The organism is Rhodococcus sp. ARC_M6 (assembly GCF_022810305.1).
Classification (GTDB): domain Bacteria; phylum Actinomycetota; class Actinomycetes; order Mycobacteriales; family Mycobacteriaceae; genus Rhodococcus_F.
Map to the genome: position 1 here is coordinate 1 of NZ_JALGQH010000015.1, position 57,671 is coordinate 57,671.

Sequence of the window (57,671 nt, forward strand, 5' to 3'; positions counted from 1 at the left end):
TCGAATGTTGCGTATGTGATTTACACGTCGGGTTCGACGGGTCGCCCGAAGGGTGTGCAGGTTCCGCATTCGACGGTGGCGAAGTTGTTCGCGAATACGGAGAGTGTGTACGGGTTCGACGAGTCGGATGTGTGGACGATGTTCCACAGTTATGCGTTCGACTTTTCGGTGTGGGAGCTGTGGGGTCCGCTGCTCTACGGTGGCACGTTGGTTGTGGTCGATTACGTGACGTCGCGTTCGCCGGAGCAGTTCCTGGAATTGCTGGCGCGGGAGCGGGTGACGGTGCTGAATCAGACGCCGTCGGCGTTCTATCAGTTGGCTGAGGCTGATCGGTTGGTATCCGAAGCTGGTGCGGCGCCCGCGTTGTCGTTGCGGTGGGTTGTGTTCGGCGGTGAGGCGCTCGAGCTTCGGCGGTTGTCGGAGTGGTTCGGCCGCCGTGGTGATGTGTCGCCGACGTTGGTGAATATGTACGGCATCACGGAGACGACGGTGCATGTGTCGCATCGTGCTGTGGATGCGGTGATGGCGGCGGGTGCGTCGGCGAGTGTTGTGGGTCAGGCTATTTCGGGTCTGCAGGTGTTCGTGTTGGATCGGCGTTTGGCTCCGGTGCCGGTGGGTGTCGCGGGTGAGATGTATGTCTCGGGTGTGCAGTTGGCTCGGGGTTACCTCGGTCAGTCGGCGTTGACGTCGACTCGTTTTGTGGCGAGTCCGTTCTCTGCTGGTGAGGTGCTGTATCGCACGGGTGACGTCGCCTCGTGGAACGGTGCGGGGGACTTGGAGTATCTGGGTCGCGCGGATGATCAGGTGAAGGTCCGTGGTTTCCGGATCGAGATCGGTGAGATCGAGTCTGCGGTGTTGGCGGATGTGTCGGTGGCGCAGACGGCTGTGGTGGTGCGTGAGGATTCGCCGGGGGATCAGCGTCTGGTGGCGTATGTGGTGCCGGCGATCGGCGCGAGTGTGTCGGTGGACGAGTTGCGTGTGGCTGTCGCGGGTGTGTTGCCGGAGTACATGGTGCCGTCGGCGTTTGTGGTGTTGGATGCGATTCCGTTGACGGTGAACGGGAAGTTGGATCGTCGGGCGTTGCCGGTGCCGTCGTTCGAGGTTGCGGTGTTCCGGGCTCCGGCGTCGGTGGTGGAAGAGGTTGTTGCGCAGACGTTTGCGGATGTTCTGGGTGTAGAGCGTGTGGGCTTGGATGATGATTTCTTTGCGCTTGGTGGCAACTCGTTGGTGGCGACGCAGGTGGTGTCGCGTTTGGGTCAGGCTTTGGATGCTTCTGTGGGTGTGCGGGAGTTGTTCGAGGCGTCGACGGTAGAAGGTTTGGCGGCTCGTTTGGGCTCGCACGTGGGCGGCGGTTCACGCATCGCACTGACTGCGCAGACGCGTCCGGCGCAGGTGCCGCTGTCGTTCGCGCAGCAGCGGATGTGGTTCCTCAACCAGTTGGATACGTCTTCCGCTGCCAGCAACATTCCGATGGCTATCACGCTCACCGGTGAGCTGGATCAGACTGCCTTGTACGACGCCGTCATGGACGTGCTCAAGCGCCATGAGATTCTGCGCACGGTCTACCCCGAGGTTGACGGCACCGGCTACCAGCGGATTCTTCCGGCTGCGGCGGTTCCGGTGAATCTTGCTCCGGTGCAGGTCGATGCGTCCGACATCGTGTCGGCAGTGACCGAATTCTGTTCGGCCGGTTTCGACGTCACCGCTGAGGTTCCGTTGCGGGCCACACTGTTCCAGGTTGGCGACAACAGTTTTGTCTTGGCCATCGTCATCCATCACATCTCCACCGACGGTTTCTCGATGGGACCGTTGACTCGCGATGTGATGAGTGCGTACTACGCGCGGTCAGTAGGAAACACTCCGACGTGGGCGCCGTTGCCGGTGCAGTATGCCGACTATGCGCTGTGGCAGCGGGAGGTCCTCGGATCGGAAGCCGACGCCGAATCTGTTCTGGCTCAGCAAATCGACTACTGGGCGCGCACGCTCGACGGTGTCCCGGATCAGATCACACTGCCCAGCGACCGGGTTCGCCCGGCCGTGTTCACAGGGCGCGGCGCAACACTGAGTTTCCCCGTCTCTGCCGAGACACATCGCGGGCTGCTCGCAGTAGCACGCGATAACCAGGCGTCGCTGTTCATGGTGATGCACTCGGCATTGGCAACGCTGCTCGCACGATTGTCCGGTACCACCGACATTGCCGTCGGTACACCCGTCGCCGGTCGCGGTGAGGCGGAACTCGACGATCTGATCGGCATGTTCGTCAACACCCTGGTGCTGCGTACCGAGGTGGATCCGGGGATGCGTTTCCGCGATCTACTGGCGTCCGCGCGCGAGACCGATCTTGCAGCCTTTGCGCACGGAGACGTGCCGTTCGAGCGGTTGGTCGATGTTCTCGATCCCGTTCGCTCGCAGGCTCACAATCCGTTGTTCCAGGTGGCCTTGGCTTTCCAGAACCTGGGGCAAAGCCAACTGACTCTGCCGGGTCTCGATATTGCAGAGTTCGACATCGCCGAAACCGTTGCCAAGTTCGACCTGCAGTTGACGTTGGTCGAAGCTGTTGACGGTCACGGAATGACGGCGACCTTCACTTACGCGACGGACTTGTTCGACGAGGGGACAGTTGTCTCCTTCGCCGCCCGGTTGACTCGCATTCTCGAAGCGGTTGTCGGGGATGCGAGTCAGCCTGTCGGCGACATCGACATCCTCGAAATACCTGAGCGTCTCGAATTGACCAGTCGTCGAGCTTCTTCGGGTATCTCGCCGAAGCCGTTGGCCGATATCCTGGCCGAGACCGCGTTGCGGTACCCGGGCAATGAGGCACTGCGCTTCGAGGATCGTTCGATGACCTACGCCGAGGTCGACGCGTGGTCGTCGCGGCTTGCCCGTGTTCTGATCGCGCGTGGTTTGGGTGCGGAAGATTTGGTGGCGGTATCGATTCCGCGTTCGATCGAATCGGTTCTGCTCGTGTGGGCGGTGTCCAAGGCGGGTGCGGCTGTGGTTCCGATCGATCCGCATTATCCGGCTGACCGTATCGCGCACATGGTGTCCGACTCGGGTGTCGCAGTAGGTTTGACGCTGGAAGCTGAACTGGCGGGTCTTACGGATACTGTCGAGTGGCTCGCTGTCGACAGTGTGCAGTGTGCGGAACTGATGGCAGCGCAGGACAGTTCGCCGGTGCGTGCCGACGAGCGCGTTCGCCCCGTTTTGCCGGCGCATCCGGCTTGGGTGATTTACACGTCGGGAACGACGGGCTTGCCCAAGGGTGTTGTGGCTACCGGTGCCGGTCTCGCGAGCTTCAGTGCGACGCAGGCACAGCATTACAAGGTCACTCCGAACTCTCGCACCCTGCACTTTGCGTCGCCGAGTTTCGATGCGTCGATGCTCGAGCTGTTCTTGGCTGTGGCGACCGGTGCGGCCATGGTGATTGTGCCGACGTCGGTCTATGGCGGCGACGAGTTGACTGAACTGTTCACGTCGGAGCGTGTCACGCATGCGTTCATCACGCCGGCGGCTTTGGCGTCGATGGATCCGTCGGGTCTTGACGATCTCGCGGTTGTGGGTGTGGGCGGTGAGGCGTATTCGCCGGAGTTGATGGCGAAGTGGGCGGATCAGTCGAATCGTCGTCGGACGTTCCTCAATGTGTACGGGCCGACCGAGACGACGATCGTCACCAATGTCAGTGAGCCGTTGATGCCGGGCGACCGGATGACCATCGGCGGAACCATCGGCGATATGGCGGCGTTCGTGCTCGATACGCGTTTGCAGCCTGTTCCGGTGGGTGTTGCGGGTGAGCTGTATCTTTCGGGTCCGCAGGTTGCTCGTGGTTACCATCGTCGTCCGGGTTTGAGTGCGGATCGTTTTGTGGCGAATCCGCATGGTCTGCCCGGTGAGCGTATGTATCGCACGGGTGATGTTGTGCGTTGGACGGATCAGTTTGCGGTGGAGTATGTGGGCCGCAATGATTTCCAGGTCAAGATTCGTGGTTTCCGTATCGAGCTCGGTGAGATCGATGCGGCGTTGACGGCTCATTCGGCTGTGGAGTTTGCGGCGACGATGGGTACGACCCTGTCATCGGGTGCGACTGCGCTGGTGTCGTATGTGTTCATCGGCAAGGATTCGGCTGTGAGTTCGGCAGAGCTGAGTGAGTTCGTCTCGCGCACTCTGCCCGCGCATATGGTGCCGGCGTCGATCATGGTTTTGTCGGAGATGCCGTTGACCCCGGCGGGCAAGTTGGATCGAAAGGCTTTGCCGGATCCGGTCTTTGAGGTCAAGGAGTTCCGCGCTCCCGCCACGGAGATGGAACGAATCCTCAGCGAGGTCTTCGCGGACGTACTCGGACTTGACCAGATCGGCACCGACGATTCGTTCTTCGCTCAGGGCGGCGACTCGATCATGTCGATTCAGTTGGTTTCGCGCGCCAAGGGACGTGGAATTCTCTTCTCTCCCAAGGACGTGTTCGAGAACAAGACTGTTGCGGCACTGGCGGAGGTCGCTGTATTCGGCTCCGACGCCGACGCGGCCACTGTTCTGTCCGAGATCGAGGGCGGTGGCACCGGTTGGATGCCGCTTACTCCGATTGAGCGATTCATGTTCGAACGTCCCGGTAGCTACCAGCGATTCAACCAGTTGTTGACGCTGGAACTTCCGAAGGGAATCGACCGGACCGGTGTTGTCGAAACATTGACCGCTGTCATCGATCACCACGACATGTTCCGCTCGCGTCTGGTGGAGGATCAGCGCGGTCCGGGTATGAGTGTCTCCGAACCAGGGACTGTCGATGCCGACGCACTGGTACGCCGGGTGTCGGTGGATCCCGCAGTGGCAGAAGCAGAACTGACTGCCATCGCGTCGGGAGCACTCGACGATGCACTCGGTCGATTGAATCCCGCAGCGGGCGTCATGGCGCAGTTCGTCTGGATCGACTTCGGCGACGAGCGCACCGGCCGGTTGATCGTGGCGGCGCACCACCTGATCGTCGACGGCGTCTCCTGGCGAATCATCGTGCCGGACTTGATCTCTGCGTGGGCGCAGCGGTCGGGCGGAACAACGCCCGTGCTCGAACCGACGGGCACGTCCATGCGCACGTGGGCACATTCGTTGGCTGCGGAATCGCGGTCCGACAAGCGACTTGCAGAATTGGCGCGCTGGCGTAAGACACTGTCGACGCCGGACCCGGTTCTCGGCTCACGGGCATTCAACCCGTCCGTCGATGTCGCGGCAACAGTGGCGCGCGTTCGCGTCGAGGTGCCCGCAGATGTCACCGAAACACTCCTGACCACGTTGCCGGAGGTGTTCCGCGGCGGTGCCAACGACGGACTGTTGGCCGGACTGGCTCTGGCGCTGGTGCGTTGGCGTCGTGAACGAGGTATCAGCACCGAAGCAGCATTGCTCCAACTCGAAGGCCACGGCCGCGAAGAAGGCGTAGTTCCGGGAGCAGATCTCTCACGCACAGTCGGTTGGTTCACGGCTGCATTCCCGATCAGCCTCGATCTGGCCGGTATCGACGTCGACGATGCGTTCAACGCCGGAGTCGCGGCAGGACAGTCGATCAAGGCAGTCAAGGAACAGCTGCTCGCCATCCCGGACAAGGGAGTGGGTTACGGACTGCTGCGCTACCTGAACGACGAGACTCGGGCGGAACTCACGAAACGCAGTAGCGGTCAGATCAGCTTCAACTACCTGGGCCGCATTGTGGCGGAGGATATTCCGGCTGCAGCCCAGGAGCTCGGATGGATTCCGGCTCGGGACTTCTCCGAAGTCAGTGCGCCGGAAGACCCGGACATGCCCGCCAACAAGGTCGTCGACATCAATGCCATCGTCAACGACGGAGCCGGCGGAACAGTGCTCGAAGCGTCGTTTGCGTTCCCGAGCGGCCTGCTGGCCGAGGCAGAAGTCCAGGCTCTGGCCGATCTGTGGGTCGAAGCCCTGACGGCCTTGGCGAAGCACGCACGCACCACGGATGCCGGCGGACTCACACCGTCGGACGTGCCGCTGGTAACGCTCACCCAACAGGACCTCGACGGCTTCGAGCAGCGTTTCCCCGCTGTGCAGGACGTGTGGCCGCTCGCACCGCTGCAGTCAGGCCTGCTCTTCCATGCGGTGATGGCCGAGTCGACCGTCGACCTGTACTCGGTGCAGATGGTGCTGTCACTCTCCGGCCGTGTCGACGCAGATCGACTGCACGCTGCCGCGCAGAGCATCGTCGACCGTCATCCGAACCTCCGGACCGCCTTTGTCGTCGACGGAACCGGCACACCTGTGCAGGTTGTTCTCGGCGGAGTTGACGTACCGTGGCGCGAGATCGATCTCAGTGAGATCGCCGATGTAACTGAACGCACTGCCGAGTTGGATCGACTACTCGTCGAGGACCAGGCAACACACTTCGACATGTCCACCCCGCCGTTGATCAAGTTCACGCTGATCAAGCTCGCGGCCAGTGAGTACCGTCTGGTTGTGGCGAACCACCACATCATTCTCGATGGCTGGTCAATGCCGTTGCTGCTCCAGTCGCTTCTGGGTCATTACGCGATGCGCGGGAACATTCCCGCGCAGACGCGGGCACTGAGCTACCGGAACTACCTGGCCTGGCTGGTTCAGCAGGATCGCAGTGTTTCCATGGACGCCTGGGCGCAGGCGCTCGGTGGCGTCGAAGAGCCGACGTTGTTGGCTCCGACCGTCTCCGGCCAGGAGTTCAGTGCGCTGTCGCAGAAGCTGCAGCTCTCGCTCAGCGAATCGGTTACCGCGTCACTCACCGGTTTGGCTTCCCGTTCGGGTGTCACTGCCAACACGATCGTTCAGGCTGCCTGGGCAATCCTGTTGGGACGCTTGACCGGGCGCCAGGACATTGTCTTCGGTGCCACGGTCTCCGGCCGTCCGCCGCAGCTCGACAGCGTCGAGAAGATGGTGGGCCTGTTCATCAACACGCTTCCCGTGCGAGTGCAGTTGGACTTGGCCGAGTCCGTCGAGGCTTTGCTTTCGCGGATTCAGATCGAGCAGGCAGGACTGCTCGATCACCACTACCTCGGACTGACCGACGTACAGAGCGCTGCCGGTGTCGGCGGATTGTTCGACACCTTGGTCATCTTCGAGTCGTACCCGGTCGACCGTGAAGGACTTGCCGCGCAGGCAGAGTTCTTGGACGGGATGATGATCGACGATGTCACGTCCGACGACTCGACCAACTACCCGCTCACTCTCCTGGTGGGTCTGGACGACCAATTGCACGTGACGCTCCGGTACCTGCCGGACTTCTTCGACGAGTCGTACGCTCAGGCTCTGTTGGGCCGCCTCGAAACGTTGCTGACCGAAATCGGCGAAACTCCCACTGTTGCAGTCGGAGACATCGAGATCATGACCGCCGCCGAGCGCAGTCTGGTGCTCGACACGTGGAACGACACTGCTCAGGTGACGGTGGGTGGGTTGTTGTTGGATGGTTTCGATTCGGTGGTGGCGGTGTCTCCGGGGGCGCGGGCTGTGGTGTTCGGTGAGCAGGTGTTGTCGTATGCGGAGTTCGACGTCAAGGTGAACAGGCTTGCGCGGTATCTGATTGGGCTGGGGGTGGGTCCGGAGTCGTTGGTGGGGTTGGCGGTTCGTCGGTCGACGGATTTGTTGGTTGGGTTGTATGCGATTGTGCGTGCGGGTGGGGCGTGGGTGCCTTTGGATCCGGATGCGCCGTCCTCGCGTAATGAGTATGTGTTGGAGACGGCTGATCCGGTGTGTGTGGTGTCGACGGAGCGTGATGGTTTCGTGGCGTCGGGTCGTCGGGTTGTGTGTGTTGATGTTGTTGATGTGTCTGGTTTTTCGGGTGCGCGGGTGTTGGATGTGGATCGGTTGGGGCCGTTGCGTTCGGGGAATGCGGCGTATGTGATTTTCACGTCGGGGTCGACGGGTCGTCCGAAGGGTGTGGCGGTTTCGCATGGGGCGATTGTGAATCAGTTGGAGTGGATGCAGGCGGAATATGCTTTGTCGTCTGCGGATGTGTATTTGCAGAAGACGGCGACGACGTTCGATGTGTCGTTGTGGGGGTTTTTCATGCCGTTGCGGGTGGGGGCGACGTTGGTGGTGGCTTCTCCGGATGGTCATCGGGATCCGGGGTATTTGGCGTCGGTGATTGATGAGCAGGGTGTGTCGGTGACGGATTTTGTTCCGACGATGTTGTCGACGTTTTCGTCGTTGGTGGATCCGGGGTTGTTGGGTTCGTTGCGTGATGTGTTGGTGATTGGTGAGGCGTTGCCGGTGGAGGCGGTGCGGGAGTTTTCGGCGGTGTCGTCGGCGCGGGTTCATAATTTGTATGGTCCGACGGAGGCGGCGGTGTCGTTTACGTTTGCGGATGTGACGGCTGCTGGGTCGGGGTCGGTGGTGTCGATTGGTGTGCCGGAGTGGAATTGCCGGGTGTTTGTGTTGGATTCGCGTTTGCGTCCGGTGCCGGTGGGTGTTGCGGGTGAGTTGTATTTGTCGGGTGTGCAGTTGGCTCGGGGGTATGTGGGTCGGCCGGATTTGAGTGCGGATCGGTTTGTGGCGTCTCCGTTTGGTGTGGGGGAGCGGATGTATCGGTCGGGTGACCTTGTGAGGTGGTCGTCTGATGGGGATCTGGAGTACATCGGTCGTACTGATTTTCAGGTGAAGTTTCGTGGTCAGCGGATTGAGTTGGGGGAGATCGAGGCTGCGTTGGTTGCGCATGGGTCGGTGTTGTCGGCTGCGGTGTTGGTGCGTGGCAGTGTGACGGGTGATCAGTTGGTGGGGTATGTGGTGCCGGCTGTGGGTGCGTCGGTTGATGTGTCGGTGTTGCGGGGGTTTGTGGGGGAGCGGGTTCCGGGTTATATGGTTCCGGCGGCTGTGGTGGTGTTGGATGCTTTTCCGTTGAATTCGTCGGGGAAGTTGGATCGTGGGTTGTTGCCGGAGCCGGTGTTTGAGGCTCGGGTGTTTCGGGCTCCGGTGTCGGTGGTGGAGTTGGTGGTGGCGTCGGCGTTTGTGGGTGTGTTGGGTGTTGATCGGGTGGGGTTGGATGATGATTTCTTTGAGTTGGGCGGCAATTCGCTGATCGCAACTCGAGTTGTCATGCGCATCGCCGAAGAACTCGATTCCGCTGTCCCCGTGCGTCTTCTGTTCGAGGCGTCGACGGTGCAGGAACTGGCAGCTCGCCTCGAAACGCACGTCGGTGAAGGAACTCGCCTGGCGTTGACACCGCAGGATCGGCCGGAAGAAATTCCGCTTTCCCTGGCGCAGCAGCGTATGTGGTTCCTGAACCGATTCGACGGTTCAGCCGGCGCCTACAACATGCCGTTTGCGCTGCGGTTGAGCGGTGACCTCGACCTCGACGCAATGCGCGCCGCGATCCGCGACGTAGTCGCACGTCACGAAACCCTGCGTACCGTGTACCCCGAAACGGATTCGGGACCTGTCCAGGTCATCGAGCCCGTGGGATATACGCCGGTCGAGCTCGACATCGAGAATGTGCCGGAAGCCGAGATCGTCGGCAAGCTGGTCGAATTGGCATCAACCCGATTTGACGTGACAGCTGAAATTCCGCTGCGGATTCGGTTGTTCCAGGTTGCTGCACACGAGTACGTCCTCGCTGTAGTTGTGCACCACATTGCAGCCGACGGTTCGTCGACCACCCCGTTTGCCCGAGACCTTGTCATGGCTTACGCGGCCAGGGCCCAGGGAACGGCGCCGGGTTGGACTCCGCTCGATGTCCAGTACGCCGATTACAGCCTGTGGCAGCGCGAGGTTCTGGGCAGCGAAGACGACGACCAATCGGTTGCCGCCGAGCAGATCGGTTACTGGAGTAAGGCTTTGGCTGGGCTGCCGGATCAGCTTGATCTGCCGACCGACCGTCTGCGTCCGGCCGCACAGTCGTACCGCGGCGGTTACCTCCCCTTCGAGATCGACGCGGAGATCCACCAGGGATTGTCGGCGTTGGCCCGTGCCCACGGAACCACGCTGTTCATGGTGACGCACGCGGCATTTGCAGTCCTGCTGGCTCGGTTGTCCGGTACCGACGACATCGCTGTCGGTACTCCGATCGCCGGTCGTGGTGAGCGGGCGCTGGACGAGTTGATCGGTATGTTCGTCAACACCCTGGTCTTCCGTACACACGTCGACGGCGGCGAGACTTTCACGGAACTGCTTGCCCGCGTACGTGAGAACGATCTGCAGGCGTTCGCTCATGCTGACATTCCGTTCGAGCGATTGGTCGAAGTTCTCAACCCGGCGCGTTCGACTGCCCGCCATCCGCTGTACCAGGTCGGCTTCCTCTTCCAGAACATGGAACAGGCCAGCCTGGAGTTGCCCGGCCTCACGGTCAAGGGGCTCGATATCGACAACGGTGTCGCGCAGTTCGATCTCCAGTTGATCGTCGGCGACAACTACGACGAACGTGGAGTCGCAAAGGGCATTTCGGCTGTCTTCAGTTACGCACACGATCTGTTCGACGAGTCGACTGTCCAGTCGTTCGCCGATCGGTTTATCGCTGTACTGGCCTCGGTTGTCGCGGATCCGTCCGTAGTGGTCGGTGACATCGGACTGCTCGACCCCCTCGAGTCGAATCGTGTTCTGCATGAATGGAATGCAACGGATCACGACACCGATTCCGCTGCGACTCTCGTCGATCTGTTCGACGAGCAGGTGGCGGCTCACAGCGATTCCATTGCACTGGTCCACGGACATGAATCGTTGACCTATGCCGAGTTCGACGACAAGGTCAATCGCCTTGCACGTCATCTGATCGGCCTCGGCGTCGGCCCGGAATCGTTGGTGGCATTGGGAATGCGTCGATCCATCGACCTGGTGATCGGCATGTACGCCGTCGTCAAGGCCGGTGGCGGCTACGTTCCGATCGATCCGGATCATCCAGCTGATCGCACCGCCTACGTACTCGACATGGCAGCGCCGGTGTGTGTACTCAGCACCGAGCGCGACGCCCCGTCTCTGTCGGATATCGACTCCGTTGTTGTTATCGACACTCTCGAGCTGTCCGACGTCTCCGGTGACCCGGTGCGCGCCGACGAGCGGATCGCTCCACTCCGTGCGGCAAATACCGCGTACGTGATCTTCACGTCGGGTTCGACAGGTAAGCCGAAGGGTGTAGCCGTTTCGCACGCCGCGATCGTCAATCAGCTTCTGTGGAAGCGCGATCAGTACGGTCTCGATCAGACCGACGCGATGTTGCTCAAGACAGCGGCGACGTTCGACCTCTCGGTGTGGGAGTTCTGGTCCGCGCTGACCTCCGGTTCACGCCTCGTCATCGCCGACCCGGACGGGCACAAGGATGCCGAGTACATGCTTGCGCTGATGGCGCAGGAGAAGGTGACGACGCTGCACGCAGTGCCGTCGATGCTGGCGATGCTTCACTCTGCGGCCGACGGAAGTCTTCCCCAGTCGCTGAAGCGTGTGTTGGCCATCGGTGAGGCATTGCCGGCGGCAACAGCGAGCGAGTTCCGCAAGGTCTCTGATGCGGCTTTGGTCAACCTGTACGGACCGACCGAGGCGGCCGTGTCCGTGACCGCACACAACGTGGACGGACGCGACATCACGTCGGTCTCGATCGGTGCGCCGGAATGGAACACGCAGGTCTACGTCCTCGACGAGCGTTTGCACCCCGTCCCCGTCGGTGTGACCGGTGAGTTGTACCTGGCCGGAATGCAGTTGGCTCGCGGCTATCACGGCCGAGTCGATCTCACGTCGGAACGCTTTGTCGCCAACACCTTCGGTGAACCCGGCAGCCGTCTGTACCGCACAGGCGACCTCGTCGTCTGGCGCGAAGACGGGGAACTCGAGTACGTCGATCGTGCCGATTTCCAGGTCAAGATCCGTGGTTACCGCATCGAACTCGGTGAGATCGAAGCTGTCCTCCGCAATCAGCCGTCGGTGGAAGCTGCGGTCGTAGTTGCGAAAACCGATCCGCGACTGGGTGATCGACTGGTCGGCTACCTCGTGCCGCCGACAGACGCAAGTATTGATCTCGATGCGGTGAAGTCGGAATTGATTCGTGAATTGCCGAGCTACATGGTTCCGTCGGCCTTGATGGTGCTGAGCGAACTACCGCTCAATATCAACGGCAAGATCGATCGAAAGGCGTTGCCGGAGCCTGAGTTCGAGGCTACGGAATTCCGTGCTCCCAGCAACCCTGTCGAGGAAATCGTCGCTTCGGTGTTTGCCGAGGTCCTCGGTGCTCCGCGCGTTGGGTTGGACGACGACTTCTTCGAACTCGGCGGAAACTCGTTGATTGCAACACAGGTCGTGGCGCGTTTGGGTCAGGCCCTCGATGCACAGATCCCGGTGCGAATCATCTTCGAGGCATCCACCGTCGGTGCACTGGCGTCAAGGGTGCTCGAACATGCCGGCTCCGGTTCGCGTGCGCAGTTGGTGCAGCAGGATCGGCCGTCGCAAATTCCGTTGTCGCTCGCTCAGCAGCGGATGTGGGTGCTCAACCGTCTCGACAGCAGTTCTGCTGCCTACAACATCCCGGTGGCAATTCGGATGTCCGGGGATCTCGACGTGGCAGCGTTGGAGTCGGCGGTATCCGATCTTGTTGCGCGTCACGAGATTCTGAGAACGTTCTACCCCGATCAGGGAGACGGTCCGACACAGTCGATTCAGTCGAAGTCGGCGGTAACCGTCGACATGGCTGTGCTCTACGTCGGTGAGGACACGATCGCAGCCGAGGTTGCGAAGGTTGTCGGCCAAGGCTTCGACGTGACCACGCAGGTTCCGCTGCGGGTACGTCTGTTCCAGATCACGCCTACCGAACACGTCTTGATCGTGGTCGTGCATCACATCAGTGGTGACGCCTTCTCGATGGCCCCGATGATCCGAGACACGATGGTTGCCTACACCGCTCGCACCGGCGGCGCGGCACCGCAATGGGTACCGCTCGAGGTTCAATACGCGGACTACACACTGTGGCAGCGTGACGTCCTCGGTTCCGAAGACGATCCGAACAGTGAACTGTCGACGCAGCTTTTGTACTGGGCGCAGGAACTCGCCGGCGTTCCGGAGCTTCTGGAACTGCCGACGGACCGTCCACGCCCGCCGACACAGTCGATGAAGGGTGCCGACTTCCTGTTCACGCTCGGAACGGAGTCAACGCGTCGTATCGCCGAGATCGCCCGCGAGCAGAACTCGACGGTCTTCATGGTCGTGCACGCGGCGTTCTCGGTGTTGTTGTCCAAGCTCAGCGGCTCGAACGACATCGCAATCGGTACCCCGGTAGCCGGTCGCGGTGAGCGAGTTCTGGACGACTTGGTCGGCATGTTCGTCAACACGCTCGTCCTACGGACACAGGTGACACCGTCCACCACGTTCGTCGACCTACTGCAGCAGGTGAAGGAGAAGGACCTCGCGGCGTTCGGCAATGCGGACGTCCCGTTCGAGCGTCTGGTCGAGCAGGTCGGTCGTGAGCGCTCGCACGCCTACTCGCCGTTGTTCCAGGTGATGCTGACGTTCCAGAACATGGCTCTGGGTACGTTCGCCCTACCGGGTCTCGAACTCTCGGCGGTCGACGACGGATTCGATTCGGCCATGTTCGATCTACAACTGACCGGCATCGAGGAGTTCGACGAGGCCGGACGTCTGTCGGACATCCGGATGCGATTCACCTACGCAACCGATCTGTACGACGCCTCGACCATGGAGGTGTTTGCCGCCAGGCTGCGGGCCGTCGTAGACGCCGTCGCGGCGGATCCGACTGTGGTTCTGCGCACCATCGACATCGTGACGGACACGGAGCGGGCACTGATCGAGGCTGCTGAGCCGAAGACGGTCGAGGACCTCCCGGATCTCGCGGCGGCCGCCGCAGCGGCGGATCCGACCGCGGTGGCATTCACCCACGGGGAGCACACCGTCACCTTCACGCAGCTGGCAGAAAAGCTGGCCACTACCAAGGCGACCATGGGCGCCGTTCTGGGCGCCGACGCACAGGCGTCGGTGTCGCTGAACGGTCTGGCTCCGGGTATTCTGCCGGCGCTCGGCGCTGACGGAATTGCCTCGTTGGTGAGTTCTCTCATCACTGATGCGCAGATCACATCAGAGAAAGACACCGGCGCGATTGGGTAATATGAAGCATTTGCCCAGTGGAGAGCATCGAGACGGCACCCGTGGTGCCGGATCGACGCCTTCCGTCTGTTGTCAGTTCGTCCGGTTTCAGTTCGTGCGCAGTCAGTTGGAGGAAGTCTAGATGTCCGTTGGTATACCTGGACCGAAGTCGCTGACCATCGAGGATCTTCCGAGACTGATCGCGGCAGTGGCCGAGGTAGACCCGGATCGGCGCGCGCTCGCACATGCCGGCACCGAGATCAGTTACGCACGCCTCGAGACCGAACTGACAACTCTCGATACTGCAATGGGCGGCGCTTTGGGGGCTGATGCACTTGTCCCCGTGGTCATCTCCACCGTCCTGCCGGAACTGATCGCATCGCACGACGGTGGACTAGGTGCGATAGTCGACGCGCTCATCGCCGACGCGATGTCAGTGGTCGCCTTCGAGGTCCCGGTCGTTGCCGAACCCACTCTCGTGAGTGTGTTCGACGACCAGGTCGCCCGGACTCCGGATGCGACAGCGCTCCGGTTCGATGAGATTTCGCTGACCTATGCGCAATTCGACGCCCGGGTCAATCGCTTGGCACGTGAACTCGTCGCGCGTGGTGTCGGACCGGACACCCTGGTCGGCCTCGGGATCCGACGGTCCGTGGAACTGCTCGTGGCGATGTACGCGATCGTCAAAGCCGGCGGGGCGTACGTGCCGCTCGACCCGGACCACCCAGCCGAACGTGTGGCCTACGTACTCGACGTTGCGGCTCCGATCCTGGTGGTCACGACATCTACTGATGAACTGACACTGCCTGATGGCGTTGCAGTCCTCGAGATGGACACGATCGATCTGACCGTCCACTCCGCCGAGTCACTGGTGGACGCAGACCGGTTGTCACCACTGCGCGCCGGCAATCTCGCCTACGTCATCTTCACCTCCGGCTCCACCGGACGACCCAAGGGAGTCGGCGTGGCCCATGGGGCTATCGTCGCCAATCTCCGGTGGCGTCAGGACGAGTACGCCTTCACGGCTGAAGACGTAATCCTTCAGAAGACGCCCTTCACGTTCGATGTGTCGGTGTGGGAGTTCTTCTGGCCATTGCAGATCGGCGCCACTCTGGTCATTGCCGAGCCCGACGGGCATCGTGATCCGACCTACGTCGCACGCGCCATGATCGACTACGGCGTTACCGTCGTTCACTTCGTTCCGTCGATGCTGGCTGTCTTCGTGGCAGAGCCTTCGGTTGCAGAGATCAGCACTCTCCGTTACGTATTCGCATCCGGCGAGGCGCTTCCCGCTCAGACGGCCGCTCGGCTGCGTGCCGTCAGTTCTGCTGGGCTGCACAACCTTTACGGACCCACCGAGGCTGCAGTCGACGTCACCTACTATGCAACCGGCGAGCAGGACGAGGTGTCGGTTCCGATCGGGCGCGCGGTGGCTGACACCGAACTGCTCGTGCTCGATGACGCCTTGCGTCAGGTTCCGCCCGGCGTTCCTGGTGAGTTGTATCTTGCCGGAATCCAATTGGCGCGTGGTTACGTTTCGCGACCGGATTTGTCGGCTGATCGATTTGTCGCTCATCCCAGCGCTGCCGGGGCTCGGATGTACCGGACCGGCGACTTGGTTCGTTGGCGGGGCGCCGGCAGTGCGCGACTGCTCGAGTACATCGGCCGCACCGACTTTCAGGTGAAACTGCGTGGACTGCGTATCGAGCTCGGAGAGATCGAATCCGCGCTGCTCGACAATGCCGCGGTGGCGCAAGCTGCAGTGCTGGTCCACTCCGATGCGACGCTGGGTGACAACCTCGTTGCCTATGTTGTTCCTTCTGCCGGTCAAGCTTTCGACTCCGAGAGGCTTGCCGATCAGCTCGGTGGGCGACTGCCCGACTACATGGTGCCGTCGTTGTTCGTCGAACTCGACGCCTTTCCTCTCAACGCCAGTGGAAAACTGGACCGTAAGGCACTGCCCGCACCGGAGTTCACGGCACGCGTCGTCGAATATCGCGCACCGAGCACCCCGGTCGAGGAGGCGCTGGCAACGATCTTCTCCGACCTCCTCGGACGGGAAAACCTGGGCGTTGACGACAGTTTCTTCGATCTCGGCGGCAACTCGCTTCTCTCGACCCGCGTAGTGGCCCGCGCCAACGCCGAACTCGGCGTCGAACTGGACATGCGAGCCTTCTTCGATGCACCCACCGTTGCCGAATTAGCTGCTCTGGTAGATGAATCCGCAGGTTCCGTGTCGCGAGTGCCGCTCGTTGCGCAGGATCGCCCGGCGCAGATTCCGCTGTCGCTTGCCCAACAGCGGATGTGGTTCCTCAATCGTTTCGACTCGGCTTCGGCCGTCGATCACATCCCAGTGGCGCTGCGTCTGAGCGGCGACCTCGACATCGATGCGTTGGGTGCTGCGATTGCGGACCTGATCGAGCGCCACGAGAGCCTACGAACGGTCTATCCCGAGATCGACGGCGTTGGCTATCAGCAGATTCTGGCAGCATCGGATGTTGCGATCGACCTGACTGCGGTAGCTGTCGCCGAATCGGAACTGGTGGACCGGGTTACGGCCGTGGTGACCGAGGGATTCGACGTGACGACGCAAGTTCCTTTGCGAGTCAAGCTTTTCCAGGTAGCGGTATCCGAATTTGTGCTGGTCTTCGTTGTCCACCACATCAGCGGTGACGGCTTCTCGATGGGCCCGATGGTCCGCGACGTAGTGGGAGCGTACGCGGCGAGATCGAATGGGGCCGCACCCGAGTTCCGGCCTCTCGAGGTTCAGTACGCGGACTACGCCTTGTGGCAGCGAACCGTTCTCGGTGACGAGAACGACCCGCAGTCGCTGATCGCGCGCCAGATCGACTACTGGAGCGAGCAGTTGGCAGGATTGCCCGAGCTGCTTGATCTTCCAGTGGACCGGCCTCGTCCGGCCGTCGCCACCAACCGCGGTGCATCACATAAGTTTTCGATCGATTCCGAGCTGCTGGCACAGCTCGAAGCGATCGCGCAGGCAAATAAGGCTTCCGTATTCATGGTGCTGCACAGCGCCATTGCGATGCTGCTAGCCCGCATGTCCGGCACTTCCGACATCGCGATCGGTACCCCAGTTGCCGGACGCGGCGACAAAGCGCTCGACGACGTCATCGGCATGTTCGTCAACACCTTGGTACTGCGTACCGAAGTTGATGCAGCCGGCACTTTCGAGAGTCTGCTGAACGCTGCCCGCACCGCTGATCTTGATGCCTTCGGCAACGCCGACGTTCCCTTCGAGCGACTCGTCGAGGTGCTCGATCCTGCCCGTTCGCAGGCGCACAATCCGCTCTTCCAGGTCATGCTGGCCTTCCAGAACCTCGGCCAGAGTGCACAGGGGAGTGCCGAACTGGGCGGGCTGACCGTTGCGGGTGTGGATCTTCCGTCGGCTATTGCCAAGTTCGATCTTCAGTTCACTGTCTGGGAAGACGAAGACCGCGGTGGACTGTCGCTGGTCATCGACTACGCCACAGATATTTTCGACGCGTCCACCGTTGACTCGTTTGCATCGCAGCTGTCGATGATTCTCACGGCCGTGGCGCAAGATCCGACGGTTGTTGTCGGTGATGTCGAGTTGCTCGGCGACTCGGAACGGCAGTTGGTGGAGGGTACCGGGAACGGGACTCGGCACGACGTCGAGCGGCGGACGCTGGTCGACATGTTCGACACGCAGGTCTCGCGAACTCCGGACTCGGTTGCTCTCCGCTTCGAAGGCGAGTCACTTACCTACGCAGACTTCGATTCTCGGATCAATCAACTTTCGCGCAAGCTGGTCACTCTGGGTGTCGGCCCCGACGCTGTGGTGGGACTGGCGATTCGCCGATCCCTGGATTTGGTCGTGGCGATGTACGCCATTCTGAATGCGGGCGGAGCGTATCTTCCGATCGATCCCGATCAGCCGGCTGATCGCAACGACTACGTGCTCGCGACGGCGGCACCGGTCTGCGTTTTGACGACTGATCGCGATGCCTTCGCGGCAGCGGGGCACCGTGTTGTCTCGCTGGATTCGATTGATGCGTCAGGTTTCTCGAGTGACGCGCTCGTCGACGCCGATCGACTCTCGCCGTTGCGCGACGACAATACGGCGTACGTGATCTTCACTTCGGGTTCCACCGGAAAGCCGAAGGGCGTCGCGGTATCGCATCGAGCGATTGTCAACCGGCTCGAGTGGATGCAGTCCGAGTACACGCTGACCGGTAGCGACGTGGTCTTGCAGAAAACTCCGTTCACGTTCGACGTGTCGGTGTGGGAGTTCTTCTGGCCGTTGCAGATCGGTGCGCAACTTGTTCTTGCCGCCATAGACGGGCATCGTGATCCGGCGTACTTGGCTTCGGCGATTTCCGAAAACGGTGTCACTACCGCGCACTTCGTTCCGTCGATGCTGGAAGTGTTTGTCGGCGAGCCTTCTGCGGCGCAGTGCAGGTCGTTGACCCGTGTGTTCGCCTCCGGTGAGGCTTTGGCGCCGCAGGTGGCGTCGAGGCTGCGGGATGTACTGCCTACCACCGCTCTGCACAACCTGTACGGTCCGACCGAGGCTGCAGTCGACGTGACATTCCACGAGGTCACGGAATCCGACATCGTGAGTGTGCCCATCGGTGCGCCGGTCTGGAATACACGAACACTGGTACTGGATGCCCGTTTGCATCCGGTTCCGGTCGGGGTTGCCGGCGAGCTGTACCTCGCTGGGGTACAGCTTGCTCGTGGATACCTCGCGCGGCCCGAACTGACAGCAGATCGATTTGTGGCGGACCCGTTCTCGGAGACGGGGGAGCGGCTTTACCGAACCGGTGACCTGGTGTCTTGGAGTTCGGTTGGTGAACTCGAGTACATCGGCCGTACGGATTTCCAGGTTAAACTGCGCGGCCTGCGCATCGAGCTCGGGGAAATCGAGATGGCACTGCGCGACCACTCTGCGGTGTCGGCTGCGGTGGTCACGGTGCGGGGCGATCAACTGGTGGCCTACGTCATCGCCGCTGACGGCACTCACGTCGACTGGGACGACATCGCTGCATCACTGGCGGTGCGGTTGCCCGCGTACATGATTCCGAACGCTCACGTAGTGCTCGAGTCGTTCCCGCTGAACAGTTCGGGAAAGCTCGATCGGAAGCAGTTGCCGGACCCGGTGCTGCGCATCGCGGAGTTCCGTGAACCTCGCACCGCAACCGAAATTACTGTCTCGCAGGTCTTCTCCGAACTGTTGGGTGTCGAACAGGTCGGCCAGGACGATGACTTCTTCGGGCTCGGCGGAAACTCGCTCATGGCTACCCAGGTTGTCGCCCGATTGGGTCAGAGGCTCGACACCAGCATCCCCGTGAGGATGCTGTTCGACGCTTCCACCGTCGCAGAATTGGCCACGCGGATCGATTCGGGGACTGCTGCCGTGTCGAGGCCTCCGCTCACGGCTCAGGTTCGACCGGAACTGGTGCCGCTCTCCCTGGCCCAGCAACGGATGTGGTTCCTCAACCGCTTCGAACCAGGATCGAATGTCGACAACATTCCGGCCGCACTGCGTTTGACCGGTCCACTCGACGTCGGAGCACTCCAGGACGCTCTCGATGATCTGGTGCGTCGCCACGAAAGTTTGCGAACGATCTATCCGGAGATCGACGGAGTCGGCTATCAGCAGGTACTCGAACCCGCGCGCCTGATCGATGTGACACCGGTCGACGTGGAACCGGCAGATGTCGTGGCCCGCGTAACCGGCGCCGTGACACCCGGATTCGACGTGACCACAGAAGTGCCACTGCGCGTTTCGCTCCTTCGAATCACAGAGACCGAGTTCGTGCTCGTCTTTGTCGTCCACCACATCAGCGGCGACGGATTCTCGATGGTCCCGCTGATTCGTGACGTCGTTACTGCCTACGGTGCTCGTTCAGCCGGGACTGCTCCGCTCTGGGCGCCGTTACCAGTACAGTTTGCCGACTTCGCATTGTGGCAGCGCGAGGTTCTGGGCAGTGAGAACGACCCGGGCTCGGTAATTTCCCGGCAGTTCGACTACTGGGGAACACAACTGGCCGGGATTCCGGACCAGCTAGACCTGCCGACAGATCGGCCTCGACCCCGAATTGCAACCAATCAAGGTGCGCACCACGACTTCTCCGTTGATGCGGCACTGCTCGAAAGGTTGAACGCGGTTGCCCGGGAGGGCCAGGCGTCGCTGTTCATGGTCTTGCATTCCTCCTTGGCATTGTTGCTGTCCAAGCTGTCGGGTACCACTGACATTGTCATCGGCACACCGGTTGCCGGACGCGGTGAGCAGATGCTCGACGACGTCATCGGAATGTTCGTCAACACCTTGGTATTGCGAACAGATATCGATCCCGCATCGACCGTCGCGGATCTGATCGAACTTGCTCGGGAGACCGATCTCAGTGCATTCGATCATGCCGACGTACCGTTCGAGAGCCTGGTCGAGATCATCAATCCGGAGCGTTCGCAGGCCCGAAATCCACTGTTCCAGGTCATGCTGACCATGCAGAACATCAGTGCGGCTGGTCTTGATTCGATCGCGATGAACGACGTGGCCGTTTCTGCCGTGGACGTCGAATCGCCTGTTGCCAAATTCGATCTCCAGTTGACGGTCAGTGAATCGACCGCAGGAGAGCCGGGCGGACTTCTTGCACAGTTCACCTATGCAACAGACCTTTTCGACGCTGCAACAGTAGAGCTATTCGCGAACCGGTACGTGGCGATCCTCGAAGCCGTGGCTCAGAGTCGCTCAACCGCGGTCGGCGATATCGAGGTAACAAATGCCGCAGAACGTCGCCGCGTACTCGAGGAGTGGAATTCGACGGCACACAATGTTCCCACTGCAACGCTGGTTAATCTCTTCGACAATCAAGTAGCAGCTACTCCGGATTCTGTTGCGCTCACCTTCGAGGGCACATCTCTGACCTACGCGGAATTTGACTCGCGAGTCAATCGCCTTGCTCGCCACTTGATCTCGATCGGCGTCGGCCCGGATGCACTGGTGGGATTGTCGATCCGCCGATCGATCGAATTGCTGGTCGCGATGTACGCCATCGTCAAGGCCGGCGGCGCGTACGTTCCGATCGATCCGGATCAGCCTACCGAACGCAACGAGTACGTACTCGAGACTGCCAATCCGACGTGTGTGCTCACCACGGATCGAGACAGCTTCCGATCTGATGGCACAGTTGTTGTCGCCGTTGACGCCATCGACTTGTCCGGCTACTCGGATGCCCGTGTTTCGGACGGGGATCGGCGCACACCGCTCCGACCGGACAACACCGCTTACGTGATTTTCACGTCGGGATCCACCGGCAAGCCGAAGGGCGTCGCAGTCACGCACCGGGCAATTGTCAATCGCTTGGTGTGGATGCAGGCAGAGTACGCACTCTGCGGTGCCGACGTCGTGTTGCAGAAGACTCCGTTCACGTTCGACGTGTCGGTCTGGGAGTTCTTTTGGCCGCTGCAGGTTGGTGCCCGCTTGGTTGTGGCTTCCGTAGACGGCCACCGAGAGCCTGCTTACCTGGCATCGGTGATCGCGGAACAAGGGGTCACCACAGCGCACTTCGTGCCGTCGATGCTCGAAGTCTTTGTTGCAGAACCCGCAGTTCGAGAAGCAGTCGTACTTCGCCAGGTATTTGCCTCCGGTGAAGCGTTGGCGCCGAACGTTGCGCAGGAACTCCGTCGACTCCTTCCCGAAGCTCGACTACACAATCTGTACGGACCTACCGAAACTGCCGTCGACGTGACGTTTCACGAGGTCACCGAGGCAGATTCCAGTTCCGTTCCGATCGGTGCGCCGGTCTGGAATACCCGCGTGCTGGTGCTGGATTCGAGATTGCGTCCGGTGCCCGTGGGGGTAGCGGGAGAGCTGTATCTGGCGGGTATCCAGCTTGCACGCGGATATGTCGGTCGACCGGATCTCACGGCAGATCGGTTTGTTGCAGATCCCTACGGAAGTGCCGGAGATCGTCTGTACCGCACGGGAGACCTGGTGCGTTGGAACCAGACTGGGGAACTCGAGTACATCGGGCGAACCGACTTCCAGGTCAAGCTGCGCGGACTGCGTATCGAACTGGGTGAGATCGAGGCAGTGCTGCGTGATCAGTCGTCGATCGCGACGGCCGTGGTGTCCGTGCGCAACGACCAGTTGGTTGCGTACGTGGTTGCGAAACACGACTCTGTCGTGGACTGGCAGCTTGTCGAAACCTCGCTCGCTGCCAAACTCCCCGGCTACATGGTGCCTACTACACACGTGGTGCTCGAGACGTTCCCGCTCAATGCATCCGGAAAACTCGATCGCAAACAGTTGCCCGATCCGATTGTGGAGATCGCAGCATTCCGGGCGCCCCGCACCGTTGTCGAGGAAGAAGTCGCACGCGTTTTCGGAGAACTCCTGGACGTTGTGCACGTCGGACTCGATGACGACTTTTTCGCACTCGGCGGCAACTCGCTCATCGCAACCCAGGTTGTTGCACGGCTCGGCGAGGCACTCGATACGACCGTCCCGGTGCGTGTGCTTTTCGACGCGTCAACCGTGGAGTCTCTTGCCGCGCTGATCGATTCGTCGGCCGGAAATGGTGCTCGCCCTCCGCTGGTGGCGCAGGAACGCCCCGCTCGTGTTCCGTTGTCGATTGCGCAGCAACGGATGTGGTTCCTCAACCGCTTCGATGCGGCGTCCGGAGTGGACAACATCCCGGTGGCAATCCGGTTGACCGGCGAACTCAACATCCCCGCAATGCAGGCTGCTTTGCGCGACCTGTTCGATCGTCACGAGATTCTGCGCACTGTGTACCCCGAGGTCGACGGAGTCGGATACCAGAAGATCGTGGATGCTGATTCGCTTGTCCCCGACCTTTCACCCGTATCCGTCGACGAGTCCGTGGTTCTCGATCACGTGACAAGTTTTGTGTTGCCAGGATTCGACGTGACGCGCGAATCTTCTGTTCGCGCAAGGTTGTTCGATCTGGGGGAGTCGCGATACGTACTCGTGTTCGTCGTCCATCACATCAGTGGTGACGGATTCTCGATGGGTCCGCTGGTGCGAGATGTGGTGGCTGCGTATGCAGCTCGGGCTCAGGGGGCGGTTCCCGATACCGCGCCGCTCCCGGTGCAGTACGCCGATTTCGCCCTGTGGCAGAGGCAAGTTCTGGGCAGTGAAGACGATCCGGCATCAGTGATCGCATCCCAGGTCGGATACTGGCGCGAGACACTGGCAGATATTCCGAATCAGTTGGATCTGCCGATCGATCGCCCTCGACCTCGAGTTCTGTCGAATCGGGGTGCGGGGCATACCTTCACCATCGATTCCGAATTGCGCGCAGCTCTCGATCGCGTGGCACGGGAAAACAATGCTTCGCTGTTCATGGTGCTGCACGCTGCGTTTGCGGTTGTGTTGTCACGTCTGTCGGGCAGCCTCGACATCGTGATCGGAACGCCGGCAGCTGGTCGAGGTGAGCGGGCACTCGACGATCTGATCGGCATGTTCGTCAACACCCTGGTACTACGCACTACGGTCGATCCGCAGGGGTCATTTGCCGAACTGGTGAAGGGCACGAGAGAAACAGATCTCGGTGCCTTCAGTCACGCGGACGTTCCATTCGAGCGTCTGGTCGAGATTCTCAATCCCGAGCGGTCGCAGGCGCGGCATCCACTCTTCCAGGTCGGTTTGTCCTTTCAGAACTTGCAGCGCGCGAAAGTGCAGTTGGCGGAGCTCGAAGTATCCCAGTTCCCCCTAGCGGACCTGATGGCCAAAGTCGACCTGCAACTGACTCTCGTGGAAGCAACTGAAACTGGCACTGGTGGCTTGAACGCGGAGTTCACCTATGAGACGGATCTTTTCGACGAGTCGACGGTGGCATCGTTCGCGGAGCGGTTGGTGCGGGTGCTGTCGGGTGTGACGGAGGATTCGTCTCGTCCGGTGGGTGCGTTGGAGATTCTTGACGGTGCGGAGTCTGCACAGGTTCTCCAGTGGTCGCGGGGTGAGCGGATCCCGGATGCGGGTGTTTCGATTCCGGCTTTGTTCGCCGAGCACGTGCTGAGCAGTCCGGATGCACCTGCTGTGGTGGCCGGTGGTGTGGTGTTGTCGTACACGGATCTTGATGTGCGGTCGTCGGTGCTGGCAGCGGAGTTGGTTGCTGCCGGTGTGGGCGCCGACGATGTTGTGGGTGTGCTTGTTCCGCGATCGTGGCAGTGGGTTGTCGCTCTCGTGGCGGTATGGAAGGCGGGGGCGGCGTATCTGCCGATCGATCCGTCGTTGCCGACAGAGCGTATCGAGGCTGTACTTTCCGACACTGCAGCACGATGTGTGGTGGCGATCGACGACGTCGCAACGGTAGTGCCTGTTATTCGGGTCGGTGACGTGGTCGATTCGACGGTTGTGCCGGGGTGGGTTGATCGTTGGGCGCAGTCGGGTGCGGGCCTGCGTGCTGGGTATGTGATTTCGACGTCGGGTTCGACGGGTCGTCCAAAGCCGACGATTGTCCCGATGGCGGGTATCGCGAACACGGTTGCGTGGTATCGGTCGCAGATCCCGGTTGGTGCCGGCGTGTTGGTGGCGTCGTCGCCGAGTTTCGACCTGACGCAGAAGAATGTGTGGGGTCCGCTGTCGGGTGGTGGTTGTGTGTTCTTGGCGCCGGCAGGGTTCGATCCGGCGGAGATATTGACTGTGGTCGCGGGTTCGGGTGTGCGGGTGGCGAATATGTCGCCGAGTGCGTTCGAAGCTGTCGTCGATGCGGACGTCGACGGAGTGTTGTCGAGTCTGGATGTGGTGTTCCTCGGTGGTGAGCCGATTCAGGTGGGTCGCCTTGAATCTGTGATGGGTTCGGGCGTCCGGATCGTCAACAGCTACGGTCCGACGGAGGCGTCGGATGTGGTGTCGTTCCGTGAGGCGTCTGTCGGTGATGTGGCGGGTGTGCCGATTGGTTCAGCGATTCCGAATATCGATTTGTTCGTGTTGGATTCGCGGTTGCAAGTGGTGCCTGCGGGTGTCGTCGGCGAGCTGTATGTCGGTGGTGTAGGTGTGGGCCGTGGTTACGGCGCGCGGTTCGATCTGACGGCTGAACGTTTTGTGGCGAATCCGTTCGGCAGCGGTTCTCGTCTGTATCGGACGGGCGACCTGGTTCGTTGGAACAGTGTCGGTGAGCTGGAGTATTTGGGGCGCACAGACTTTCAGGTGAAGGTTCGTGGTCTGCGTATCGAACTCGGCGAGATCGAGTCGGCGTTGGTGTCAGTGGATTCGGTTGCATCGGCTGTAGTGGTGGTCCACCGCGACGGAGTCGTCGGCGACCGCATCGTGGCTTACGTCGTTGGCGCCGAGCCGAACCTCGTATCAGAGATTTTGAGAGAAGCTGTGGCGCAGCGTCTGCCGGACTACATGGTGCCGTCCGCGTTTGTAGTTCTCGAAGAGATCCCGCTCAATGCCAACGGCAAGGTTGATCGACGGGCATTGCCGGCGCCGGTGTTCGAGGTTGCACAGTATCGAGAGCCGCAGTCCGCCGTGGAAGGCGCAGTGGCAGCGGTGTTCGCTGATCTGCTGGGACTCGAACGCGTCGGCCTTGATGACGATTTCTTCGTACTCGGTGGCAACTCTTTGATTGCGACCCGTCTGGCAGCTCGACTCGGCCAGGCACTTGACACGACGATTCCGGTTCGGGCGCTCTTCGACGCCACAACTGTCGAAGCGTTGGCGCAGGCAGTCGGCGCAACTGCGGGTTCTGGCCGGAGGAAGGCGCTCGAGGCCCATCCGCGACCGGCGCGACTTCCGTTGTCGCTTGCGCAGCAACGCATGTGGCTCGTCAATCAGATGGATACTTCTGCACCGACGTACAACATTCCGATGGCGCTGCGGTTGACGGGAGATCTTGACGTCGACGCCTTGCAGTCAGCGTTCCGCGACGTCATTGCCCGCCACGAGTCACTCCGGACGTTCTATCCCTCCGGCGACAGCGGCCCCGTTCAACGGATTGTCAGAGTCGACGACGCGCCGGAAATCGCGGCTCCCGTTGTCCTTGCCGACGCAGCTGAGATGTATTCGCGAGTCGTAGATTTGATGTCGACAGGATTTGACGTTTCCACCGAGGTTCCGGTGCGGATGGAACTACTCCGCTGTGGGACAGATGAATACGTCTTTGCGCTCGTTGCACATCACATCGCCGCGGACGGTGAATCCATGGCACCGTTGGCTCGCGACATGATGATCGCCTACGAAGCCCGAACCCGGGGCAGTGTTCCGGCGTGGACTCCGTTGACGGTGCAGTACGCGGACTTCGCACTCTGGCAACGTGACGTTGTGGGCACGGTTGACGACGAAGACAGTGTTGCCCGTGCGCAACTCGATTTCTGGCGTTCCAAGCTTCGCGGGATGCCGGCACTGGCCGGGCTACCGACAGACCGACCGCGGCCGAGTGTCGTGTCCCCGGCGGCCGGGGCCGTCGAGTTCGAGATCAGCGAGCAGGTCCACGCTCGGTTGGTGGAGGTCGCTCGCGACCGGAATGCGACCGCCTTCATGGCATTGCACGCCGCGCTGGCCGTACTGATCGCCCGGGTGGGAGCTACCAACGACTTCGCGATCGGCACTGCCGTCGGTGGACGAGGGGAACGCGCACTCGACGATCTTGTCGGAATGTTCGTCAACACACTTGCACTGCGGACCGAGGTGGACAGTGCTGCAAGCTTCGACGACCTTGTTGTCGCCGTGCGTGATGTGGACCTGGAGGCTTTCGCGAAGGCCGATATCCCGTTCGAAGAAGTGGCCGAAGCCGTCGGCGCGCCTGCTGGTCTCTTCCAGATCATCTTGTCCTTGGAACCTGCTGCCGGAGCAGAGTTCTCGCTGTCCGGGCTGTCGATCAGTGCGGTCGATGCCGCAGTGGTGTCGACGAAGTTCGATCTGCAGCTGACTTTGAACAGTTCAGCAGACGGATACGGACTGTCCGGTGTGTGGCTCTACTCGACGGACCTGTTCGACAAGGAAACCGTCGAATCATTTGCTGAGCGCTTCGTTCGTATTCTCGAACAGGTCACCGACGATTCGTCGACTCGGGTCGGTGATATCGAATTGCTCACCGCTGCCGAGAAAGAAGAGGCTCTCGGTGCGGGAATTCAACGCAGCGTCTCGACAGCTCCCACGGCAGCACTCCTGCCGCAATTGCTGTCGTCGATAGTCGAGAGTGATCCCGAAGCGCCGGCAGTGGTACTCGGCGGCGAGGAAATCGACTACGCGGCAGTTGATTCACAGTCATCGCAGCTGGCGCGCCAGCTGATCGAGGAGGGGGTCGGCCCCGGACAACTCGTTGCATCCGTAGAGCTGACTGGAATCGACGCCGTCGTGGCGCAATGGGCGATCGTCAAAATCGGCGCCGGCACCACTGCGGCGTCGGAAACGGTTCTGACCATCACACCGGAAACCGTCGCTCGTTCGGGCTCACAGCCCACCCGCCCGATCACTTACGCCGACAGGCTCCGCCCGTTGACGGCCGAAGACATCGCCTACCGAGCCGCCGGTTGGGAGCTGACGTACGACGAACTCTCGGACATGTTGGCAAGATTGCGAGAGAAGCACGCCGTCGACGTCGAGTCGCGGGTGCTGGCTGCAGCGTCCGAGGGCATTGCCTTGGCGATACTGCTGGCGGCATCAGCCGGCGCCGCGTGGGTAGATGCTCCAGTCGACCTCGAATCGCTCGAGGACACGTTGGCCGACGATTGGGTGACACACGCGATCCTGTCCGCGAAGGCGGTTGAGCGAATCGACCGCACCGAACTCCCGGACCTCGAGTATGTCCTCGATGCGGACGACCCCCGGGGCTGGTGAACTCTCGGCACTGCGAGTGGCAGAACTCATAGACACTCGCAGTGCGGACTGTCGGCAATGCCCTGGCTGTAACAATGACTGCGGGTTGCCGATGAGCTGTGGGGAGCCAGTACGGGCCTGCAAGTAAGTGGAAACAAGAATTACGTGAAGGTGAGTTGTCTGATGGCGCCAGTGGCCGACGTATCTGCAGATCGATCACTGGACGTGATCGCATGAGCGCCGACGACGTGACCAGCGCAGTCGACGTGACACCAGGGAAGCCACGCGGAAGCCGCAAGCCCCGTCCCGTCCGTACGCGGCGGGTGCGAGTGCCGCTGCTACCTCAATTGCTGGCAGCTGCCGTCGACATCGATCCGGCTGCGGTCGCTCTCCGCTTCGACGGACGGTCCGTCACCTACACCGAGCTGGATGTGGCGTCGTCGCAGCTTGCTCGCCTGCTCATCACGCACGGGGTGGGCCCGGAGGATCGGGTGGCGATCTCCATCCCACGGTCGGTCGAGTCGGTATGCGCCGTCTGGGCCGTCGCAAAGGCAGGTGCTGCGTTTGTGCCCGTGGACCCGAATTATCCGGCTGATCGCGTCCTCCACATGATTTCCGATTCCGGCGCCTCGATCGGTCTGACAGTGGCGGCAGTCGCCGGCGGGTTGCCTTCGAGCTTGCCGTGGTGGGAACTCGACAGCGCGGAGTATGTGGCTCTCGCATCTGATATTCCAGCTGAGCCCGTGTCGTACACCGAACGTGTCGGAACCTTGCGCCCAGAACACCCGGCGTACGTGATCTACACCTCAGGCTCGACGGGACGACCCAAGGGCGTCATCGTCACGCACGGCGGTCTTGCGGACCTCTGCGCCGAGCAGGTTGAACGCTTCGGACTGACGACGTCTTCTCGAACATTGCATTTTGCGTCACCGAGCTTCGACGCTTCCGTGCTGGAATTGCTCCTCGCTTTCGGGGGCTCTTCGACGATGGTGATCGCTCGTCCCGATGTCTATGGCGGAGACGAACTGGCCGAACTCCTTGTAGGGGAACAGGTCACGCATGCATTCATGACTCCGGCCGCACTCGGATCGCTTTCGGCAGAAGACGGTTTCGAGAATCTCGAGGTCGTTGTTGTCGGCGGCGAAGCGTGTTCACCTGCATTGGTGACGCGTTGGGCGCCCGGACGCAAGTTCTTCAACGCATACGGCCCGACCGAAGCCACTGTCGCCGCCTCGATCGCCGAACTCACCGGCGAGGGCCCGGTCACTATCGGCGGCGCCGTCCGCGGTGTCGGACTGTATGTTCTCGACGCCCGGTTGCAGCCGGTCGCCACTGGCACTTCCGGTGAATTGTATGTGTCGGGAGCCCACCTGGCACGCGGGTACAACGGCTTGTCCGGCACTACCGCAGCAAGTTTTGTCGCGAACCCGTTCGGAACCGCCGGCGAACGCCTGTATCGCACCGGAGATACCGTGCGTTGGATTCGGACCGACGGTGACGAGCGTGATCTCGAATACCTCGGACGAGGTGACTCGCAGGTCAAGATCCGTGGTTTCCGTATCGAACTCGGAGAAATCGACGCTGTGCTCTCGGCTGTGCCTGGCATCGATTTTGTCGCGACACTTATCAGGACTGGGCCGACGGGTGAGCCCGCGTTGGTGTCGTATGTGAAGGCCAAGGCGGGAGTCTCCCTCGAATCTGACGCGCTGGTTTCGAGTGCACGGGCAGCGCTGCCACGACATATGGTTCCGGCATCGATCGTGATGATCGCGGAGATTCCCCTGACCCCGGTCGGCAAGCTCGACGTCGACGCATTGCCGGCTCCGCAGTTCGAATCCCGTTCGTACCGAGCGCCATCCACGCCTGCGCAGATACTTGTCTCCGACTCGATCGCAGACCTGCTCGGGCTCGAGCAAGTCGGAGCCGACGACGATTTCTTCGAGTTGGGCGGCAACTCCCTGATCGCAGCCAAACTGGTAGGTCGACTCGGCGCAGCATTCGAGACGCGCGTGCAGGTGAAGACTCTGTTCGAGGCATCAACTGTCGAATCGCTGGCAGCACGGATCGAAGCCGAAACAGACTCGGTCGGACATGTTGCGCTGCAACAGATGACGCGGCCGGAACGAGTGCCGCTTTCGTTGGCACAGAAACGTATGTGGTTCCTCAGTCAGTTCGACGCGGAATCGGCCGTTAACAATATTCCGATAGTTCTGAGGCTGACCGGCGAACTCGATGTTGATGCGCTGCGACTCGCTGTGAACGACGTCGTTGAGCGGCATGAGGTGCTCCGGACCTTGTACCCGGCTTTCGGCGGTATCGGCTATCAGGAAGTCCTCGGAATCTCGACTGCCGACATCGACGTGGTACCCCAGGATCTCGATGAATCCATACTGCTCGCAACGTTGCTGCCGCTGGTGACAGCAGGATTCGATGTCGCGAAGGCCGTGCCGCTACGGGTTCGACTCTTCCGTACCAGTCCAACCGAATTCGTGCTGGCGATGGTGGTTCATCACATCTCCGCGGACGGTGTTTCGGTCGGACCGTTGGTACGCGACGTCGCGTTGGCGTATCTCGCCCGGGCGAGCGGTGAGGCGCCGGCGTGGTCTCCGCTTGCTGTTCAGTACGCGGACTTTGCGTTGTGGCAGCAGCAGGTTCTCGGTGACGATTCCGATCCGGATTCACTCATGTCGGAGCAATTGAGTTACTGGAGTGAGAATCTCGCGGGTTTGCCGGAGAAGATCGACGTGCCGTCGGATCGGCCGCGTCCGGCAGTGGCGTCGACACGCGGCGGTGTGCACCGGTTCGAGATCGACGGCGAACTGCATCGTTCGCTCGAGCAATTAGCGCTGGATCGCAATGTTTCGCTGTTCATGGTTGTGCATTCCGCGCTCGCAGTGTTGCTGGCGCGGCTGGCGTCGACGGATGACGTCGTGATCGGTTCGCCGATTTCCGGTCGTGGTGAGCCTGCGCTCGACGATCTGATCGGGATGTTCGTCAATACGTTGGTGTTGCGTACTTCGATAACTCCGGAAACGTCTTTCGCGGAGTTGCTCGAACAGGTTCGGGAGACTGATCTCAGCGCATTCGCGAACGCGGACTTGCCTTTCGAGCGTTTGGTCGAGGTTCTGGACCCGGCACGGTCGCAAGCGCATCACCCGCTGTTTCAGGTGGCACTGTTTTTCCAGAACATGGTCGGTGAAGCTCTGGAGCTGCCCGGGTTGCGAGTCTCGGAGTTTGATGCCGGAATTGATATCGCGAAGTTCGATCTGCAGTTGACAGCATCGCCGATCGAGGACGAGGCCGGCGTTGGCACCGGTATCGCAATGTCCTGGTTGTATGCGACAGACCTTTTCGATGCCGAAACCGTGGTGGCGTTTGCCGATCGGTTGACTCGCATTCTCCGCGCGATGGTGGTCGATGCGGAATCTGCAATCGGTGATGTGCAACTGCTGTCCACCAATGACTTCCAGAGAATCGTTCGAGACTTCAACGACACTGCTCAGGTGACGGTGGGTGGGTTGTTGTTGGATGGTTTCGATTCGGTGGTGGCGGTGTCTCCGGGGGCGCGGGCTGTGGTGTTCGGCGAGCAGGTGTTGTCGTATGCGGAGTTCGACGTCAAGGTGAACAGGCTTGCGCGGTATCTGATTGGGCTGGGGGTGGGTCCGGAGTCGTTGGTGGGGTTGGCGGTTCGTCGGTCGACGGATTTGTTGGTTGGGTTGTATGCGATTGTGCGTGCGGGTGGGGCGTGGGTGCCTTTGGATCCGGATGCGCCGTCCTCGCGTAATGAGTATGTGTTGGAGACGGCTGATCCGGTGTGTGTGGTGTCGACGGAGCGTGATGGTTTCGTGGCGTCGGGTCGTCGGGTTGTGTGTGTTGATGTTGTTGATGTGTCTGGTTTTTCGGGTGCGCGGGTGTTGGATGTGGATCGGTTGGGGCCGTTGCGTTCGGGGAATGCGGCGTATGTGATTTTCACGTCGGGGTCGACGGGTCGTCCGAAGGGTGTGGCGGTTTCGCATGGGGCGATTGTGAATCAGTTGGAGTGGATGCAGGCGGAATATGCTTTGTCGTCTGCGGATGTGTATTTGCAGAAGACGGCGACGACGTTCGATGTGTCGTTGTGGGGGTTTTTCATGCCGTTGCGGGTGGGGGCGACGTTGGTGGTGGCTTCTCCGGATGGTCATCGGGATCCGGGGTATTTGGCGTCGGTGATTGATGAGCAGGGTGTGTCGGTGACGGATTTTGTTCCGACGATGTTGTCGACGTTTTCGTCGTTGGTGGATCCGGGGTTGTTGGGTTCGTTGCGTGATGTGTTGGTGATTGGTGAGGCGTTGCCGGTGGAGGCGGTGCGGGAGTTTTCGGCGGTGTCGTCGGCGCGGGTTCATAATTTGTATGGTCCGACGGAGGCGGCGGTGTCGTTTACGTTTGCGGATGTGACGGCTGCTGGGTCGGGGTCGGTGGTGTCGATTGGTGTGCCGGAGTGGAATTGCCGGGTGTTTGTGTTGGATTCGCGTTTGCGTCCGGTGCCGGTGGGTGTTGCGGGTGAGTTGTATTTGTCGGGTGTGCAGTTGGCTCGGGGGTATGTGGGTCGGCCGGATTTGAGTGCGGATCGGTTTGTGGCGTCTCCGTTTGGTGTGGGGGAGCGGATGTATCGGTCGGGTGACCTTGTGAGGTGGTCGTCTGATGGGGATCTGGAGTACATCGGTCGTACTGATTTTCAGGTGAAGTTTCGTGGTCAGCGGATTGAGTTGGGGGAGATCGAGGCTGCGTTGGTTGCGCATGGGTCGGTGTTGTCGGCTGCGGTGTTGGTGCGTGGCAGTGTGACGGGTGATCAGTTGGTGGGGTATGTGGTGCCGGCTGTGGGTGCGTCGGTTGATGTGTCGGTGTTGCGGGGGTTTGTGGGGGAGCGGGTTCCGGGTTATATGGTTCCGGCGGCTGTGGTGGTGTTGGATGCTTTTCCGTTGAATTCGTCGGGGAAGTTGGATCGTGGGTTGTTGCCGGAGCCGGTGTTTGAGGCTCGGGTGTTTCGGGCTCCGGTGTCGGTGGTGGAGTTGGTGGTGGCGTCGGCGTTTGTGGGTGTGTTGGGTGTTGATCGGGTGGGGTTGGATGATGATTTCTTTGAGTTGGGTGGTAATTCCCTCATCGCGATGAAGTTGGCATCCGAACTGACCGAGGCACTGGGTACCTCGGTGCCCGTGCGCATGCTCTTCGGTGCGTCGAGCGTCGAATCCCTTTCTGCACGAATAGAAGCTGTGCAGCAGGGAGATTCGAGCACACAGGATCACCAGGCAACCGACGTGCTGTTGCCGATCCGCGAAATTGGATCTGCGGCGCCGACGTTCTTCATTCACCCGATGAGCGGCCTGGCGTGGAAGGGTTCGGGGCTTGTTCCCCACCTCGACACCCAATCGCCGGTCTACGGATTGCAAGCTCCGGTCATGGTGGAACCGTGGCCTCTTCCTACATCGGTCGACGCCTTGGCTCAGCGTTACGTCCAGGAGATGCTGAGCGTGAACCCGAGTGGTCCGTTCCACATCGTCGGATTCTCGCTCGGCGGATTCATCGGGCACGCCTGCGCAGTTCTCTTGCGCTCGAAGGGCTTCGATGTGAAGCTGGCGATGATCGATCCTCGCGGCACTACCGAAGTCGGGGAAAACCAAGCCCGGAACAACGTCGCCGAACTGGCAGCAGGGTGGGGAGTCGATGTCGGAGACGCAATTGACCTCGGTGCGCGAGGCCGGGACGAGATCCTCGGACTCGGTCGATCACTCGATTCCCTGTCGTTTCTCACCGACGATCAACTCGGATCTCTGTACGATTTTGCAACCTCTGCAGCCTCGATGATCGACGAGTACGAACCGAACGTGTTCGACGGTGACGCTGTACTTCTCAGCGCCACGGTCGGCGTCGGGTCGACACCAGAACTGGCCGCGACCTGGATGCCCTATGTCAGCGGAACCCTCACTGAGACAACAGTGCTGAGTTCGCATCACTCGATGATGGATCCCGATCAGCTCGAGCTGATCGGACCTCGGTTGGCGGCGTTCTTCAGGAGTTGATCGGGGCGTCGGAGGACGTCGGCACAAATCTGAACGAGAAGCCGACGTTCTTCGTGTTTGTCGGGTCAGGTCCGAGTCCGGGCTGCGTAACCACGGACGTCGGTATCTGCCTCGCGTTTCGTCTCAAGGGCGGAGCGTCCTGCCAAAAGGGCTGAGCAGCTTGCAGTTCCAACACAATCTGAATGAGGCCGGCTTCGTCCCACACTCGACCACCGAGTTGGACACCAAAGGGAAGCCCGGTCTCCTTCGACCTTCCGGCAGGCGTCGTGACAACCGGAGCGCCGGTGTAGTTGGCCCACGAGACATCGGCAGTGACGCTGTTGAACAGTGAGACACCCGCGACCTCGGAGCGCTTACTGCCGTCCACCCGGGCGCCGGGTACAAGAATGGCGTCGAGATTGTGTTCGGATAGCATGCGGTTGTATTCGTGTTGGTATCGAAGTCTGTTGTGCGCCAACATCATGTAGTCGGCGACCGGAACAGTCATCGATGCGATTGCCGCTCCGACGAAGAGTGCCCGCTCCGGCCTGTACAGTCCGATCCGGTCGGAGAACTGCTGGTGATAATTGCCGGCCTCGGCCATATCTCCGCTCAGTAGTCCCGCCGGATAGGTCGGCATCGTTACGTCGACAAGCGTGCCTCCGAGTGCGACAACAGTGTCCGTGAACTCGGCAAACAGGATCCCCAACGATCCCTGCAATTCGTCGATACTTGTGCGTGGGATGCCGAATCGACGGCCCGCCAGCGGTGACTTTCCGCGCTGAGCGGCCAATGGGTATCCCTGTGCCGGAACCGGCGGACCGACCGACGTGGTTGGATCGTTGGCGTCGACGCCTGCCATGTAACTGAGCAACAACGACGCATCGGCCGCACTCCGGGCCATTGGACCGGTATGGTCGCGGGTCCAGTTGAGGGGGATCGTTCCGTACGTGCTGCAACGTCCGAAAGTCGGTTTGACGGAGGTGATTCCCGTTGCGCTTGCCGGAAGGCGGAGTGACCCGCCGGTGTCGGTTCCTGTTGCAAGCGGACTGAAGCGGGCGGCCAGAACTGCAGCGCTGCCGCCCGACGACCCGCCCGGTGAGTACTCGGGATTCCACGGGTTACCGACTTGCGCCGTAGCCACACCGATGGCGAATTCATCGCAGTGTGCGTGGCCCATCAGTACCATGCCGGCTTCACTCAGGCGCCGCCAGACAGTCGAGTCACCCGCGGCAATGTTCCCTTCGAGGACGCGACTCGACGCAGTGACCGGCAATCCCGACACTGCGAACGTATCTTTCAGTGCGATCGGCAGCCCACAGACCAGTGGTGGCGCTTCGCCGGCGCTCGCACGCCCGGCGCTCGAGAGTCGTTGTGCTGCCTTCTCGGCGGCAGCGTACGCGACCTCCGGATAGATTCGGATCCAGGAGCCGATCCCGCCGTCGTACTCGTGACTGCGTGTCAGGCAGGCGTCGAGCAGCTCGCGCGGATGGAGTGTGCCGTTCTGGAGCAGGCTTGCGGCTTCGGTAGCGCTGAGCAGGGCAGGGTCCGTCGAATCAATCGTGTCGGGAGCCGGCAATTGATTGTGGCGAGGCATCGAGCGGATCGGTGCGGCTGCTGCGGGTTGTACTCCAACACCTACTGCCGTGGCACTGGCTACTCCGAGTGCCGTTGCTGCGCCGAGGAAACCGCGTCGGGAAATGCCACTGTTCACAAAAAAGTGCCTTCGAATGTGTCGCCTGGGATGATTGGGATAATTCGGATGTCAGGTTACTGGAACCGCATCTGACGACGAAGGCCACCTGCCCTCGACACTCCAGATCGGGAGTGTCGAAAGCCGGTGGCCTTCGAGAAGAATCAGAGTGCTGTCAGACGCCCAAAGAGTTGGCGATGAACGGCCAGGACTTGTGGAGATCGTCCTGCCAGTAGCCCCACGAGTGGGTGCCCGTCGGGCGGAAATCCACCACGGCCGGAATGTTCAGCTCGAACAGACGCTTGGCCATATTCGAGGTGCACAGGTTTGTTGCAGCTTCGATCACGCCGCCGACGATGATCTGGTTCTCGAGATTTGCACGACCATCGTTCATACGCGGATTCTGCATGGAGTCGTTCGGGAAGCCGGGGAGTCCGTTGCCGGTGCTCATGTAGATCGGCGTCCCGCGCAACTTCTCGGCGTTGAGCAGCGGATCATGCTCGCGCCAACCCGGACCGTCGAGGGGGCCCCACATGTTCGTGACGTCGTCGACGCCACCGATCCACTCGGTGGTGATCCGGACGAACTGCTGGCCCATCGGATCGCTCGTCTGTGCACAGCCGCTGTAGGCAGCGACTGAGCTGTAGAGGCCGGGGTGTTCGATCGCGAGATTCAGTACCGAGGTTCCGGACATCGAGATTGCCGACAGTGCCTGCTTACCGTTGCTTCCCAGTTCCTTGTTCAGAATCGGGGGCAGTTCCTCACCGAGGAATGTCGACCACTTGTTTCGGCCGGCTTTTGGGTCGTCCTTTTCCCAGTCGGTGTAATAGGAAAGGCGTCCGCCGACCGGGGTCGCGACGTTGACGTTCTTATCGCTGAAGAAGTCGACAACATCCGACTGACGTTGCCAGGTTGCCGAGTCTTCTCCGCCGCCTGCGCCGTTCAAAAGGTAGAGAATGGGGCGAGGCTCGGAATTATCGGCCGGAGTGATGACCTGGATGGGCACCACCTTGTCCATCGACGCGGCATAGACGTTGACGACGAGTTGCCGATCATTAATCTTCTGCACCGACTTGACGTACGAATCGCTCGTAGCCACGTCGGATGCGGAATCGCTCGTATTCGTCGGAGCTGCTTGCGCAATGCCGGCGGTGAACAGTGAGCAGGCGATTGCCAGTACTCCGACATGCGTGGCGCGACGCCAGGCTGGTCTCGTGTTTCGCGTCAAGACTTCTTACCTCTCGTTTGAAACTTTTCGGAAGACGATTCAATGGCTCCGAATGGATAAGTCGATTCGATCGTCGTATTCGTTACTTCAGCGAGACGTTTTGCGGTCTAGCAGTGACGATTTCGATCGGTGTCCTTGGATTGGTTCTATCTCGAAGCGGCCCGCCGGTATCCCCGGATTGCTGGATAAAGGAAGACTGCAATCATTCCGAATGACCAGGCAAATGTCTTGAGTACAGGCTCGAGGACTGGCCCGCCGAGAGACATTCCACGCATAGCTTCCACCGCCACGGACATGGGCTGTGCTGCAATGACGGGCTGTAACCAGACCGGATATGCCATCGTCGGGACAAAACCGCTGTTGAAGAACATGAGCAGGGTGCATCCGATGGAGACGATCTCGACGAGCGGAAGATTCTCGGACACTGTGGCAAGAGCCGTCACCATCACGGCAAATCCGATTCCGAAAGCGATCGGCAGGAGAATCATGCCGATCGCAGCTACCGGACCTTGATTGAATCGGAACCCGACAAGACATCCGACTCCGATGATGACGATGGTCGTGAGGAGAACCCGCACGGCTTCCGCAATCATTCGACCCACCAAGCCGGAGGCGCGATGGGCGGGAAGGGTCCAGAAACGACTGAGTAGCCCACTGGTCATTTCGCCTCGAAGACCGACGGCACTCGCAATGGACCCAAACATCGCTCCGACCAGAATGATCAACGGAACGGTGCCGTAAATACTGGGCTGTCCGGTTGCGGCGCTGATCGAGTTTCCGAGAACAACACGAAACATGATGAGTGTCAGAGCTGGGTACAGCAGTGCTTGGATCGCGGTGGATGGGTCACGCGCCCAATTGATCAGAAGGCGTTTCGCCTGGATCAGACTGTGCGTCCAGAGCGCCTGCGTGGAGCCTTCCGGAAGTGCCGCATCAGGTACGGGGAAATTCAGGGTGCGTCCGTTGGTCGGTTGCGCCGAATTGTCGACTGCCGTCATCACGACCGCCTCGTGCTTGCCCAGTACGCGAGCGGAGCGCACACAGCGATCAATCCGAGCGACCACATGAGCACGGGGAACATGGTGTTCCAGGTGACGCCGCCTTGGGCGAGGTCACGCATCGCGAAGGAGAACTGCGACACCGGCTGATTACGTACGAAGGGACGGATCCACTCGGGGAAACCGGTTTCCGGCACGAAACCACAGGAGAGCATCCCGAGGATCAGCTGAGGAAGAGTCAATGCCTGACTCGTAGCTTGAGGGCTCTTGGACAGCGAACCGATGGCATCGGCGCCGAATGACAGACACGTGCTGAACACCAGTGCCAAAGTGCAGAACAGAATTGCCTGATTGAGGCCTTCGGTGAATCGGAATCCGATTGCGTGCCCGTAGATGAGGGCAGCGGTCAGTGAGAATACTGATCGCACGAACCCACTACTCATACGCGAGAGCAGGGGGACTGCTCCGTAGACGGGCATCGTCTGCATTCGGGAACTGAAACCTGTGATCCGCTCCCTGGCTGCCATCTGAGCAGCTGAAATCGAGGTGAAGGCCATAGCCTGCAACACGATGATCGGCATCAGGAACTGGGCATAGTCGATGCCTTGCAGTTGCATCACGAACTTCAACGGCAGGTAGAAGCCGACAGTGAAAATCAGTGGGGCAATCACAGCGATGACAAGTTCGTAGCGACGGATCATCGAGCGCAACGTGCGGCCCGTCAGTACCCACCACTGCATAACTGCTGAGGGGTTAGGGCGTCTATGCCGCCCGACGCGTGTGGCGGCCGGAACCGAAATCTCCCGAAGAGCCACCTTTTGCAGGGACAAGTTCGTAGTCGGATATTTCGTCGTAGTGGTCACGACACATCACCGGCTTTGCCGGCGTCCGCGGTTGACTGATGACCGGTCAACGAGAGGAAGACATCGTCGAGGGACGGACGCCTCAAGGCGATGTCGGCGAGCGGGATTCTGGCATGGTCCAAACGTCGGAGCGCCTCGGCGAGTGTCGCGGAACCTCGCGGAGCGGGGATGGCGATCTTGCCGCTGTCCCGGGCCAGATCGAATCGGAAATCCGGCGGGAGGAGGTTGCCCAAGGCGTTGGCGACAGCGCCGAGCATGTTGGTATCCGTCGGCACGATCTCACAGAAGCTTGCTCCGGTGCGCGCCTTCAGCTCGTCTGCGGTTCCCTCGGCGATAACCGAACCCTTGTCGATCACGATGATGTTGTCGCTGAGAAGATCGGCTTCCTCGAGGTACTGCGTTGTCAGCAGAACAGTGATGCCCTGATCCTTCAGCGTCTGCACGAGATTCCACACGCTCTGCCGACTGCGGGGATCCAATCCTGTCGTCGGCTCGTCCAGGAACACGACTTCGGGGCGAACGACGAGGCCACAGGCGATGTCGATACGGCGACGCATACCACCGGAATAGTTGGCGACGGTTCGAGCGCCTGCTTCGACCAGATCGAATTCTTCGAGGAGATCAACTGCTCGCTGCTTGGCAGAGGCGCGATCGAGTCCCATCAGACGAGCGAAGAGTTCGATGTTCTCCCGGCCGGTCAGAGCATTGTCGAGGGCCGCGAACTGGCCGGTCATCATGATCGAGCGTCGAACCTCCGCGGCATTGCGCACGGCGTCGTATCCGGCGATCATGGCGCGGCCGCTGTCCGGACGAATGAGCGTCGAGAGCACTTTGACGGTTGTGGTCTTGCCTGCGCCGTTGGGTCCGAGGATGCCGAGAACCGATCCTTTGGGGGCCTGGAAGCTGATTCCGCGCAGGGCGTGGACATCTTTGAAGGACTTGTGAACGTCCTCCACGACTACGGCCGCATCCGTGGGAAAGGGCATTAATTCTCCGCTGTCTACATGAAGATGGTGGGGCTACCTGGTGGCTTGGTGTGCCGATGCGGCCGATGGTGAGGCCGAAATGAGCACCGAGTGGATGGCCCGCACGGATTGCGGGAACCTCGATTGTGTATCTCCGAACGCCTTGAGCATGTTACCGGAGGTGGTCCACGCAACTCGGGGCGAAGACGGCCCGCCGGACGCTTTTGCCTGGTTCCCTGAGCAAGTGTGCAGTTGGGCACCAATCATTTTGTGTGGCATTGCACACTTGCGACTGCCTGTCGGATGACTGACGTCACGCGAACATTGATGTTCCGACGGTGTAGCGAGTGATAACCTGCCGTCCATGGGTGCCTTGCTTTCAGTTGTCGTTCCGGTCTATAACGAAGAAGAATATATTTCGGATTGTCTCGAGTCTTTGTTGCAACAGGGCGACGATATTACTGAAATATTGGTGGTCGACAATAATTCGACCGACAGAACCCCTGAGATAATTCGTGATTTCGAGCGCAGGTTTCCCAAAGTTCGCTATCTGTTGGAAACTCGGCAGGGCGTCGTTTTTTCGAGAAACTTGGGGTTCAATTCAGCTCAGGGTGAGTTGATCGGGCGAGTAGACGCGGACACGAGGGTGTCTGCAGGTTGGGCCAATGCGATCGTCGAGTTTTTTGCCGCGCCTGAATTCGACGCTGTTACCGGGTTTTCGTTATTCTATGACTCGCCCTTTGCGACCGTGCAACGCACGGCAGTCGCAAAGCAGGATGCTCTCGGAAAATTCGAAGGTCTGAAAGATGCGCCCTCATTAACCGGTTCGAACATGGCGATCCGAAAATCCGCATGGTCGATCGTGCAAGATTCTGTCTCTGATCGCACAGATTTTCACGAAGATGTCGATCTTTCGTATTGCCTGCTCGGTCGTGGAATGAAATTTTCTCAGGACCTTTCGATGCGAGCGGAAGTTTCCGGCCGTCGCGGAGAAACCGGACCGATAGAGTTTCTTTCCTACAACAAAGCCTCCGTTCTCACATTGAAGCATCATGGGGCTATGACGCGTCGACTCCGCCTGATGATTTTTCGGAGTTCGATATTGCATGCGGTTTTATGGCCCGCCTATCGAATGTATGACAAAGACACGGACAAACTGTCTTTGAAGAGGCTCTTCTTCCGGCCTTCAGCGCGGCAGATGCCAGTGGATTCGGTAGATCGCTGACTCAGCGAAGAGGCTTGTCGACGCCTAGGGTGTCGAACAGTTTTCGGATTCCACTGAAATCCTGAACGAGCAGTTCAGACCCGGGGGAGTGCTCGACGTCCTCGATCATCCGGTTTCCGCCGGTGATGTCCTCAGCCTCCATGATCGCCCGCCAAGCGCCGAAGTCATTGCCGGCAAAAGCCGCCATCGCTCCGGCCGCCCCGTCGACGAAGCGTCGACGCGACTCGACGTCGAGAGCCTCGAACACGGAAACGGCTAGAGCGTCGGCAATGGACGCGTGGCAAAGTTCGTCCCGATTGTGGAGTCGGACCGTCGCGCGATTTACCGGCTGGATATCTTCACCGTCGATGATCACGTCGAGGTATGAGCTGATGGAGATCTCCGCGACCGTCATGTATGCCAGGGAGACAACTGCGCGTGAGTGAGCATCCGGGCACTCGGTGAGCGCCCGCGCTCGGCTCCGGACCGTCTGTACGTCCGGCAGAAGCTTTGTCGGCAACGGCAATCCGCGTCCACGGCGGGTCAAAGAACTCGCGTTGAGATGCATCAACGTGTGGTATTGCTCGTCGACCATCGCCTGATTAACCGCTACTTCGACGGAATCGCCGAATCCGACGTCGAACGCATCCACGGCAAGTAGTTCGAACCCCGGATTGACCACTGTTCGTTCGATATCCATCACATTCTTGTTGAAGGCGATCCAGGCCCAGGCTCGGAGTCGTATTTGTTGCTCAGACGTGAGAGCCAGATAGACGGGATGCTGCGCGAAGGGAAGCAAAGCGTCCGGATAGTCGAACTTCGTGATGTCGAAAAGGTCCTCGAGTTCGGGCTCGGATCTTTTGACGGCGGCTCGACGCGACCAGTTCTCGGCAAGCCGACGGACGATCGCACTTTCGGCAGGATCCTTGGCATCGAATCCGGGAAGTGTCGGTGGAGCTACTCCGTGTCTCATCGATCTGTCCTACTTCCGTGAGCCGATCTCCTCGAAGACCCGCCGGCACAGGGTGTCCAACTCCTCGGATCGGCTCCCGAGTCCCTCCGAGGCAGATTTCACCACGTCCGAGAAGTTCTCCAGATCCGCGGTTGCCGAGTCCAGTCGGACGCATGCCGTGATCAAGGCTTTGCGGGCAGTCTCCGCATAGGGGTTTCCCGATTGAACGTCCCAATACACCTCGGGTTCGCCGTTCACGATTCGAGCCAGCAAGGCCGAAAGCGTCCGGTGTGGGGGAGTCTCGACGTCGGCGACTTCTTCGGCGCTCACGCCGAGTTCGCCCAGTGCAAGGCCGAATGCCAGGACCGATGCGTGGGTCAAGGCCTGAGTTGCCGCAGCAAGGCGGTCATGACGATTCGGGTCCATCACGGAAACTATTGCTCCCCACGTACGCAGGCTTTCGACAAGATCTGTACCTCGCGGACCGTCGATGTACGGAACGGCGATGATCGGTCGTCCCGCGGGGCCGAGTGAGGGCCGAAACATCGGATTGACCCCGAGGAATTCGCCCGTCCGGCCCGAATTTTCGACGGCAACCGACATTCGAGATTTGACCGACAGCGTGTCGACGATCAGGGCATCGGGGCGAACCGCTCGCACAAGTGTCGGCAAGGATGCGAGTGCGACAGTTTCTGGCACGGCCAGGATGACGATGTCGGCTGAGGTGAGAGCCCGGAGCAGGATGTCGTCCGGACCGGTGACATCGCCGCGCAGAGGGCTGTCCGGGTCCGCCGGATCGAGAATTGTGACAGGCCTTCCGTCTCGGCGCATGAGATCGACAAGCATGGATCCGACCGCTCCGGCGCCTCCGACCACGATCACGTCGTCACACCCAACCGGCGACATCACCACTACCTGCCGAGTTCGTCGGTGTGACTGGCAACGACGTCGAGCGCACGAAGCAAAGTCGACGCCTTGACCGTCGTTTCGTCGAACTCTTCCTCGGCGTCGGACAATGCCGTGATGGCTCCGCCGATACCGAAACTGACACCGGTAGAGGTAGCGACCAACGAGCGGATGACGATCGACAGATCAGCGGCGCCGCCGAGAGCAAAATATCCGATGGATCCGGAATACACTCCGCGAGGACCGGATTCCAGACGGTCGATGATCTCCATGGTCCGCACTTTGGGTGCTCCCGTCATGGATCCGCCAGGAAATGCGGCCCGAACGCAATCGACAGCAGAGGATCCTGCACGCAGCGCGCCCCGCACGGTCGACACCATCTGATGGACCGACGAATACGATTCGATCCCGAATAACCGTGGAACATGCACACTGCCGGGAACGCACACTTTTGCAAGATCATTTCGCGTGAGGTCAACGATCATCAGGTTTTCGGCGCGGTCCTTCTCACTGTCGAGTAGGTCCTGTCGCAGCGCGGCATCCCGTGCTCGGGTGACGCCTCGAGGTCGTGTGCCCTTGATGGGTTTGGACTCGACGTTGCCTTCGGAGTCGACCCGCAGAAACCGTTCCGGGGAGGCAGAGATCACCGCTATTCCGGTGAAATCGAGCAGTGCGCTGTAGGGGGTCGGATTGATGCCGCGCAAGAACTCGAAAGTGCGTCGGGGATCGATCGTCTCGGTGACACTGGCCATGTTCGTCAGGCACACCTCGTACGATTCGCCGACGCGGATCTGTTCGAGTGCATCCTCGATCAGGGCCAGATATCGATTCCGGTCATGACGCAGACGTGCTTGTGTCCAGACGGTTTCACTGATTAGGGGAACCGGGATTCGCTCCCCGGTTGCAGCGCCGATGTCGGCCAGAACATCGATGGTATGCGCGAGCCAGTCGTCTTCGACTGTGCTGTCCCGATCGCCGCTGTTCCAATCTTCCGGCGAGGAGTTCTCGCGTAGACGCAGGACGTGTGTCCTGCCGGCGGTGTGGTCGATGACAACAGCGCGGTCGGCAAAGACGAATGCAGCGTCGGGAGTATCTGCGGAGTGCGCCGAAACGCCACCGGTCTGCGCTTTCAACTCGTATCCGAGATACCCGACATATCCGAGATTGAAGTCGAGTTCCGGATCCGCCGGTATGAACCGGGTCACCAGTTGCCCATCGAGATAGTCGAAGAACGGAACATGAATGTTCTCTTCCGGCAATCCTTTTCGGGCAACTGTGACAACTCCGCTTCCCACGTCGTACGTGATGAACTCTGCCAAGGGCCCGGATGCGTCACCCATGATCGTGAACCGAGCGTCGGGTTCCGACGTCGCGGCTCGATCCAGCCAATAGGCGTTGGGGCCGTCGGCGAACAAGGCGGAATACGCTGCCGAAGGATCCACTGCGAAATCAAGACGAACCTTGTCGACTCGGTAAGACGACGCGGGTCGCAGACTCGATGCGTGCACCGGTGGATCCTGGTGCATGACCGACTCGAGAGTCCGCCCGATCGACAGATTGCGGAAATTGGTCAGCAGTTCGACCCCGAATTCCGTACTTATCGATTCGGGATGGAACTGAACCCCCCACATCGGCTTGGTCCGATGGCGCACGCCCATGATCAAGCCGTCCGACGTCCAGGCGGTGCGAACAAAGGTGTCCGGGAGGTTTTCGACGGTCAGCGAGTGATAACGGACTGCACGAAACGGCGAAGGCAATCCGGCGAAGACCCCGGTGCCGTCGTGGTCGACGAGCGAAATTCTGCCGTGCATGGGCTTAGGTGCGAGGACGACGTCGGCCCCGAACAGTTGGCAGAGCCCTTGATGTCCGAGACAGACACCGAGTAGGGGGAGCGGACCTTCCTCGACGAATCTTCGGCTGACACCGAAGTCACGCCCCCGATCGGGCCGGCCTGGACCTGGCGAGATCACGACGTTGTCGAATGCGGCAAGGTCGAGGGAGTCCCAGTCCGCGTCGTTGGTGATGACGGTGGGTACCACGCCGTTGACCTTGGTGAGAAGTGTGAAGAGATTGTATGTGAACGAGTCGTAATTGTCCACGAGGAGCGTGCGGGAACTCATGACGATGATCCTGATCTCGGGCCGACGGATTCCCGAACAGTCTCCTCCTCGGTAGCTTGGCCGTCGATCACCAGGTCTTCGAGTCGGCAAGTCTCGGCGATCACCAATTCGTACAACGCTTCGAAGAACTCGGGTGACAGGTCATGCCGAAGGGCGAATTGTCGAGCTCGTTCCTGCACTAGATGCACCCGCCCGGGTTGCATCATCGGAACGTTGCTGACCCGCTTCCATTCTCCGATCTGCAGGCAGAGCAGCAGTCGCTCGCGGACCGTCTCGAGCAATGCAGCGTCGATGGCGTCGAGTTCGCGGCGAAACTGTTCGAGATTGTCGATCCGGGCGTGATCCGACTCGGTCGCGGGATTCTGGGTAGGACGGGTCGAGGGCTGGAAGTTGGCCACGGTGCCTCCTGCTGATGCTCGGTCGGAGGCGACGCCGACCGATGCCCGAACCACGCTCAGACACCAGACACCGGTACCCCGACCGGACATCGCCGTTCGAGAAGGTGTTCCACCAATATGACGCCGCGAAACAACGAAAATTCTTCTCCGAGCGGCTTGTAGTTCGCGTTCCGATCAGATATCGACTGCCTGAATCAGCTTGCCATTCAGCAATTTCGGGCCTGTTTACTTTCTCGTGACCCAAGTGGTGATCTGGGCATGTACAACTTCCTTGCCGGCCCGATCGAAAATCGAGATCGGTACGACAAGTTCGGTGCCGGTCATGATGGAATCGAAATCAGGCAGAGCGTCGAGTTGCGCCACTGCGCGGAGACCGGTTTCGGCTTTGGCGAGATATTCGACGTTCATCGACTTCGGAATCCATCGGTGAGTGCCGGGAACCGTTGCTTCGCTGAGCATCCCCATGGCGACTTCCGCGAGGTTGCAGGCTGCGATCGCGTGGAACGTTCCCAAGTGGTTGTGCACACCCCACCACTTCGGCGCCCGAACCTCGCAAAATCCTGGTTCGAGCTTGGTCACGCGGGGGAGTATCGACGCGAAGTACGGGACTCGAACTGACATGGCCAAGGAGAAGAGCGCGTGCCCGACAGCGTTGTCCGGGAGTCGCTGCCAGCCGCGATAGGTAGGGCTTGATGTCGTCATACGAGCACCTTACTTCCGAGTAAGTTCGCTGTCGCGCGCATCACGTAACTCGACTACGTCTGGGGAGTTGAGTAATCCGGCCGGCTACGGCATACTGGTCGGGTTGCCTTGTCTGGGACACGGTCGCTTGCGGCCGATGACAGTCAAGGGTGAGACGTCACGAGCAGTCGGTGAGAAACCTCAGGGAATCTGGCCGATGATCGTGACCAAGTAAGACGAGATGTAAAAGCACGACGGAAGCAGTACCTACTTTGTGTTCGAATTCGAACACGTCCGGTACACATCAAGCGCCAGACGATCGAAAGATTGTTCGGCGCAGGATGAGTGAGAGAGCGACACGCCCGACCGCGTGTACCGGAGAACAATGACAAACGAACAGCGGCAGCGGATCTGGATACGTCCCGATCGCTTAAGTGTTCGTCGTGTCATCGTCCAGGCAAGGACTGTGCAGACGAGGTAGCTCGAGCCTGACCAGGTGGGCTACGAAACGCGGCAAGAAAAGGACACTAAGCGTGGCGGGACAAAAGATCCGCATCAGGCTCAAGGCCTACGACCACGAGGCGATCGACGCGTCAGCGCGCAAGATCGTCGAGACGGTAACCCGTACGGGTGCCCGCGTCGTTGGACCTGTGCCGTTGCCGACCGAGAAGAACGTATATTGCGTCATCCGCTCGCCGCACAAGTACAAGGACTCGCGCGAGCACTTCGAGATGCGTACTCATAAGCGGCTGATCGACATTCTCGACCCGACGCCGAAGACGGTTGACGCGCTTATGCGTATCGACCTTCCGGCCAGTGTCGACGTGAACATTCAGTGACGGCGGAGACAAAAACAATGACTGATACCAAGATCAAGGGAATCCTGGGCACCAAGCTCGGCATGACCCAGGTCTTCGACGAGAACAACCGGGTCGTCCCGGTCACCGTCGTGAAGGCTGGGCCGAACGTCGTAACCCAGATTCGTACCGAAGAGCGTGACGGCTACACCGCTGTGCAGCTCGCGTTCGGCGCAATCGACCCGCGCAGGGTGAACAAGCCGGTTTCCGGTCAGTTCGCCAAGGCTGGTGTGACCCCGCGTCGCCACGTCGTCGAGCTCCGCATCGCGGATGCCTCCGGCTACGAGGTCGGCCAGGAGCTCACCGCCGAGGTTTTCGAGGACGGCGCATTTGTCGACGTCACCGGAACCAGCAAGGGCAAGGGCTACGCCGGCGTCATGAAGCGTCACGGCTTCAAAGGACAGGGTGCATCGCACGGTACCCAGGCTGTTCACCGCCGCCCAGGCTCCATCGGTGCCTGTGCAACCCCCGGTCGTGTCTTCAAGGGCACGCGGATGGCTGGACGCATGGGTAACGACCGCATCACGACGCAGAACCTCTCGGTCCACAAGGTGGACGTCGAGAACGGTCTGCTGCTGATCAAGGGTGCGATCCCGGGCCGCAAGGGTGGCCTCGTGATCGTCAAGAGCGCAGTGAAGGGTGGTGCACGGGCATGACCAGCACCGAGACCAAGTTGACCCTGGACGTCAAGGTTGCCGGCGGCAAGACCAACGGCACCGTTGATCTCCCCGCTGCGATGTTCGACGCGCCGGCCAACATCGCGCTTCTTCACCAGGTTGTTGTCGCGCAGCTTGCAGCTGCACGTCAGGGAACCCACTCCACCAAGTCCCGCGGTGAAGTCCGCGGTGGTGGCAAGAAGCCGTACCGCCAGAAGGGCACCGGCCGCGCACGCCAGGGCTCGACTCGCGCTCCTCAGTTCGTCGGTGGCGGTGTCGTTCACGGCCCGAAGCCGCGTGACTACAGCCAGCGCACCCCCAAGAAGATGATTGCCGCCGCTCTGCGCGGGGCTCTCTCTGACCGCGCACGCAACGAGCGCATCCACGTGATCACCGAACTGGTTGCAGGGCAGACGCCTTCGACCAAGGGCGCTCAGGCGTTCCTCGGCGAGATCTCGGATCGTAAGAAGCTGCTGCTCGTCGTGGGTCGCCAGGACATTGCAGCATGGAAGAGCGTGCAGAACCTGGAAGGCGTGCATCCCATTGCACCCGACCAGCTCAACACCTACGACGTGCTCAATGCGGATGACGTCGTGTTCAGCGTCGAGGCGCTCAACGCGTTCATCCACGGGCCCGCCGAGACCGCCCAGGAAGACAACAAGGAGGAGGCCAAGTGACGACCATCGCTGACCCCCGCGACATCCTGCTGGCACCGGTCATCTCCGAGAAGTCCTACGGACTTATCGAGGAAGGCACCTACACCTTCCTGGTGCACCCGGACTCGAACAAGACGCAGATCAAGATTGCCGTCGAAAAGGTCTTCGGTGTCACTGTGACCAGCGTCAACACCGCCAACCGTCAGGGCAAGCGCAAGCGGACGAAGTTCGGTTACGGAAAGCGCAAGAACACCAAGCGCGCTCTCGTGACCCTCGCCGCCGACAGCAAGCCCATCGAGATCTTCGGAGGACCGGTCGCGTAAGCGCCGGGACTTGACGAGACATAGAGGACGAGAAGACTCATGGCAATCCGTAAGTACAAGCCGACAACACCGGGCCGTCGTGGCTCGAGCGTTTCGGACTTCGCCGAGATCACTCGGTCGACCCCCGAGAAGTCGCTGGTTCGCCCGCTGCACGGTCGTGGTGGACGTAACGCACACGGTCGTATCACCACCCGGCACAAGGGCGGCGGACACAAGCGTGCCTACCGACTGATCGATTTCCGTCGCAACGACAAGGACGGAATCCCGGCCAAGGTCGCTCACATCGAGTACGACCCCAACCGCACAGCAAACATCGCACTCCTGCATTACGCAGACGGTGAGAAGCGCTACATCATCGCCCCTAAGGGCCTGGTGCAGGGTTCACCGATCGAGTCCGGTGCAGGCGCCGACATCAAGCCGGGCAACAACCTGCCGCTGCGCAACATCCCGACAGGTACCACCATCCACGGTGTGGAACTGCGTCCCGGCGGCGGTGCCAAGATGGCCCGTTCCGCAGGTGCCAGCATCCAGCTGCTGGGCAAGGAAGGCGCCTACGCCACGCTGCGTATGCCTTCCGGTGAAATCCGTCGCGTCGACGTGCGCTGCCGCGCATCCGTCGGCGAGGTCGGCAATGCCGAGCAGTCGAACATCAACTGGGGCAAGGCCGGCCGTATGCGTTGGAAGGGCAAGCGCCCGACCGTTCGTGGTGTCGTGATGAACCCGGTCGACCACCCGCATGGTGGCGGCGAGGGCAAGACCTCAGGTGGACGCCACCCGGTCAGCCCGTGGGGTAAGCCGGAAGGCCGTACCCGCAAGAACAAGGCAAGCGACAAGATGATCGTCCGTCGCCGCCGCACCGGCAAGAACAAGCGCTAGGAGGGAGTGAAGGATGCCACGCAGCCTTAAGAAGGGCCCGTTCGTCGATGACCACCTCCTCGCGAAGGTGGATGTACAGAACGAAAAGGGAACCAAGCAGGTCATCAAGACCTGGTCCCGTCGTTCGACAATCATCCCGGACTTCATCGGCCACACGTTTGCGGTTCATGACGGCCGTAAGCACGTCCCCGTGTTCGTTTCCGACTCCATGGTCGGACACAAGCTCGGAGAGTTTGCACCGACCCGTACGTTCAAGGGTCACATCAAGGATGATCGGAAGGCGAAGAGGCGATGAGCAACACCGAAACCGCCAACCCGACTGCCAAGGCAGTAGCACGCCACGTGCGCGCTACACCGATGAAGGCACGTCGCGTTGTGGACCTGGTCCGCGGGCGCTCGGTTGAAGACGCCCTGAACATCCTCAAGTTCGCGCCGCAGGCAGCGAGCGAGCCGGTCGCCAAGGTGATCGCCTCCGCAGCAGCCAACGCCCAGAACAACCTCGGTCTCGACCCGAGCACGCTTGTCGTTGCTACGGCGTTCGTGGACGAGGGCGCGACCCTCAAGCGGTTCCAGCCGCGTGCACAGGGACGTGCGTTCCGTATTCGCAAGCGCACCAGTCACATCACCGTGATCGTGGAGAGCCTGCCGACGTCCGGAACATCGACCCGTAATCGCCGGAAGGGAAGTGCTCAGTAGTGGGCCAGAAAATCAACCCGCACGGCTTCCGCCTCGGCATCACTACCGACTGGAAGTCTCGCTGGTACGCAGATAAGCAGTACGCGGAATACGTCAAGGAAGACGTTGCAATCCGCAAGCTCCTCGCCACCGGCATGGAGCGCGCGGGTATTGCAAAGGTCGAGATCGAGCGCACCCGTGATCGTGTTCGCGTGGACATCCACACGGCACGTCCCGGAATCGTCATCGGCCGCCGCGGCGCCGAAGCCGATCGCATTCGTTCCGAGCTCGAAAAGATGACCGGCAAGCAGGTTCAGCTGAACATCCTCGAGGTCAAGAACGCAGACGCCGAAGCACAGCTCGTCGCACAGGGTGTGGCCGAGCAGCTCTCGAACCGCGTTGCTTTCCGTCGTGCAATGCGCAAGGCCATTCAGTCGGCCATGCGTCAGCCGAGCGTCAAGGGAATCCGCGTTCAGTGCTCCGGTCGTCTCGGCGGCGCCGAGATGTCCCGGTCGGAGTTCTACCGCGAAGGCCGTGTGCCGCTGCACACGCTTCGTGCGGACATCGACTACGGCCTGTACGAGGCCAAGACGACCTTCGGTCGCATTGGCGTCAAGGTCTGGATCTACAAGGGCGACATCGTCGGTGGCAAGCGTGAGCTCGCTGCCAACACGGCCGCACCGGCCGGGGATCGCCCGCGCCGTGAGCGTCCGAGCCGTCCCCGTCGTTCCGGTGCCACCGGCACCACTGCGACGAGCACCGAGGCCGGTCGCGCAGCGACCGCAACCGCCGATGCTCCCGCAACTGAACAGAATCAGGAGGGCTGACGCATGTTGATCCCAAGGCGGGTCAAGCACCGCAAGCAGCACCACCCGAGCCGTTCGGGTGCCGCCAAGGGCGGTACCCAGGTCACCTTCGGCGAGTGGGGTATCCAGGCTCTCGAGCCCGCATACATCACCAACCGACAGATCGAGTCCGCTCGTATCGCGATGACCCGGCACATCAAGCGTGGCGGCAAGATCTGGATCAATATCTTCCCGGATCGCCCCCTCACGAAGAAGCCGGCCGAAACCCGCATGGGTTCCGGTAAGGGTTCGCCCGAGTGGTGGATTGCCAACGTCAAGCCCGGACGCGTTCTGTTCGAGATGACATACCCCAACGAGGAGATTGCACGTGAGGCACTGCGCCGCGCGATGCACAAGCTCCCGTGCAAGTGCCGGATCGTGACCAGAGAGGAGCAGTTCTGATGGCTACTGGAACCCCAGCAGCAGAGCTCCGCGAGCTCAGTGAAGACGAGCTGGTCACCCGGCTCCGTGAGTCGAAGGAAGAGCTTTTCAACCTTCGTTTCCAGATGGCTACCGGCCAGATGGACAACAACCGACGACTGCGCACCGTTCGTCACGAGATTGCGCGCGTCTACACCGTCCTGCGTGAGCGTGAGCTCGGACTCGCTACGGGTCCGGATGCAGGTGACGCGGCATGAGTGAGGAAAAAGCAGTGAGCACAGAAGAGCGCGCGAGCCGTAAGGTCCGTGTCGGATACGTAGTTTCCGACAAGATGGAAAAGACGATCGTGGTCGAGCTCGAAGACCGCGTCAAGCACAAGCTGTACGGCAAGATCATCCGCCGTACGACCAAGGTGAAGGCGCATGACGAGAACGGCGTTGCCGGCGTCGGCGACCGCGTTCAGCTGATGGAAACCCGTCCGCTGTCTGCGACGAAGCACTGGCGTCTGGTCGAGGTCCTCGAAAAGGCCAAGTAAGCCTGATCGTTGCTCTCGAGCTGATCGAGAACCACCGAATGGCCCGCTTCCCCTTTGGGGGAGTGGGCCATTCGGCTTCGATGGGACCTCCCGGTGTTACCTGCCAGGTTTGCGTTTACCCACGTTGATTTGGTAATCGGGGGAGTGTTCCCTACAATAGAACGGTTGCCTGTGGCAGAGGTGTGTCTTCACGTGCGCAGCTCGACCGGTGCTTGCAGTGATCGTCCTGCCGATGAACTTCGGTGGGACTGCAGCTCAGACACGACGCAGGTAGCAACAATGACCGCGCGCACCGGGTCGGTAATCCGTTGCGTACGAAATTCCAGGTCTAGGGAGATCAAGTGATTCAGCAGGAGTCGCGAGTTCGCGTCGCTGATAACACGGGTGCCAAGGAAATCCTTTGCATCCGCGTTCTCGGCGGTTCGTCACGTCGCTACGCCGGGATCGGCGACGTTATCGTCGCCACCGTCAAAGACGCCATCCCGGGCGGAAATATCAAGAAGGGTGAGGTCGTCAAGGCCGTCATCGTTCGCACCACGAAGGAGCGCCGTCGTCCGGACGGTTCCTACATCAAGTTCGACGAGAACGCTGCAGTGCTCATCAAGGCTGACAGCGATCCCCGTGGAACTCGTATCTTCGGACCCGTCGGCCGTGAGCTGCGCGAGAAGAAGTTCATGAAGATCGTTTCGCTCGCCCCGGAGGTGCTGTAATGAAGGTGCACAAGGGTGACACAGTTCTGGTCATCGCCGGCAAGGACAAGGGCGCAAAGGGCAAGGTCATTCAGGCCTACCCCGCGACCAGCAAGGTCCTCGTCGAAGGCGTAAACCGCATCAAGAAGCACACCGCGGTTTCCGCGAACGAGCGCGGAGCATCCTCCGGCGGCATCGTTACGCAGGAAGCCCCGATCCACGTTTCCAACGTTGCAGTCGTCGACTCGGACGGAAACCCCACTCGCGTGGGCTACCGCACCGATGAAGAGTCCGGCAAGCGCGTTCGGGTTTCCCGGAAGAACGGGAAGGACATCTGACATGACCTCCACCGAAAACAAGGCCCTGCCGCGCCTCAAGGCACGCTACCGGGCTGAGATCAAGGACGCGCTTAACAGCGAGTTCCAGTACGCCAACGTCATGCAGATCCCCGGTGTCGTCAAGGTTGTCGTCAACATGGGCGTCGGCGACGCTGCCCGTGACGCCAAGCTGATCAACGGCGCTGTCCACGACCTGTCGCTGATCACGGGCCAGAAGCCTGAGATCCGTAAGGCTCGTAAGTCCATCGCGCAGTTCAAGCTCCGCGAAGGCATGCCGATCGGCGCTCGCGTCACCCTCCGTGGCGACCGCATGTGGGAGTTCCTGGACCGCCTCGTGTCTGCGGCACTGCCCCGTATCCGCGACTTCCGCGGCCTGTCGGGCAACCAGTTCGACGGCAACGGCAACTACACGTTCGGCCTCAACGAGCAGTCGATGTTCCACGAGATCGACGTGGACAAGATCGATCGCCCCCGTGGCATGGACATCACCGTAGTGACCACCGCAACCAACAACGAGGAAGGCCGTGCACTGCTCAAGCACCTCGGCTTCCCGTTCAAGGAGAACTGAGCGCATGGCTAAGAAGGCATTGGTCAACAAGGCCAACAAGAAGCCGAAGTTCGCGGTTCGCGCTTACACTCGCTGCCAGCGCTGCGGTCGCCCGCACGCTGTGTTCCGCAAGTTCGGCCTGTGCCGTATCTGCTTGCGCGAGATGGCGCACGCAGGCGAGCTGCCCGGAGTTCGCAAGAGCTCCTGGTGATCTGAGACCTTCGGGTTTCATTACGTCACGCTTTTGAATGGGCGTGGGTTCCTTTGGAACCCACGCCCATTCGACATTTCTATGCATTCCGAAGGTGTTGTCGAGCTCCCGGGTGGCCGTCGGATCACTACGTCGAATCACTGCACTGTGGCCCCGGTTTGGATAGAACAGCATTGTTCCGTACACTAGAGCGGTTGCCGTGGCTGTCGCATGCTTGCGATCAGCTCGGTGCGGTAACTTACGTCGTCCGACAGAAGTTGGGCGGCCCAGCCGAATTGCTGGAGGCCCACGGCCGGATTCGTCCGGTGTTGTATGGGAACCACAGCGAGAAAGGTGTCGAGGTCGAGATATGACCATGACTGACCCCATCGCAGACTTTTTGACGCGTCTGCGCAACGCCAATACGGCGTACCACGATGAGGTGAAGCTTCCCCACTCGAAGATCAAGGCGAACATTGCCGAGATCCTCAAGCGCGAGGGCTACATCTCCGACTTCCGTACCGAAGACGCAACTGTGGGCAAGACCCTCATTGTCGATCTGAAGTACGGCCCGAGCCGTGAGCGCAGCCTTGCCGGCGTGCGACGCGTCTCCAAGCCCGGTCTCCGGGTTTACGCGAAGTCCACCAACCTGCCCAAGGTTCTGGGCGGCCTAGGCGTGGCGATCATTTCCACGTCCACCGGCCTGCTCACCGATCGCCAGGCGGCCAATCAAGGAGTAGGCGGGGAAGTCCTCGCCTACGTCTGGTAAGGGAGGCCACCACAATGTCGCGTATTGGAAAGATTCCGGTCAACGTCCCCGCGGGCGTCGACGTTACGATCGCCGGCCAGGACGTCACAGTCAAGGGGCCCAAGGGCACCCTGGCACTGACTATCGCCGAGCCCATCGAGATCGCCAAGGCTGAGGACGGCTCCCTGAGCGTCACTCGCCCCGACGACGAGCGTCGCAGCCGTGCGCTGCACGGTCTGTCGCGGACCCTTGTTGCGAACATCATCACTGGTGTTACCGAGGGTTACACCAAGAAGATGGAGATCCACGGTGTCGGTTACCGTGTGGCACTGAAGGGCAAGGACCTCGAGTTCGCGCTCGGCTACAGCCACCCGGTCCCGATCGAGGCTCCCGAAGGCATCACCTTCGTCGTCGAGTCGCCCACCCGGTTCTCGGTGTCCGGCATCGACAAGCAGAAGGTCGGGCAGATCTCGGCCAACATCCGTCGTCTCCGTCGTCCGGACCCGTACAAGGGTAAGGGCGTGCGTTACGAGGGTGAGCAGATCCGCCGCAAGGTCGGAAAGACGGGTAAGTGATATGAGCCAGACTGCAAACCAGAAAGCCAAGCGGATTCCGCTGGGCAAGGATGCGTCCACCAAGCGTCGTCTCTCGAAGACGCGTCGTCACTTCCGTCTTCGCAAGAAGGTGTCCGGCACGCCCGAGCGTCCCCGTTTGGTCGTCAACCGGTCCTCGCGTCACATCCACGTTCAGCTCATCGACGACCTGGCAGGCCACACGTTGGCTTCCGCGTCGACGATCGAAGCCGACGTGCGAGTGGCCGAAGGCGACAAGAAGGCTGCGAGCGCAAAGGTCGGTCAGCTGATCGCCGAGCGCGCCAAGGCTGCCGGCGTGGAAGCAGTTGTCTTCGACCACGGCGGACACGGCTACCACGGTCGCATCGCGGCTTTGGCAGACGCGGCTCGCGAAGGCGGGTTGAAGTTCTGATGACTAACATTTTCTACGGAAGGACAGCCTGATGCCGGGACGTCAAAGGCGTGACGGCGGAAGCGGACCCGCCGGACAGAATGGCCCCAACAGCGGTGACAATGCCAACGCTCGTGGGGACAACCGCGGTGGCGGCCGTGACCGTCGCGACGGTGGACGTGGCGGAAACGCTGCAGAGAAGTCGCAGTTCATCGAGCGCGTTGTCACGATCAACCGCGTTTCCAAGGTCGTCAAGGGCGGTCGTCGCTTCAGCTTCACCGCTCTGGTGATCGTCGGAGACGGCAACGGACTCGTCGGCGTCGGCTACGGAAAGGCCAAGGAAGTTCCCGCGGCCATCCAGAAGGGTGTCGAGGAGGCTCGCAAGAGCTTCTTCCGCGTCCCGATGATCGGCAACACCATTACTCACCCCGTTCAGGGTGAGGCTGCTGCCGGTATCGTCATGCTCCGCCCGGCAAGCCCCGGTACCGGCGTTATCGCCGGTGGCGCGGTGCGTGCCGTACTGGAGTGCGCTGGAATCGCGGACATCCTGTCCAAGTCGCTCGGTAGTGACAACGCCATCAACGTCGTTCACGCGACCGTTGCTGCGCTCAAGGGTCTGCAGCGTCCCGAGGAAGTTGCGGCTCGCCGCGGCTTGACCCTCGAAGAGGTTGCACCCGCCGGCATGCTGCGCGCTCGCGCACAGGCTGCTGGGAGTGTGAAGTAATGGCAGATCTCAAGGTCACTCAGATCAAGAGCATCATCGGGACCAAGCAGAACCAGAAGGATTCTCTGCGCACGCTCGGTCTCAAAGGCATCCGTCAGACCGTTGTTCGTGAGGACAACGCACAGAACCGCGGTCTGATCAACGTGGTGCGCCACCTCGTAACAGTTGAGGAGGTCTAACCATGACCATCAAACTGCATCACCTGCGCCCCGCACCCGGATCCAAGTCCAACAAGATTCGTGTTGGTCGTGGTGAAGGTGGCAAGCGCGGTAAGACCGCAGGCCGCGGCACCAAGGGCACCAAGGCACGTAACACCGTGCGCGTGGGCTTCGAGGGTGGACAGATGCCGCTTCACATGCGTCTGCCCAAGCTCAAGGGCTTCAAGAACCCCTTCCGCACCGAGTACCAGGTCGTCAATGTCGGCGACATCGCCCTGCTGTTCCCCGAAGGTGGAGCAATCACGGTCGAGGATCTCGTTGCCAAGGGCGCAGTCCGCAAGAACCAGCTCGTCAAGGTTCTGGGCGACGGCGAACTGACAGTTGCCATTCAGGTGACCGTCAACAAGTTCACCGGCTCTGCCAAGGAAAAGATCGCTGCTGCCGGTGGTACCACCACCGAGCTGTGAGTGATCGCGCGTAGCTAGTTCGATGGCCACAGCGCAGCATTTGCTGTGCTGTGGCCATCGGCATCTACGCTAGATTTGGCTATGAAGGCGCCCCCGCGAAGGGACCCGAACGGTTGGTTGTATCTTCGGCTTACCCGATTTTCGTGGTCTGCCCGCTTAGTTCCCATATGTGGCTGTTAGAGTTCTGAAATTCGGCAGATCAATCGGTCTGTCTCCCTACCGTCGTGCCAGGAGGATCTTTGCTTTCCGCCTTCGTTTCGGCCCTCAGGACCCCCGACCTGAGGCGGAAGATCCTTTTCACCCTCGGCCTCGTTGCCCTGTATAGGGTCGGCGCTCTTCTTCCGTCCCCGGGTGTGGACTACGCCCGTGTGCAAACCTGCATCGACATCGCCAATTCAGGTGACTCAGCAGGTATCTACTCGCTGATCAACCTGTTCTCCGGTGGAGCGCTGCTGCAGCTATCCGTGTTTGCTATCGGCATCATGCCGTACATCACGGCGAGCATCATCGTGCAGTTGCTGACCGTGGTCATCCCGAAGTTCGAGGAACTTCGGAAGGAGGGTCAGTCCGGCCAGGCCAAGATGACGCAGTACACGCGTTACCTGTCCATCGCCTTGGCTGTGCTCCAGTCGACGGGCATCGTTGCGCTCGCAGCTAGGGGCCAGCTACTCCAGGGTTGCGATGACATCATCGCGGACAAGTCGATTTTCGGTCTGATCATCATTGTGCTGGTCATGACTGCCGGTGCAGCCCTCGTCATGTGGTTCGGTGAAATCATCACCGAACGTGGCGTCGGCAACGGCATGTCGCTCCTGATCTTCGCCGGTATCGCTTCGCGAATTCCGGGTGAGGGTAGTTCCATCCTCAGCAGTCGTGGCGGTCTCGTATTCGCTTTGGTCTGCTTCGCGGCACTCCTGATCATCGCCGGCGTCGTCTTCGTCGAGCAGGGTCAGCGTCGTATCCCGGTGCAGTACGCAAAGCGCATGGTCGGACGTAAGATGTACGGCGGGTCTTCGACCTACCTGCCTCTCAAGGTCAACCAGGCCGGCGTCATCCCCGTGATCTTCGCGTCGTCGCTGCTGTATCTGCCAAACCTGATCGCGCAGCTGACCTCGGCGAGTACTGCCGTCGATCCCAGCTGGTGGCAGCGGATGATCAACACCTACCTGGTCAACCCGGCCAACCCGGTGTA

Annotated in this window: 36 protein-coding genes (1 of these 36 running past the window's edge); 26 read left to right on the forward strand and 10 right to left on the reverse strand. The window is 60.8% G+C overall.

Annotated features, from left to right (window positions below):
• The 3 genes from MTX36_RS16575 to MTX36_RS16585 form a co-directional block, all read left to right on the forward strand.
• Positions 1 to 14,055: non-ribosomal peptide synthetase (locus MTX36_RS16575; protein WP_279394720.1), on the forward strand; the 14,055-nt coding region annotated here is incomplete at its 5' end.
• 121 nt (positions 14,056 to 14,176) lie between these two features.
• Entirely contained in the window at positions 14,177 to 27,829 is a 13,653-nt protein-coding gene (locus tag MTX36_RS16580; RefSeq protein WP_243620832.1) for a non-ribosomal peptide synthetase, read from the forward strand.
• A 212-nt stretch (positions 27,830 to 28,041) separates the two neighbouring features.
• Positions 28,042 to 33,864, forward strand: a complete 5,823-nt coding sequence (locus MTX36_RS16585; protein WP_243620833.1) for a non-ribosomal peptide synthetase — start codon at positions 28,042 to 28,044, stop codon at positions 33,862 to 33,864.
• Here the strand turns inward: MTX36_RS16585 and MTX36_RS16590 are convergent.
• The 5 genes from MTX36_RS16590 to MTX36_RS16610 all read right to left on the reverse strand — a co-directional run bounded on the left by MTX36_RS16590 (position 33,854) and on the right by MTX36_RS16610 (position 39,611).
• Positions 33,854 to 35,557 carry an amidase gene (locus MTX36_RS16590; protein WP_243620834.1) on the reverse strand — a complete coding sequence of 568 codons (1,704 nt, stop codon included), beginning with the start codon at positions 35,555 to 35,557 and terminating at the stop codon, positions 33,854 to 33,856. The genes MTX36_RS16585 and MTX36_RS16590 overlap by 11 nt on opposite strands.
• A 154-nt stretch (positions 35,558 to 35,711) precedes the next feature.
• Positions 35,712 to 36,764: an alpha/beta hydrolase family protein gene (locus MTX36_RS16595; protein ID WP_279394721.1), complete on the reverse strand. Its 1,053-nt coding sequence runs from the start codon at positions 36,762 to 36,764 to the stop codon at positions 35,712 to 35,714.
• 146 nt (positions 36,765 to 36,910) lie between these two features.
• A complete protein-coding gene (locus MTX36_RS16600) occupies positions 36,911 to 37,762 on the reverse strand; it encodes an ABC transporter permease (protein ID WP_243620835.1) in 852 nt (283 codons plus the stop codon).
• The gene (locus MTX36_RS16605; protein WP_243620836.1) at positions 37,762 to 38,625 is read right to left on the reverse strand and encodes an ABC transporter permease; all 864 of its coding nucleotides are present in this window, start codon (positions 38,623 to 38,625) and stop codon (positions 37,762 to 37,764) included. Before MTX36_RS16605 ends, MTX36_RS16600 begins: the two co-directional genes overlap by 1 nt.
• Positions 38,622 to 39,611 carry an ATP-binding cassette domain-containing protein gene (locus MTX36_RS16610; protein WP_243620837.1) on the reverse strand — a complete coding sequence of 330 codons (990 nt, stop codon included), beginning with the start codon at positions 39,609 to 39,611 and terminating at the stop codon, positions 38,622 to 38,624. The genes MTX36_RS16605 and MTX36_RS16610 overlap by 4 nt, the downstream gene beginning before the upstream one ends.
• A gap of 343 nt (positions 39,612 to 39,954) precedes the next feature.
• Between MTX36_RS16610 and MTX36_RS16615 the strand changes: the two genes are divergently transcribed.
• On the forward strand, positions 39,955 to 40,815 hold the full coding sequence (locus tag MTX36_RS16615) for a glycosyltransferase family 2 protein (RefSeq protein ID WP_243620838.1): 861 nt from the start codon (positions 39,955 to 39,957) through the stop codon (positions 40,813 to 40,815).
• 1 nt (position 40,816) lies between these two features.
• On the opposite strand, the gene MTX36_RS16620 is transcribed toward MTX36_RS16615, so the two are convergent.
• The 5 genes from MTX36_RS16620 to MTX36_RS16640 form a co-directional block, all read right to left on the reverse strand.
• Positions 40,817 to 41,767 carry a diiron oxygenase gene (locus MTX36_RS16620; RefSeq protein ID WP_243620839.1) on the reverse strand — a complete coding sequence of 317 codons (951 nt, stop codon included), beginning with the start codon at positions 41,765 to 41,767 and terminating at the stop codon, positions 40,817 to 40,819.
• 9 nt (positions 41,768 to 41,776) lie between these two features.
• Entirely contained in the window at positions 41,777 to 42,652 is an 876-nt protein-coding gene (locus MTX36_RS16625) for a prephenate dehydrogenase (protein WP_243620840.1), read from the reverse strand.
• Between the two features lie 5 nt (positions 42,653 to 42,657).
• On the reverse strand, positions 42,658 to 44,772 hold the full coding sequence (gene pabB, locus MTX36_RS16630; protein WP_243620841.1) for an aminodeoxychorismate synthase component I: 2,115 nt from the start codon (positions 44,770 to 44,772) through the stop codon (positions 42,658 to 42,660).
• A complete protein-coding gene (locus tag MTX36_RS16635) occupies positions 44,769 to 45,170 on the reverse strand; it encodes a chorismate mutase family protein (protein ID WP_243620842.1) in 402 nt (133 codons plus the stop codon). Before MTX36_RS16635 ends, pabB begins: the two co-directional genes overlap by 4 nt.
• A 225-nt stretch (positions 45,171 to 45,395) precedes the next feature.
• Entirely contained in the window at positions 45,396 to 45,872 is a 477-nt protein-coding gene (locus MTX36_RS16640) for a hotdog fold domain-containing protein (RefSeq protein WP_243620843.1), read from the reverse strand.
• Between the two features lie 512 nt (positions 45,873 to 46,384).
• On the opposite strand from MTX36_RS16640, the gene rpsJ reads away from it, so the two are divergent.
• From rpsJ to secY, 22 genes are all read left to right on the forward strand, one after another.
• Complete coding sequence (rpsJ, locus tag MTX36_RS16645; protein ID WP_003938093.1) at positions 46,385 to 46,690, forward strand: 30S ribosomal protein S10; 306 nt, start codon at positions 46,385 to 46,387, stop codon at positions 46,688 to 46,690.
• A gap of 17 nt (positions 46,691 to 46,707) precedes the next feature.
• On the forward strand, positions 46,708 to 47,364 hold the full coding sequence (gene rplC / locus MTX36_RS16650) for a 50S ribosomal protein L3 (RefSeq protein WP_243620844.1): 657 nt from the start codon (positions 46,708 to 46,710) through the stop codon (positions 47,362 to 47,364).
• A complete protein-coding gene (gene rplD / locus MTX36_RS16655; RefSeq protein WP_094271907.1) occupies positions 47,361 to 48,041 on the forward strand; it encodes a 50S ribosomal protein L4 in 681 nt (226 codons plus the stop codon). The genes rplC and rplD overlap by 4 nt, the downstream gene beginning before the upstream one ends.
• On the forward strand, positions 48,038 to 48,343 hold the full coding sequence (gene rplW, locus MTX36_RS16660; protein ID WP_033231379.1) for a 50S ribosomal protein L23: 306 nt from the start codon (positions 48,038 to 48,040) through the stop codon (positions 48,341 to 48,343). The genes rplD and rplW overlap by 4 nt, the downstream gene beginning before the upstream one ends.
• A 39-nt stretch (positions 48,344 to 48,382) precedes the next feature.
• Positions 48,383 to 49,219 carry a 50S ribosomal protein L2 gene (gene rplB / locus MTX36_RS16665; protein WP_094271908.1) on the forward strand — a complete coding sequence of 279 codons (837 nt, stop codon included), beginning with the start codon at positions 48,383 to 48,385 and terminating at the stop codon, positions 49,217 to 49,219.
• Between the two features lie 13 nt (positions 49,220 to 49,232).
• Positions 49,233 to 49,514, forward strand: a complete 282-nt coding sequence (rpsS, locus tag MTX36_RS16670) for a 30S ribosomal protein S19 (RefSeq protein WP_003940820.1) — start codon at positions 49,233 to 49,235, stop codon at positions 49,512 to 49,514.
• The gene (gene rplV, locus MTX36_RS16675; protein WP_243620845.1) at positions 49,511 to 49,915 is read left to right on the forward strand and encodes a 50S ribosomal protein L22; all 405 of its coding nucleotides are present in this window, start codon (positions 49,511 to 49,513) and stop codon (positions 49,913 to 49,915) included. The genes rpsS and rplV overlap by 4 nt, the downstream gene beginning before the upstream one ends.
• The gene (gene rpsC, locus MTX36_RS16680; protein WP_243620846.1) at positions 49,915 to 50,721 is read left to right on the forward strand and encodes a 30S ribosomal protein S3; all 807 of its coding nucleotides are present in this window, start codon (positions 49,915 to 49,917) and stop codon (positions 50,719 to 50,721) included. Before rplV ends, rpsC begins: the two co-directional genes overlap by 1 nt.
• Positions 50,722 to 50,724: 3 nt before the next feature.
• Positions 50,725 to 51,141 carry a 50S ribosomal protein L16 gene (gene rplP, locus MTX36_RS16685; protein ID WP_243620847.1) on the forward strand — a complete coding sequence of 139 codons (417 nt, stop codon included), beginning with the start codon at positions 50,725 to 50,727 and terminating at the stop codon, positions 51,139 to 51,141.
• A complete protein-coding gene (gene rpmC / locus MTX36_RS16690; protein ID WP_243620848.1) occupies positions 51,141 to 51,377 on the forward strand; it encodes a 50S ribosomal protein L29 in 237 nt (78 codons plus the stop codon). The genes rplP and rpmC overlap by 1 nt, the downstream gene beginning before the upstream one ends.
• Positions 51,374 to 51,655 (forward strand): 30S ribosomal protein S17, encoded by a 282-nt coding sequence (gene rpsQ, locus MTX36_RS16695; protein WP_003941020.1) that lies wholly within the window; start codon positions 51,374 to 51,376, stop codon positions 51,653 to 51,655. The genes rpmC and rpsQ overlap by 4 nt, the downstream gene beginning before the upstream one ends.
• Before the next feature lie 341 nt (positions 51,656 to 51,996).
• Positions 51,997 to 52,365, forward strand: coding sequence for a 50S ribosomal protein L14 (gene rplN / locus MTX36_RS16700; protein WP_003940951.1), 369 nt, complete (start codon positions 51,997 to 51,999; stop codon positions 52,363 to 52,365).
• A complete protein-coding gene (rplX, locus tag MTX36_RS16705) occupies positions 52,365 to 52,682 on the forward strand; it encodes a 50S ribosomal protein L24 (protein ID WP_094271914.1) in 318 nt (105 codons plus the stop codon). Before rplN ends, rplX begins: the two co-directional genes overlap by 1 nt.
• Position 52,683: 1 nt before the next feature.
• Positions 52,684 to 53,250 (forward strand): 50S ribosomal protein L5, encoded by a 567-nt coding sequence (rplE, locus tag MTX36_RS16710; RefSeq protein ID WP_094271915.1) that lies wholly within the window; start codon positions 52,684 to 52,686, stop codon positions 53,248 to 53,250.
• 4 nt (positions 53,251 to 53,254) lie between these two features.
• Entirely contained in the window at positions 53,255 to 53,440 is a 186-nt protein-coding gene (locus MTX36_RS16715; RefSeq protein ID WP_033231372.1) for a type Z 30S ribosomal protein S14, read from the forward strand.
• Positions 53,441 to 53,789: 349 nt separating this feature from the next.
• Complete coding sequence (rpsH, locus tag MTX36_RS16720; RefSeq protein WP_094271916.1) at positions 53,790 to 54,188, forward strand: 30S ribosomal protein S8; 399 nt, start codon at positions 53,790 to 53,792, stop codon at positions 54,186 to 54,188.
• A gap of 14 nt (positions 54,189 to 54,202) precedes the next feature.
• Entirely contained in the window at positions 54,203 to 54,742 is a 540-nt protein-coding gene (gene rplF, locus MTX36_RS16725; RefSeq protein ID WP_094271917.1) for a 50S ribosomal protein L6, read from the forward strand.
• A 1-nt stretch (position 54,743) separates the two neighbouring features.
• Positions 54,744 to 55,151, forward strand: a complete 408-nt coding sequence (rplR, locus tag MTX36_RS16730; protein WP_243620849.1) for a 50S ribosomal protein L18 — start codon at positions 54,744 to 54,746, stop codon at positions 55,149 to 55,151.
• 31 nt (positions 55,152 to 55,182) lie between these two features.
• Positions 55,183 to 55,854: a 30S ribosomal protein S5 gene (rpsE, locus tag MTX36_RS16735; RefSeq protein WP_094271919.1), complete on the forward strand. Its 672-nt coding sequence runs from the start codon at positions 55,183 to 55,185 to the stop codon at positions 55,852 to 55,854.
• A complete protein-coding gene (gene rpmD / locus MTX36_RS16740; protein ID WP_003940751.1) occupies positions 55,854 to 56,033 on the forward strand; it encodes a 50S ribosomal protein L30 in 180 nt (59 codons plus the stop codon). The genes rpsE and rpmD overlap by 1 nt, the downstream gene beginning before the upstream one ends.
• A 2-nt stretch (positions 56,034 to 56,035) precedes the next feature.
• Positions 56,036 to 56,479, forward strand: a complete 444-nt coding sequence (gene rplO, locus MTX36_RS16745; RefSeq protein WP_094271920.1) for a 50S ribosomal protein L15 — start codon at positions 56,036 to 56,038, stop codon at positions 56,477 to 56,479.
• Positions 56,480 to 56,718: 239 nt separating this feature from the next.
• Positions 56,719 to 57,671 carry the 5' portion of a preprotein translocase subunit SecY gene (gene secY / locus MTX36_RS16750; RefSeq protein ID WP_243620850.1) on the forward strand. 367 nt of this gene lie beyond the right edge of the window, so only the first 953 of its 1,320 coding nucleotides appear in the window; its start codon is at positions 56,719 to 56,721; the stop codon falls past the right edge of the window.

Excerpts from the sequence above, each read along its gene's own strand:
- MTX36_RS16580 (WP_243620832.1), top strand. The coding sequence starts at position 14,177 with ATGTCCGTTGGTATACCTGGACCGAAGTCGCTGACCATCGAGGATCTT.
- MTX36_RS16585 (WP_243620833.1), top strand. The coding sequence starts at position 28,042 with ATGAGCGCCGACGACGTGACCAGCGCAGTCGACGTGACACCAGGGAAG.
- MTX36_RS16600 (WP_243620835.1), bottom strand. The coding sequence starts at position 37,762 with ATGACGGCAGTCGACAATTCGGCGCAACCGACCAACGGACGCACCCTG.
- MTX36_RS16610 (WP_243620837.1), bottom strand. The coding sequence starts at position 39,611 with ATGCCCTTTCCCACGGATGCGGCCGTAGTCGTGGAGGACGTTCACAAG.
- MTX36_RS16615 (WP_243620838.1), top strand. The coding sequence starts at position 39,955 with ATGGGTGCCTTGCTTTCAGTTGTCGTTCCGGTCTATAACGAAGAAGAA.
- MTX36_RS16620 (WP_243620839.1), bottom strand. The coding sequence starts at position 41,767 with ATGAGACACGGAGTAGCTCCACCGACACTTCCCGGATTCGATGCCAAG.
- MTX36_RS16625 (WP_243620840.1), bottom strand. The coding sequence starts at position 42,652 with ATGTCGCCGGTTGGGTGTGACGACGTGATCGTGGTCGGAGGCGCCGGA.
- pabB (WP_243620841.1), bottom strand. The coding sequence starts at position 44,772 with ATGAGTTCCCGCACGCTCCTCGTGGACAATTACGACTCGTTCACATAC.
- MTX36_RS16640 (WP_243620843.1), bottom strand. The coding sequence starts at position 45,872 with ATGACGACATCAAGCCCTACCTATCGCGGCTGGCAGCGACTCCCGGAC.
- rplC (WP_243620844.1), top strand. The coding sequence starts at position 46,708 with ATGACTGATACCAAGATCAAGGGAATCCTGGGCACCAAGCTCGGCATG.
- rplD (WP_094271907.1), top strand. The coding sequence starts at position 47,361 with ATGACCAGCACCGAGACCAAGTTGACCCTGGACGTCAAGGTTGCCGGC.
- rplB (WP_094271908.1), top strand. The coding sequence starts at position 48,383 with ATGGCAATCCGTAAGTACAAGCCGACAACACCGGGCCGTCGTGGCTCG.
- rpsS (WP_003940820.1), top strand. The coding sequence starts at position 49,233 with ATGCCACGCAGCCTTAAGAAGGGCCCGTTCGTCGATGACCACCTCCTC.
- rplV (WP_243620845.1), top strand. The coding sequence starts at position 49,511 with ATGAGCAACACCGAAACCGCCAACCCGACTGCCAAGGCAGTAGCACGC.
- rplP (WP_243620847.1), top strand. The coding sequence starts at position 50,725 with ATGTTGATCCCAAGGCGGGTCAAGCACCGCAAGCAGCACCACCCGAGC.
- rpmC (WP_243620848.1), top strand. The coding sequence starts at position 51,141 with ATGGCTACTGGAACCCCAGCAGCAGAGCTCCGCGAGCTCAGTGAAGAC.
- rpsQ (WP_003941020.1), top strand. The coding sequence starts at position 51,374 with ATGAGTGAGGAAAAAGCAGTGAGCACAGAAGAGCGCGCGAGCCGTAAG.
- rplX (WP_094271914.1), top strand. The coding sequence starts at position 52,365 with ATGAAGGTGCACAAGGGTGACACAGTTCTGGTCATCGCCGGCAAGGAC.
- rplE (WP_094271915.1), top strand. The coding sequence starts at position 52,684 with ATGACCTCCACCGAAAACAAGGCCCTGCCGCGCCTCAAGGCACGCTAC.
- MTX36_RS16715 (WP_033231372.1), top strand. The coding sequence starts at position 53,255 with ATGGCTAAGAAGGCATTGGTCAACAAGGCCAACAAGAAGCCGAAGTTC.
- rpsH (WP_094271916.1), top strand. The coding sequence starts at position 53,790 with ATGACCATGACTGACCCCATCGCAGACTTTTTGACGCGTCTGCGCAAC.
- rplF (WP_094271917.1), top strand. The coding sequence starts at position 54,203 with ATGTCGCGTATTGGAAAGATTCCGGTCAACGTCCCCGCGGGCGTCGAC.
- rplR (WP_243620849.1), top strand. The coding sequence starts at position 54,744 with ATGAGCCAGACTGCAAACCAGAAAGCCAAGCGGATTCCGCTGGGCAAG.
- rpsE (WP_094271919.1), top strand. The coding sequence starts at position 55,183 with ATGCCGGGACGTCAAAGGCGTGACGGCGGAAGCGGACCCGCCGGACAG.
- rpmD (WP_003940751.1), top strand. The coding sequence starts at position 55,854 with ATGGCAGATCTCAAGGTCACTCAGATCAAGAGCATCATCGGGACCAAG.
- rplO (WP_094271920.1), top strand. The coding sequence starts at position 56,036 with ATGACCATCAAACTGCATCACCTGCGCCCCGCACCCGGATCCAAGTCC.